Annotated in this window: 53 protein-coding genes and 1 tRNA gene (2 of these 54 cut by a window edge); 34 read left to right on the top strand and 20 right to left on the bottom strand. The window is 63.9% G+C overall.

The annotated features are described in order from the left end of the window. From nuoH to LB538_RS02375, 15 genes are all read left to right on the top strand, one after another. A protein-coding gene (gene nuoH / locus LB538_RS02445) for an NADH-quinone oxidoreductase subunit NuoH (RefSeq protein WP_095764865.1) crosses the window boundary here: on the top strand, window positions 1-371 show its final stretch. It extends 673 nt beyond the left edge of the window; 371 of the gene's 1044 nt are visible here — the last part of the coding sequence; its start codon lies beyond the left edge, outside the window; the stop codon is at window positions 369-371. Beyond that, window positions 371-862, top strand: a complete 492-nt coding sequence (gene nuoI / locus LB538_RS02440) for an NADH-quinone oxidoreductase subunit NuoI (RefSeq protein WP_095764866.1) — start codon at window positions 371-373, stop codon at window positions 860-862. Before nuoH ends, nuoI begins: the two co-directional genes overlap by 1 nt. 238 nt (window positions 863-1100) lie before the next feature. Continuing rightward, entirely contained in the window at window positions 1101-1721 is a 621-nt protein-coding gene (locus LB538_RS02435; protein ID WP_224522761.1) for an NADH-quinone oxidoreductase subunit J, read from the top strand. 1 nt (window position 1722) lies between these two features. Then, a complete protein-coding gene (gene nuoK / locus LB538_RS02430; RefSeq protein ID WP_027168992.1) occupies window positions 1723-2031 on the top strand; it encodes an NADH-quinone oxidoreductase subunit NuoK in 309 nt (102 codons plus the stop codon). Window positions 2032-2042: 11 nt separating this feature from the next. Further along, window positions 2043-4016 (top strand): NADH-quinone oxidoreductase subunit L, encoded by a 1974-nt coding sequence (nuoL, locus tag LB538_RS02425; protein WP_140839938.1) that lies wholly within the window; start codon window positions 2043-2045, stop codon window positions 4014-4016. Beyond that, a complete protein-coding gene (locus LB538_RS02420; RefSeq protein WP_224522760.1) occupies window positions 4016-5521 on the top strand; it encodes an NADH-quinone oxidoreductase subunit M in 1506 nt (501 codons plus the stop codon). Before nuoL ends, LB538_RS02420 begins: the two co-directional genes overlap by 1 nt. Before the next feature lie 14 nt (window positions 5522-5535). Further along, complete coding sequence (gene nuoN / locus LB538_RS02415; RefSeq protein WP_224522759.1) at window positions 5536-6972, top strand: NADH-quinone oxidoreductase subunit NuoN; 1437 nt, start codon at window positions 5536-5538, stop codon at window positions 6970-6972. 4 nt (window positions 6973-6976) lie between these two features. Further along, the gene (locus tag LB538_RS02410) at window positions 6977-7798 is read left to right on the top strand and encodes a biotin--[acetyl-CoA-carboxylase] ligase (RefSeq protein WP_224522758.1); all 822 of its coding nucleotides are present in this window, start codon (window positions 6977-6979) and stop codon (window positions 7796-7798) included. A 96-nt stretch (window positions 7799-7894) separates the two neighbouring features. Then, complete coding sequence (locus LB538_RS02405; RefSeq protein WP_224522757.1) at window positions 7895-9565, top strand: ribonuclease J; 1671 nt, start codon at window positions 7895-7897, stop codon at window positions 9563-9565. A 141-nt stretch (window positions 9566-9706) separates the two neighbouring features. Beyond that, a complete protein-coding gene (gene mce, locus LB538_RS02400) occupies window positions 9707-10111 on the top strand; it encodes a methylmalonyl-CoA epimerase (protein WP_140542006.1) in 405 nt (134 codons plus the stop codon). Continuing rightward, window positions 10108-10392, top strand: a complete 285-nt coding sequence (locus tag LB538_RS02395; protein WP_095764873.1) for a DUF1467 family protein — start codon at window positions 10108-10110, stop codon at window positions 10390-10392. Before mce ends, LB538_RS02395 begins: the two co-directional genes overlap by 4 nt. Before the next feature lie 574 nt (window positions 10393-10966). After that, entirely contained in the window at window positions 10967-12295 is a 1329-nt protein-coding gene (gene proS / locus LB538_RS02390; protein ID WP_224522756.1) for a proline--tRNA ligase, read from the top strand. Then, a complete protein-coding gene (locus LB538_RS02385) occupies window positions 12292-13578 on the top strand; it encodes a lipoprotein-releasing ABC transporter permease subunit (protein WP_224522755.1) in 1287 nt (428 codons plus the stop codon). The genes proS and LB538_RS02385 overlap by 4 nt, the downstream gene beginning before the upstream one ends. After that, the gene (locus LB538_RS02380; protein ID WP_176476897.1) at window positions 13575-14258 is read left to right on the top strand and encodes an ABC transporter ATP-binding protein; all 684 of its coding nucleotides are present in this window, start codon (window positions 13575-13577) and stop codon (window positions 14256-14258) included. Before LB538_RS02385 ends, LB538_RS02380 begins: the two co-directional genes overlap by 4 nt. 684 nt (window positions 14259-14942) lie before the next feature. Continuing rightward, window positions 14943-16193 carry a site-2 protease family protein gene (locus tag LB538_RS02375; protein WP_224522754.1) on the top strand — a complete coding sequence of 417 codons (1251 nt, stop codon included), beginning with the start codon at window positions 14943-14945 and terminating at the stop codon, window positions 16191-16193. A 151-nt stretch (window positions 16194-16344) separates the two neighbouring features. Here LB538_RS02375 and lipB read toward each other — a convergent pair whose 3' ends face one another. Continuing rightward, window positions 16345-17088 (bottom strand): lipoyl(octanoyl) transferase LipB, encoded by a 744-nt coding sequence (gene lipB / locus LB538_RS02370; protein ID WP_224522753.1) that lies wholly within the window; start codon window positions 17086-17088, stop codon window positions 16345-16347. A gap of 239 nt (window positions 17089-17327) precedes the next feature. On the opposite strand from lipB, the gene LB538_RS02365 reads away from it, so the two are divergent. After that, window positions 17328-17412 (top strand) — tRNA-Leu (locus LB538_RS02365). Between the two features lie 155 nt (window positions 17413-17567). Here LB538_RS02365 and LB538_RS02360 read toward each other — a convergent pair. The 6 genes from LB538_RS02360 to LB538_RS02335 all read right to left on the bottom strand — a co-directional run bounded on the left by LB538_RS02360 (window position 17568) and on the right by LB538_RS02335 (window position 25523). Continuing rightward, window positions 17568-20249 (bottom strand): phosphoenolpyruvate carboxylase, encoded by a 2682-nt coding sequence (locus LB538_RS02360; protein ID WP_224522752.1) that lies wholly within the window; start codon window positions 20247-20249, stop codon window positions 17568-17570. Window positions 20250-20445: 196 nt separating this feature from the next. Continuing rightward, window positions 20446-21345: a succinate--CoA ligase subunit alpha gene (gene sucD, locus LB538_RS02355; RefSeq protein ID WP_095764879.1), complete on the bottom strand. Its 900-nt coding sequence runs from the start codon at window positions 21343-21345 to the stop codon at window positions 20446-20448. Window positions 21346-21358: 13 nt separating this feature from the next. Further along, the gene (locus tag LB538_RS02350) at window positions 21359-22546 is read right to left on the bottom strand and encodes a malate--CoA ligase subunit beta (RefSeq protein ID WP_140839957.1); all 1188 of its coding nucleotides are present in this window, start codon (window positions 22544-22546) and stop codon (window positions 21359-21361) included. A 20-nt stretch (window positions 22547-22566) separates the two neighbouring features. Next, entirely contained in the window at window positions 22567-23529 is a 963-nt protein-coding gene (locus tag LB538_RS02345) for an HpcH/HpaI aldolase/citrate lyase family protein (RefSeq protein ID WP_224522751.1), read from the bottom strand. Window positions 23530-23539: 10 nt separating this feature from the next. Beyond that, entirely contained in the window at window positions 23540-24730 is a 1191-nt protein-coding gene (locus LB538_RS02340) for an aminotransferase class V-fold PLP-dependent enzyme (protein WP_224522750.1), read from the bottom strand. Between the two features lie 121 nt (window positions 24731-24851). Next, a complete protein-coding gene (locus LB538_RS02335; RefSeq protein WP_224522749.1) occupies window positions 24852-25523 on the bottom strand; it encodes a response regulator transcription factor in 672 nt (223 codons plus the stop codon). Between the two features lie 358 nt (window positions 25524-25881). On the opposite strand from LB538_RS02335, the gene mgtE reads away from it, so the two are divergent. Both mgtE and LB538_RS02325 read left to right on the top strand, forming a co-directional pair. Next, entirely contained in the window at window positions 25882-27300 is a 1419-nt protein-coding gene (mgtE, locus tag LB538_RS02330) for a magnesium transporter (protein ID WP_224522748.1), read from the top strand. A gap of 143 nt (window positions 27301-27443) precedes the next feature. Continuing rightward, window positions 27444-27830 carry a MerR family transcriptional regulator gene (locus LB538_RS02325; RefSeq protein WP_027168973.1) on the top strand — a complete coding sequence of 129 codons (387 nt, stop codon included), beginning with the start codon at window positions 27444-27446 and terminating at the stop codon, window positions 27828-27830. Window positions 27831-28149: 319 nt separating this feature from the next. Here the strand turns inward: LB538_RS02325 and LB538_RS02320 are convergent, their stop codons facing one another. Beyond that, a complete protein-coding gene (locus LB538_RS02320; RefSeq protein ID WP_224522747.1) occupies window positions 28150-28629 on the bottom strand; it encodes a methyltransferase family protein in 480 nt (159 codons plus the stop codon). Further along, a complete protein-coding gene (locus LB538_RS02315; protein ID WP_224522746.1) occupies window positions 28626-29627 on the bottom strand; it encodes a DUF1624 domain-containing protein in 1002 nt (333 codons plus the stop codon). Before LB538_RS02315 ends, LB538_RS02320 begins: the two co-directional genes overlap by 4 nt. 227 nt (window positions 29628-29854) lie before the next feature. Here LB538_RS02315 and LB538_RS02310 point away from each other — a divergent pair, with 227 nt between their 5' ends. Beyond that, window positions 29855-31054: an MFS transporter gene (locus LB538_RS02310; protein ID WP_224522745.1), complete on the top strand. Its 1200-nt coding sequence runs from the start codon at window positions 29855-29857 to the stop codon at window positions 31052-31054. Here the strand turns inward: LB538_RS02310 and LB538_RS02305 are convergent. Beyond that, complete coding sequence (locus LB538_RS02305; protein WP_224522744.1) at window positions 31023-32213, bottom strand: aromatic ring-hydroxylating oxygenase subunit alpha; 1191 nt, start codon at window positions 32211-32213, stop codon at window positions 31023-31025. The two genes, LB538_RS02310 and LB538_RS02305, sit on opposite strands and share 32 nt — an antisense overlap. A 103-nt stretch (window positions 32214-32316) precedes the next feature. Between LB538_RS02305 and LB538_RS02300 the strand changes: the two genes are divergently transcribed. The 3 genes from LB538_RS02300 to cobO all read left to right on the top strand — a co-directional run bounded on the left by LB538_RS02300 (window position 32317) and on the right by cobO (window position 34309). Beyond that, window positions 32317-33003 (top strand): gamma-glutamylcyclotransferase, encoded by a 687-nt coding sequence (locus LB538_RS02300; RefSeq protein WP_224522743.1) that lies wholly within the window; start codon window positions 32317-32319, stop codon window positions 33001-33003. Window positions 33004-33132: 129 nt separating this feature from the next. After that, window positions 33133-33678, top strand: a complete 546-nt coding sequence (gene cobU, locus LB538_RS02295) for a bifunctional adenosylcobinamide kinase/adenosylcobinamide-phosphate guanylyltransferase (RefSeq protein ID WP_224522742.1) — start codon at window positions 33133-33135, stop codon at window positions 33676-33678. Between the two features lies 1 nt (window position 33679). Further along, complete coding sequence (cobO, locus tag LB538_RS02290) at window positions 33680-34309, top strand: cob(I)yrinic acid a,c-diamide adenosyltransferase (protein WP_224522741.1); 630 nt, start codon at window positions 33680-33682, stop codon at window positions 34307-34309. Between the two features lie 6 nt (window positions 34310-34315). On the opposite strand, the gene cbiB is transcribed toward cobO, so the two are convergent. Beyond that, complete coding sequence (gene cbiB / locus LB538_RS02285) at window positions 34316-35305, bottom strand: adenosylcobinamide-phosphate synthase CbiB (RefSeq protein ID WP_224522740.1); 990 nt, start codon at window positions 35303-35305, stop codon at window positions 34316-34318. On the opposite strand from cbiB, the gene cobD reads away from it, so the two are divergent. Next, window positions 35304-36359 carry a threonine-phosphate decarboxylase CobD gene (gene cobD / locus LB538_RS02280; RefSeq protein WP_224522739.1) on the top strand — a complete coding sequence of 352 codons (1056 nt, stop codon included), beginning with the start codon at window positions 35304-35306 and terminating at the stop codon, window positions 36357-36359. The genes cbiB and cobD overlap by 2 nt on opposite strands. Further along, window positions 36356-36865, top strand: coding sequence for a tyrosine phosphatase family protein (locus tag LB538_RS02275; protein WP_224522738.1), 510 nt, complete (start codon window positions 36356-36358; stop codon window positions 36863-36865). Before cobD ends, LB538_RS02275 begins: the two co-directional genes overlap by 4 nt. An 18-nt stretch (window positions 36866-36883) precedes the next feature. On the opposite strand, the gene LB538_RS02270 is transcribed toward LB538_RS02275, so the two are convergent. Together LB538_RS02270 and LB538_RS02265 are read right to left on the bottom strand one after the other, a co-directional pair. Then, window positions 36884-37681 (bottom strand): creatininase family protein, encoded by a 798-nt coding sequence (locus LB538_RS02270; protein ID WP_224522737.1) that lies wholly within the window; start codon window positions 37679-37681, stop codon window positions 36884-36886. 62 nt (window positions 37682-37743) lie between these two features. Then, window positions 37744-38127, bottom strand: coding sequence for a RidA family protein (locus tag LB538_RS02265; protein ID WP_140541985.1), 384 nt, complete (start codon window positions 38125-38127; stop codon window positions 37744-37746). Window positions 38128-38380: 253 nt separating this feature from the next. Here LB538_RS02265 and LB538_RS02260 point away from each other — a divergent pair, with 253 nt between their 5' ends. From LB538_RS02260 to LB538_RS02220, 9 genes are all read left to right on the top strand, one after another. After that, complete coding sequence (locus LB538_RS02260) at window positions 38381-39385, top strand: ABC transporter substrate-binding protein (protein ID WP_095764895.1); 1005 nt, start codon at window positions 38381-38383, stop codon at window positions 39383-39385. 15 nt (window positions 39386-39400) lie between these two features. Beyond that, window positions 39401-40222, top strand: coding sequence for an ABC transporter ATP-binding protein (locus LB538_RS02255; protein WP_224522736.1), 822 nt, complete (start codon window positions 39401-39403; stop codon window positions 40220-40222). Continuing rightward, window positions 40209-41060, top strand: coding sequence for an ABC transporter permease (locus LB538_RS02250; protein ID WP_224522735.1), 852 nt, complete (start codon window positions 40209-40211; stop codon window positions 41058-41060). Before LB538_RS02255 ends, LB538_RS02250 begins: the two co-directional genes overlap by 14 nt. A gap of 75 nt (window positions 41061-41135) precedes the next feature. Beyond that, window positions 41136-42434, top strand: coding sequence for a cytosine deaminase (locus LB538_RS02245; protein WP_224522734.1), 1299 nt, complete (start codon window positions 41136-41138; stop codon window positions 42432-42434). A gap of 2 nt (window positions 42435-42436) precedes the next feature. Next, complete coding sequence (locus LB538_RS02240; protein ID WP_224522891.1) at window positions 42437-43840, top strand: FAD-binding oxidoreductase; 1404 nt, start codon at window positions 42437-42439, stop codon at window positions 43838-43840. Continuing rightward, the gene (locus LB538_RS02235; RefSeq protein WP_224522733.1) at window positions 43840-44421 is read left to right on the top strand and encodes an NAD(P)H-dependent oxidoreductase; all 582 of its coding nucleotides are present in this window, start codon (window positions 43840-43842) and stop codon (window positions 44419-44421) included. Before LB538_RS02240 ends, LB538_RS02235 begins: the two co-directional genes overlap by 1 nt. Beyond that, window positions 44421-45008: an NAD(P)H-dependent oxidoreductase gene (locus LB538_RS02230; protein ID WP_224522732.1), complete on the top strand. Its 588-nt coding sequence runs from the start codon at window positions 44421-44423 to the stop codon at window positions 45006-45008. The genes LB538_RS02235 and LB538_RS02230 overlap by 1 nt, the downstream gene beginning before the upstream one ends. 73 nt (window positions 45009-45081) lie before the next feature. Then, window positions 45082-45315, top strand: a complete 234-nt coding sequence (locus tag LB538_RS02225; protein WP_224522731.1) for a hypothetical protein — start codon at window positions 45082-45084, stop codon at window positions 45313-45315. After that, on the top strand, window positions 45312-45515 hold the full coding sequence (locus tag LB538_RS02220) for a type II toxin-antitoxin system RelE/ParE family toxin (protein ID WP_224522730.1): 204 nt from the start codon (window positions 45312-45314) through the stop codon (window positions 45513-45515). The genes LB538_RS02225 and LB538_RS02220 overlap by 4 nt, the downstream gene beginning before the upstream one ends. A 143-nt stretch (window positions 45516-45658) precedes the next feature. Here the strand turns inward: LB538_RS02220 and LB538_RS02215 are convergent, their stop codons facing one another. The 4 genes from LB538_RS02215 to LB538_RS02200 form a co-directional block, all read right to left on the bottom strand. Beyond that, the gene (locus LB538_RS02215; RefSeq protein ID WP_224522729.1) at window positions 45659-48106 is read right to left on the bottom strand and encodes an FAD-dependent oxidoreductase; all 2448 of its coding nucleotides are present in this window, start codon (window positions 48104-48106) and stop codon (window positions 45659-45661) included. Continuing rightward, window positions 48103-49284: a pyridoxal phosphate-dependent aminotransferase gene (locus tag LB538_RS02210; protein WP_224522728.1), complete on the bottom strand. Its 1182-nt coding sequence runs from the start codon at window positions 49282-49284 to the stop codon at window positions 48103-48105. The genes LB538_RS02215 and LB538_RS02210 overlap by 4 nt, the downstream gene beginning before the upstream one ends. Further along, window positions 49284-51737, bottom strand: coding sequence for an FAD-dependent oxidoreductase (locus tag LB538_RS02205; RefSeq protein ID WP_224522727.1), 2454 nt, complete (start codon window positions 51735-51737; stop codon window positions 49284-49286). The genes LB538_RS02210 and LB538_RS02205 overlap by 1 nt, the downstream gene beginning before the upstream one ends. A 98-nt stretch (window positions 51738-51835) precedes the next feature. Then, the gene (locus tag LB538_RS02200) at window positions 51836-52423 is read right to left on the bottom strand and encodes a helix-turn-helix domain-containing protein (RefSeq protein WP_224522726.1); all 588 of its coding nucleotides are present in this window, start codon (window positions 52421-52423) and stop codon (window positions 51836-51838) included. A 232-nt stretch (window positions 52424-52655) separates the two neighbouring features. Between LB538_RS02200 and LB538_RS02195 the strand changes: the two genes are divergently transcribed. Further along, complete coding sequence (locus LB538_RS02195) at window positions 52656-53360, top strand: nitroreductase (RefSeq protein WP_095764905.1); 705 nt, start codon at window positions 52656-52658, stop codon at window positions 53358-53360. A gap of 14 nt (window positions 53361-53374) precedes the next feature. On the opposite strand, the gene LB538_RS02190 is transcribed toward LB538_RS02195, so the two are convergent. From LB538_RS02190 to LB538_RS02180, 3 genes are all read right to left on the bottom strand, one after another. Further along, a complete protein-coding gene (locus LB538_RS02190) occupies window positions 53375-54757 on the bottom strand; it encodes an MFS transporter (protein WP_224522725.1) in 1383 nt (460 codons plus the stop codon). A 226-nt stretch (window positions 54758-54983) separates the two neighbouring features. After that, the gene (gene soxG, locus LB538_RS02185) at window positions 54984-55571 is read right to left on the bottom strand and encodes a sarcosine oxidase subunit gamma family protein (RefSeq protein ID WP_224522890.1); all 588 of its coding nucleotides are present in this window, start codon (window positions 55569-55571) and stop codon (window positions 54984-54986) included. Window positions 55572-55578: 7 nt separating this feature from the next. After that, window positions 55579-56700 carry the 3' end of a sarcosine oxidase subunit alpha gene (locus LB538_RS02180; RefSeq protein ID WP_224522724.1) on the bottom strand. The gene runs 1872 nt beyond the window's last position, so the window shows 1122 of its 2994 coding nt (coding positions 1873-2994); the start codon falls outside the window, past its right edge; the stop codon is at window positions 55579-55581.

Genomic DNA, 56700 nt, shown 5'->3' with positions numbered 1-56700 from the left:
CCTTCGACCTGGTGGAAGCGGAATCGGAGCTGGTCGCCGGCCACATGGTCGAATATTCGTCGACGCCGTTCCTGCTCTTCTTCCTCGGCGAGTATGTCGCCGTCGTGCTGATGTGCGCGCTGGCGACCATCCTGTTCCTCGGCGGCTGGCTGCCGCCGTTCAACTTCGCGCCCTTCACCTGGATACCTGGGGTGATCTGGTTCGTGCTGAAGATCTGCCTGATGTTCTTCATGTTCTCCATGGTGAAGGCTTTTGTGCCGCGCTACCGCTACGACCAGCTGATGCGGCTGGGCTGGAAAGTCTTCCTGCCGATCTCGCTGTTCATGGTCGTGGCCACCGCGGCCTTCCTCAAGATCACGGGGTTTGCGTGATGTCCGCTCTGGCCCAGGCCGCAAAATCGCTGCTGCTGAAGGATTTCGTCAGCGCCTTCTTCCTGTCGATGCGCCAATTCTTCGCACCGAAGGAAACGATCAACTATCCGCATGAGAAGGGGCCGATCAGCCCGCGTTTCCGCGGCGAGCATGCGCTGCGCCGCTATCCGAACGGCGAGGAACGCTGCATCGCCTGCAAGCTCTGCGAGGCGATCTGCCCGGCGCAGGCGATCACCATCGAGGCCGGCCCGCGCCGCAATGACGGCACGCGCCGCACCGTGCGCTACGACATCGACATGGTGAAGTGCATATATTGCGGCTTCTGCCAGGAAGCCTGCCCGGTCGACGCCATCGTCGAAGGGCCGAATTTCGAATTCGCGACCGAGACGCGCGAGGAGCTCTACTACAACAAGGAAAAGCTGCTCGCGAACGGCGATCGCTGGGAGCGGGAGCTGGCGCGCAACATCGCGCTGGATGCGCCGTATCGCTGACATTTGACGCATGGACGGGGCCAGGGGCCTCGTCCAGAGGATGATCCCGAAAAGTTGCAGACTTTTCGGACAAGATCATCCTCCGGAATGAAAAACGTGGCGCATGTTTCTTTCGATCGGGTCTTTCAACCCGATCGGAACATGCGCTAGGAACACGCAACTTTGCCAGCCGGAGGCGGCGGCGAATATCGGACAAGGGGCTCAGGCCTAATGTCCGGACAGGAACCCGGGGGAACCCATGCTGAGTGGACTAGAGGCGGCCTTTTTCTACCTCTTCGCCTTTATCGCCGTGGCGTCGGCCTTCATGGTCATTTCGTCGCGCAACCCCGTGCATTCCGTGCTGTTCCTGATCCTCACCTTCTTCAACGCCGCGGGGCTGTTCATGCTGACCGGCGCCGAGTTCCTGGCGATGATCCTGCTGGTCGTCTATGTCGGCGCGGTTATGGTGCTGTTCCTGTTCGTCGTCATGATGCTCGACGTCGACTTCGCCGAGATGAAAGAGGGCGCGCTGCAATACGCGCCGATCGGCGCGCTGGTCGGGCTGATCCTGGCGGCGGAGCTGATCGTCGTGCTCGGCGGCTACACATTTGCGCCGCAGCTCGCCTCGACGGTCGCCAAGGAGACGCCGGATCTCGCCACGCGCTCCAATACGGCGGCGCTCGGCGACATCCTCTATACGGACTACCTCTATTATTTCCAGATTTCCGGCCTTGTGCTGCTGGTCGCCATGATCGGCGCCATTGTCTTGACGCTGCGCCACAAGGAAGGCGTCAAGCGGCAGTCGATCGCCGCGCAGGTCGCCCGCACGCCGGCGACGGGCATGGAAATCCGCAAGGTCAAATCGGGCGAGGGTATCTGAGATGGTCGTCGGCATTGCACATTATCTGACCGTATCGGCGATCCTGTTCACGCTCGGCGTGTTCGGCATCTTCCTGAACCGCCGCAACATCATCGTCATCCTGATGTCGATCGAGCTCATCCTGCTTGCGGTCAATATCAACTTCGTCGCTTTCTCGGCGGCGCTGCATGACCTTGTCGGACAGGTCTTTGCCCTGTTCGTGCTGACGGTCGCAGCCGCTGAAGCCGCGATCGGACTTGCCATTCTTGTCGTCTTCTTCCGCAACCGCGGCTCGATCGCGGTCGAAGACGTGAGCGCGATGAAGGGTTGACGGGAACCATCATGTATCAGGCTATCGTCTTCCTTCCGCTGCTAGGCTTCCTGATTGTCGGCCTGTTCGGCAATTCGCTCGGCGCCAAGGCTTCCGAATACATCACCTCCGGCTTCCTGGTGATCGCGGCGGTGCTGTCGTGGGTTGCCTTCTTCACCGTCGGCTTCGGCCATGGCGAGGTGTTCACCGTGCCGGTGCTGCGCTGGATCCAGTCGGGCGGCATCGATGCCTCCTGGGCACTCAGGATCGATACGCTGACGGTGGTTATGCTGGTCGTCGTCAACACCGTGTCGGCGCTGGTCCATATCTACTCGATCGGCTACATGCACTACGATCCGAACCGGCCGCGTTTCTTCGCCTATCTGTCGCTGTTCACCTTCGCGATGCTGATGCTGGTGACGGCCGACAACCTCATCCAGATGTTCTTCGGCTGGGAGGGCGTCGGTCTCGCCTCGTATCTGCTGATCGGCTTCTGGTACAAGAAGCCGTCGGCCAATGCCGCCGCCATCAAGGCTTTTGTCGTCAACCGCGTCGGCGACTTCGGCTTCGCGCTCGGCATCTTCGGCGTGTTCGTGCTGTTCGGCTCGGTCAATCTGAGCACCGTGTTCGCCAATGCCGCATCCTTCCTGCCGGCCGAAGGCGCGCCAGCGGGTGCTGCCGTGCTCACTTTCCTCGGCCAAGCGCTCGACAAACAGACGGCGCTGACGGTGGTCTGCCTGCTGCTCTTCATGGGAGCCATGGGCAAGTCGGCGCAGGTGCCGCTGCACACTTGGCTGCCGGACGCGATGGAAGGCCCGACGCCGGTCTCCGCGCTCATCCACGCGGCGACAATGGTGACCGCCGGCGTGTTCATGCTGGCGAGGCTTTCGCCGCTGTTCGAACTGTCGCATTCGGCGCTGACCGTCGTCACTTTCATCGGCGCATTCACCGCCTTCTTCGCGGCGACCGTCGGCCTCGTCCAGAACGACATCAAGCGCGTCATCGCCTATTCGACCTGCTCGCAGCTCGGCTACATGTTCGTGGCGCTAGGCGTCGGCGCTTATGGCGCGGCGATCTTCCACCTTTTCACGCACGCCTTCTTCAAGGCGCTGCTGTTCCTCGGCTCCGGCTCGGTCATCCATGCCGTGTCCGACGAGCAGGACATGCGCAAGATGGGCGGCCTGCGCAGGCTCATCCCGGCGACCTACTGGATGATGATCGTCGGCACGCTGGCGCTGACCGGCGTCGGCATTCCGGCAACGGTGATCGGCACCGCCGGCTTCTTCTCCAAGGACGCCATCATCGCGACCTCGTTCGCCAGCCACAACGCGGTCGCCGGCTTCGCCTTTATCCTGCTGGTGGTCGCCGCCTGCTTCACCAGCTTCTATTCCTGGCGGCTGATCTTCATGACCTTCCACGGCGAGCCGCGCGCCAGCCACGAGGTCATGCACCATGTCCACGAATCGCCGCCGGTGATGCTGGTGCCGCTCTATGTGCTGGCCGCCGGCGCGCTGTTTGCCGGTATCATCTTCCACGGCGCCTTCATCGGCGAGGGTTACGCCGAATTCTGGAAGGCTTCGCTGTTCACGCTGCCGGAAAACCACATCCTGCATGAGATCCACGAATTGCCGCTCTGGGTCGAGCTCGCCCCGTTCGTCGCCATGCTGATCGGCCTCGCGGTGGCCTGGAAATTCTATATTCGCTCGCCGGAACTTCCCAGAAGCGTCGCCGCCAATCATCGCCTGCTTTATGCCTTCCTGCTCAACAAATGGTATTTCGACGAGCTCTACGACTTCCTGTTCGTGCGGCCGGCGAAGCGCCTCGGCAGGTTCCTGTGGAAGACCGGAGACGGCGCCGTCATCGACGGCCTCGGCCCCGACGGCATCTCGGCGCGCGTCGTCGACGTCACCAACAGGGTCGTCAAGCTGCAGACCGGCTATCTCTACCACTATGCCTTCGCCATGCTGATCGGCGTGGCCGCTCTCGTCACCTGGATGATGCTCTGATGACCGACTGGCCAATCCTCTCGCTGGTCACCTTCCTGCCGCTGGTTGGTGTTCTGCTCATCCTGTTCATCAGCGACGACAGCGAAAACGCGCGCCGCAACATCCGCGCGATCGCCTTCATCACGACGGCGTTCACCTTCGTCATCTCGCTGTTCATCTGGACGGGCTTCGACAATTCGCAGGCCGGCTTCCAGTTCGTCGAGAAGCGCGCCTGGCTGGATTCGGGCATTTCCTACCACATGGGCGTCGACGGCATCTCGATGCTGTTCGTCATCCTGACCACCTTCCTGATGCCGCTTTGCATACTGGCCTCCTGGGATGCGATCGAAAAGCGGGTCAAGGCCTATATGATCGCCTTCCTGATCCTCGAGACGCTGATGATCGGCGTGTTCTGCGCGCTCGACATCGTGCTGTTCTACGTCTTCTTCGAGGCTGGCCTGATTCCGATGTTCATCATCATCGGCGTCTGGGGCGGCAAGCGGCGCGTCTATGCCTCGTTCAAGTTCTTCCTCTACACGCTCGCCGGCTCGGTACTGATGCTGCTCGCCATCATGGCGATGTTCTTCCAGTCGGGCACGACCGACATCCCGACGCTTCTGACGCATAATTTCCCGGCCAACATGCAGACCTGGCTGTGGCTTGCCTTCTTCGCCTCCTTCGCGGTGAAGATGCCGATGTGGCCGGTACATACCTGGCTGCCCGACGCCCACGTCGAGGCGCCGACCGCGGGCTCCGTCATCCTGGCCGGCATCCTGCTGAAGATGGGCGGGTACGGCTTCCTGCGCTTCTCGCTGCCGATGTTCCCGGAGGCGTCGGCGATGTTCGCGCCGCTGGTGTTCACGCTCTCGGTCGTCGCCATCATCTATACCTCGCTGGTGGCGCTGATGCAGGAGGACATGAAGAAGCTGATCGCCTATTCGTCGGTCGCCCATATGGGATTCGTCACCATGGGCATCTTCGCTATGAACCAGGAAGGCGTGCAGGGCGCGATCTTCCAGATGCTCAGCCACGGCCTCGTCTCGGGCGCGCTGTTCCTGTGCGTCGGCGTCATCTACGACCGCATGCACACGCGCGAGATCGATGCCTATGGCGGCCTGGTCAACAACATGCCGAAATACGCCACCGTGTTCATGATCTTCACCATGGCCAATGTCGGCCTTCCCGGCACCAGCGGCTTCATCGGCGAGTTCCTGACCATGCTCGGCGTGTTCAAGGTCAACACCTGGGTGGCGTTCTTCGCCGCCACCGGCGTCATCCTGTCGGCGGCCTACGCACTGTGGCTCTATCGCCGGGTGATCTTCGGCGCGCTGAGCAAGGACAGCCTGAAAAACCTGCTCGACCTTTCGCCGCGTGAGAAGGCGATCGTCTACCCGCTGGTGGTGCTGGTCATCTTCTTCGGCGTCTACCCGGCGCCGGTGTTCGACGCGACGGCCCAGTCGGTCAAGACGCTCGTCACCAACGTCACCGCATCCATCAATTCCGCGCAGACCGCGGCGGCGAACTGACTGGGGAATAGACCATGACGCCGGACCTTCTCTCCAGCCTTTCGCTCTCGACGCCGGAACTGATCCTCGCCGTGGGCGCGCTGGCGCTCCTGATGATCGGGGCCTATTCGCGCTCCAACAACACCATGACCGTGACCGGCCTGGCCGTCCTCGTGCTGGTGGTGGCCGGACTGTGGCTTGGCTTCTCCGGCACGCAAGGCGCAGCTTATGGCGGCGCCTTCGTGCAGGATTCCTTCAGCGCCTTCATGAAGATGCTGGCGCTGATCGGATCGGCGGTGACGCTGGTCATGTCGATGCGCTTCGCGCGCCAGGAGCATTTCGACAAGTTCGAATTCCCGGTTCTGGTGTTGCTCTGCACGCTCGGCATGATGTTGATGATTTCGGCCAACGGCATGATCGGGCTTTATCTCGGGCTCGAGCTGCAGTCGCTGGCGATCTATGTGCTGGCGGCGATCAACCGCGACAATCTGCGCTCGACCGAAGCCGGCCTGAAATACTTCGTCCTCGGCGCGCTGTCGTCGGGCATGCTGCTCTACGGCATCAGCCTCGTTTACGGCTACACCGGCAATACCGGCTTCCAGGAAATCGCGACGGCTCTTGGCAGCGGCGACCGCCAGCTCGGCCTCGTCTTCGGCCTGGTGTTCGTGTTGGCAGGCCTCGCCTTCAAGATCTCGGCCGTGCCGTTCCATATGTGGACGCCGGATGTCTATGAGGGGGCGCCGACGCCGATCACCGCCTTCCTGGCAGCCGCCCCGAAGATGGCGGCGATGGCGCTGATCGTGCGCGTCACCATGGGCGCCTTCAAGCCGATCGCCTCGGACTGGCAGCAGATCGTCGTCTTCATCTCGATCGCTTCGATGGCGCTTGGCGCCTTCGCGGCCATCGGCCAGACCAACATCAAGCGCCTGATGGCCTATTCCTCGATCGGCCATATGGGCTATGCGCTGGTCGGCCTTGCCGCCAACAGCCAGGCCGGCGTGCGCGGCGTCGCCATCTACATGCTGATCTATCTGGTGATGACGCTGGGCACCTTTGCCTTCATCCTCGCCATGCGGCGCAAGGAAGGCAATGTCGAGCAGATCAGCGATCTTTCCGGTCTCGCCTCGACCAATCCGATCATGGCCACCATCCTCACCGTCCTGATGTTCTCGCTGGCCGGCATTCCGCCGCTCGCCGGCTTCTGGGGGAAGTGGTACGTGTTCCTCGCCGCCATCAACGCGCATCTCTACGCGCTGGCGATTATCGGCGTGCTGGCCTCGGTGGTGGGCGCCTACTATTATCTGCGCATCATCAAGATCATGTGGTTCGACGAGCCGGTCGGCGGCTTCGTGCCGATGGCCAGTGAGCTGCGCCTCGTGCTCGGCGTCAGCGGCGCCTTCGTGCTGTTCTATGTGCTGATCGGCGGGCCGATCGGCAGCTATGCCGAAGCCGCCGCCAAGACCTTCTTCTGACGGGATGGCATTTCGGCTGGCTCCAACCGCGGCGTCGGAGGGGTTCCGGCTCGAGGCGCATGACAGCGTCGGCTCCACCAATGCGCTGGCGCTGGAACACGCGCGCGCTGGCGATCCCGGCAAGCTCTGGGTCGTTTCGAAGAAGCAGGAAAGCGGCCGCGGCCGCCGCGGCCGTGTCTGGGCAACGCCAGAAGGCAATCTCGCGGCGACGCTGCTTCTGGTTCCGGGCGGCGAGCTCCGGCTTACCGCGACGCTCGGCTTTGTCGCCGGGCTTGCGCTGGCCGACGCGCTCGACGCCGTCGTGCCGAAGGGCCGGATCGCCGTCGCCGTCGACGGCGCGAGCCAGGGCCGCAACCGCTTCGAATTGAAATGGCCGAACGACGTGCTGGCGTCGGGCGCCAAGCTTGCTGGCATCCTGTTGGAATCGGCGATGCTCGATGGCGGCCGCTTTGCCGTCGCCATCGGTATCGGCGTCAATGTCGTGGCTTACCCTGAGGATTTGCCTTATCCGGCGACGTCGCTGCGGGCGCTGGGCGCGACTTGCGATGCCGAAACGCTGTTCCTGGCGCTTTCGGATGCCTGGAGCGAGAATGCCCGGCTATGGGATGACGGGCGCGGGCTCGATGCTATCAGAAAGCGCTGGCTTGCCCGCGCGGCAGGGCTCGGCGGCGAGGTTGCTGTCAGAATTGACGGCAATGTGGTGCGCGGCGTCTTCGAAACCATTGACGAGGACTGCCGTTTTGTGATCCGCGACGATGAGGGATCGGTTTTGACGATCGCGGCCGGCGACGTGCATTTCGGCGCGGTCGCCTCGGCCCGGGTATAATTTTGTTTTTGTGCAATTCCGTACCGAAAGCCGTGACACGCTTTTCCCGGGTTTGCGCCAACGGCTTGGCCAAAGCGGCCAGGAAGGAAAGAATTGATGGCGAATAAGGAAAACGCCGAGCTCGTCTTCGCGCCGCTGGGCGGCGTCGGCGAGATCGGCATGAACTTCGCCCTTTACGGCTATGGGCCCGCCGATGCGCGCGAATGGATCATCGTCGATGTCGGCGTCACCTTTCCGGACTCGGCACATCCCGGCGTTGATCTCATCCTGCCCGATACGCGCTTCATCGAGGAGAATATCGACGGCCTGCGCGGCATCGTCATCACTCACGCGCATGAGGATCATTACGGGGCGCTGCTCGATATTTGGCCGAAGCTTAAAGTCCCGGTCTGGATGACGCCGTTCACCGCCGGCCTGCTCGAGGCCAAGCGGCAGGGCGAGCAGGGCGCGCCGAAGATCCCGGCGTCGATCTACCGGGCCGGCGAGAAATTCACCATCGGACCTTTCGAGATCGAGGCCATTCCAGTGGCGCATTCGATTCCCGAGCCGATGTCGCTGGCGATCACCACGCCCGCCGGCACCGTCATCCATACCGGCGACTGGAAGATAGACCCGGCGCCGACGATCGGCCCGAAGACCGACGAGGCGCGTTTCCGCGCCTATGGCGACAAGGGCGTGCTGGCGCTGATCTGCGATTCCACCAACGCGCTGAGGGAAGGGGAGTCGCCGTCGGAAGTCGCTGTCGGGGAAGGCCTCAAGGGCGTCATTGAGAGCGCGAAGGGGCGCGTCGCGGTCACGACCTTCTCCTCCAATGTCGGGCGCATCGTCTCGATCGCCAAGGCGGCGCGCGATGCCGGCCGGCAATGCCTCGTGCTCGGCCGATCGCTGAAGCGCGTTATCGATGTGGCGGGCGAGCTCGGCTACATGGACGGGCTGCCGGAGTTCATCGCCGAGGAGGACTATGGCTATATCCCGCGCGAGAACCTGGTGATCATCTGCACCGGCAGCCAGGGCGAGCCGCTGGCTGCGCTTGCCAAGCTTTCGCGCGACGAGATGAAGTCGGTGGCGCTGACGGCCGGCGACACGGTGGTGTTTTCCTCGCGCACCATTCCCGGCAACGAGAAGGGAATTCTCGAGATCAAGAACCGGCTGATCGATCTCGGCATGAAGATCATCGAGGACGGCGACGCGCTGGTGCATGTCTCCGGTCACCCGCGCCGCAGCGAATTGCGCAAGATGTATGAATGGGTGCGGCCGCAGATCGGCGTTCCCGTGCATGGCGAGGCGGCGCATCTGGTGGCGCAGGGCTCGCTGATGTCGATGTCGGGCATCGGCCAGGTGGCGCAGGTGCGCGACGGCGACATGCTGAGGCTCTGGCCAGGGCCGGCGACGATCATCGACCAGGTTCCGTTCGGCCGGCTCTACAAGGATGGCTCGCTGATCGGCACCGACCAGGCGATGGGTATACGCGACCGCCGCAAGCTTTCCTTCGCCGGGCATGTCGCGGTCAATGTCGTGCTCGACGACAAATATGAGCTTGCCGGCGACCCCGACCTGGTGGCGATCGGCGTCGCCGAAGCGGACGCCCGCGGCGAGACGCTGGAGGACCTGATGCTCGATGCGGCAATCGGCGCGGTGGACTCCATTCCGCGTCAGCGCCGAAAAGACCTCGACCTGGTCCAGGAGGCGGTGCGCCGCGCAGTGCGCGGCGCCGCCAACGAAGCCTGGGGCAAGAAGCCGCTGGTGACGGTGTTTGTTACGAGATGAGGGAGTAGGCAGTAGGGACTAGGCAGTAGGCAATAGGAAAGGCGATTGCTTTTTAGCTCGCCAAATTTGCTTCTTCTCTACTGCCTACTGCCTACTGCCTACTGCCTACTGCCTACTGCCTACTGCCTGAGGAAACCGCCGATGCTTGGACGCCTGAACCATGTCGCGCTTGCCGTGCCGGATCTGGCCGCGGCAATGGCAGCCTATCGGGATACGCTGGGCGCGCGGCTGAGCGAGCCGCAGGCGCTGCCGGAGCATGGTGTGAGCGTGGCGTTCGTCGATGTCGGCAACACCAAGATCGAGTTGCTGGAACCGCTGGGCGAGGCATCGCCCATCGCCGCGTTCCTCGAGAAGAACCCTTCGGGCGGCATGCATCACGTCTGCTATGAGGTCGACGATATCCTAGCCGCCCGCGATCATTTGAAGCAAAGCGGCGCGCGTGTGCTTGGCGACGGCAATCCGAAGATCGGCGCGCATGGCAAGCCGGTGCTGTTCCTGCATCCCAAGGATTTCTTCGGCACGCTGGTCGAACTGGAGCAGGCATGAACTGGATCCTGTTCGCCGCGCTGTTCTTCGTCACCTGGTGGCTGGTGCTGTTCGTCGTTCTGCCGTTCAGCCTGCGCACCCAGGACGACGACCAGGATGTCACGCTTGGCACCGTTTCCAGCGCACCGCGCGGCCCGCACATGCTGCGCGCCTTCGCCCGCGCGACGATCGTGACGGTGGTCGTGATGGGCATTCTCTACGGCCTGACGATGGGCCTGGGATTCAGCTTCGACGATATCATGCGGATCATGCCGGACTTTAGTCCGAATGCCCATCACTGACGCTGAAGATACAGTCTCCGCAAGTATTAAGCAGCATACGCGCGCCAAGGTTGAATTCGGAAGCCGGCTTCCGAATTCGACGGCTAACCATGGCTGACGCTGTTTGGCAGATGATCGCGCTAAGCAGATGATTGCACAAAAAAAATGCAAGGCACAAGGCCTTGCAATTTAAACGCGTCCGATCCGTTTCCGGTGTCCGGCGGCAGCGAGTTACCGCGCCTAGATCGCATCCTCCCAAGACTTTGACCGCGTAGGAGAGCAGATTTTTCTCCACCCTCTCGGTTATCGGCGCACACTAGACCAAGGCAGGTGAAAATGTCACGAAGAATTTTGCCTCGAAACAGGCAATATCGTGCTGCACTGCACAATAGTGCGGCAGGGCTTGCTTGTGAATCGATCAAATCGCCATTTGCGGCACTTTGCAGCCAAAATCGCCTTTTTGGTAAGGTGCAGAAGGCTCGATACTTTGGGGCACTCGGGTTTCCATTCGGCCATGAAATGGCTATGAAGCCCGGGCAAGCAGCCTCGGTTGCGCCGATTCCCCGCGCCGCCATTTTCACTCACGGACCAGTCCATGCGTTTGTCGCGCTATTTCCTGCCCATTCTCAAAGAAAATCCCCGCGAGGCCGAGATCGTCTCGCACCGGCTGATGCTGCGCGCCGGCATGATCCGCCAGCAGGGGCAGGGCAGCTTTTCGTGGCTGCCATTGGGCAAGCGCGTGCTGGACAAGGTCTGCCAGATCATCCGCGAGGAACAGAACCGCGCCGGCGCGCTGGAAATCCTGATGCCGACCATCCAGTCGGCGGATCTGTGGCGCGAAAGCGGCCGTTACAACGACTACGGCAAGGAGATGCTGCGCATCAAGGACCGCCAGGACCGCGACATGCTCTACGGGCCGACCAACGAAGAGATGGTCACCGAGATTTTTCGCGCCTATGTGAAGTCCTACAAGGACCTGCCGCTCAACCTCTACCATATCCAGTGGAAGTTCCGCGACGAGGTGCGTCCGCGCTTCGGCGTCATGCGCAGCAGAGAATTCCTGATGAAGGACGCATATTCCTTCGACCTCGATTTCGAGGGCGCCAAGGCCGCCTACAACCGCATGTTCGTCTCTTACCTCAGGACGTTCACGCGCATGGGCCTGCAGGCCATTCCAATGCGCGCCGACACCGGTCCGATCGGCGGCGACCTCAGCCATGAGTTCATCATCCTGGCCGAGACCGGTGAGAGCCAGGTGTTCTGCGACCGCGCTTATCTGACGCTCGACGTGCCGGGCGCCGGCACGAACTTCTCCAACGATGCCGAGGTCGGCGATATCGTGAAGAGGTGGACGACGCCTTATGCCGCCACCGACGAGATGCATGACGAGGCGGCCTGGGCGAACGTTCCGCCAAGCGAGCAGGTCTCGGCGCGCGGCATCGAGGTCGGCCACATCTTCCACTTCGGCGAGAAATACTCAAAGCCGATGAACGCCAAGGTGACCGGCCCCGACGGCAAGGATCACTTCGCCTCGGGCGGCTCCTACGGCATCGGTCCGTCGCGCCTGGTCGCGGCGATCATCGAGGCCAGCCATGACGAGAACGGCATCATCTGGCCGGAAGCGGTGGCGCCCTTCGACATCGGCCTGATCAACATGAAGGTCGGCGACGGCGAATGCGACCGCGTCTGCGACGAGCTCTATACGGCTCTGACTTCGGCGGGCAAGGACGTGCTTTATGACGACACCGACCAGCGTCCCGGCGGCAAATTCGCCACCGCCGACCTGATCGGCCTGCCGTGGCAGGTGATCGTCGGCCCGCGCGGCGTGGCCGCCGGCGAGGTCGAGATCAAGAACCGCAGGTCGGGCGAGCGCGAGACGCTGCCGGTCGGGGAAGCCAAGAAGCGCCTGGGTATCGCCGCATGAACGAGGCGGCGGCAGCGGCCAGGTCAGCGGCGGGCGCTTTCTCCGGCTTCGAGCGCATGGTGGCGTGGCGCTATCTGCGATCGCGCCGCAAGGAGACGGTGATCTCGGTCATCGCCTCGATCTCCTTTCTCGGCATCATGCTCGGCGTCGCGACGTTGATCGTCGTCATGGCCGTGATGAACGGTTTCCGCGCCGAATTGCTGACCCGCATTCTCGGCGTCAACGGCCATCTCATCGTGCAGCCGCTCGATTCGCCGCTGGAGGACTACGCCCAGGTGGCGAGCCGCATCAACGGTGTTTCGGGCGTCAAATACGCCATCCCGCTGATCGACGGCCAGGTCCTGGCGCAAGGCAATGTCGGCGGCGGCACGGGCGCGCTGGTGCGCGGCATCCGCGGCGAGGACCTCGGCAAGATTTCGATCGTCGCCAGCAACATCAAGCAGGGCACGCTCGACGGTTTCGACACCGGCGACGGCGTGGCGATCGGCAAGCGCATGGCCGAAAGCCTCGGGCTTGTGCTCGGCGACACCATCACGCTGATCTCGCCGGACGGCGATGTGACGCCGCTCGGCACCACGCCGCGCATGAAGGGCTACAAGGTGGCGGCAATCTTCGAGGTCGGCATGTCGGAATATGACAGCTCGATCGTCTACATGCCGTTCTCGGAAGCGCAGCTCTATTTCAACATGGACGGGCGAGCCCAGACCATCGAGATCTATGTCGACAATCCCGACAATGTCGACGTGCTGAAGCCGCTGGTCGAGCAGGCGGCGCAGCGGCCGGTCGACCTCGTCGACTGGCGCCAGCGCAACGAGACCTTCTTCTCGGCGCTGCAGGTCGAGCGCAACGTCATGTTCATGATTCTCACGCTGATCGTGCTGGTGGCGGCGCTCAACATCATTTCCGGCCTCATCATGCTGGTGAAGGACAAGGGCCACGACATCGCCATCCTGCGCACGATGGGCGCCTCGCGCGGCGCTATTCTGCGCATCTTCCTGATGACTGGCGCGGCGATCGGCGTCACCGGGACGATCGCCGGCGTGCTGCTTGGCGTCGTCATCTGCCTCAACATCGAATCGATCCGCCAGTTCTTCTCCTGGATGACCGGCAGGATCCTGTTCAATCCCGAGCTCTATTTCCTCAGCCAGCTGCCGGCGAAGATGGATCCGCGCGAGACGACCTATGTCGTCATCATGGCGCTTGGCCTGTCGTTCCTCGCGACGGTGTTCCCGGCCTGGCGGGCCGCCCGGCTCGATCCCGTCGAAGCCTTGAGGTACGAATGATGGCCGAGGCCATTATCGAGTTGAAGGGCGTCGAGCGGCACTACGTCCAGGGGCCGCGCAAGCTCACCATTTTGAACGGCGCCGACTTTTCGCTCAGGCGCGGCGAGATGGTGGCGCTGGTGGCGCCGTCGGGCACCGGCAAGTCGACGCTTTTGCACACGGCCGGCCTGCTGGAGCGGCCCGACGCCGGCGACGTGATCCTCGCCGGCCGGGCCTGCGGCCGGCTGTCGGACGAGGAGCGCACTGCGATCCGCCGCAACGATGTCGGGTTCGTCTATCAGTTCCATCATTTGCTGCCGGAGTTCTCCGCGCTCGAGAACATCATGATGCCGCAACTGATCAAGGGGCTCGGCCGCAAGGAAGCATCCGAGCGCGCGGCGCAGCTCCTCGACTACATGCAGATCGGCAAGCGCGCGCAGCACCGGCCGGCCGAGCTTTCCGGCGGCGAGCAGCAGCGCGTCGCCATTGCCCGCGCGGTCGCCAACGCGCCGCTGGTGCTGCTGGCCGACGAGCCGACCGGCAATCTCGATCCGGTCACCGCCTCCTATGTGTTCGATGCGCTGGAGGCGCTGGTCAGGCAATCGGGCCTCGCGGCGCTGATCGCCACCCACAACCACGAGCTGGCCTCGCGCATGGACCGGCGCGTGACGTTGGCCGAGGGTAAGGTCGTGCCGCTATAGGCCAATGTCGTCATCCTAGGGCGAAGCTCCGCGAAGCGGAGCGAAGACCCTAGGATCCATTCCGTTACCTCTGCCGAAGAATGCGACGCCGCAGAGGGGGCAGAGGGGCTTTTAGAAGCCTTGTTCCGCACCGTAGCGAAGCATCAATCTCACGGAATGGATTCTAGGGTCTGCGCGCGTCGCTTCGCTCCTTGCTCCGCCCTAGAATGACGAAGCCATCGGCGTGTTGGCTAATCGCAAACGGCTGCGGTGTGCCCGCGGAGCAAGGCCCTCAACCTTTCCTTAACCCTGCCCAAACGGATCGCCCGAAATCAATCTGGCACGCCTCCGACGGTCGTTGACATTCGAACAAAATTGGAACAAATTACGAACATAGCAACAACAGGAGAGAGTTATGAGCGATCTTGTTCAGGACGTCGTTTCACTGGTTTGCATGAGCACCTTTCTCGTTTCCATGGCGATCTGGATCGGCGCCATGTGATCAGGCGGTTTCGCCGCCGTACGGGACGGGCAGATGCCCGCCCGTCGTTGGGGCGGGCAGGAGTCCGCCCATGTCGGGATGGGGGAGACCACCTGGAACGGGCAAGAGCCCACCCGCGGGACGGGCAAGAGCCCGCCCGCTGTTAAGCCTTTCTTGGCCGCGTCGCCGCTAGGCTGCTCCTTCAAGATAGGGAGCCAAGGCAAGTGTCGGTCATCGTCACGGTCACGCTCGTGGCCGGCAATCTCGGACTGATCTTTCTTTTGATGACCGTGCCGCTCGGACTGCGCACGGTGACGGTCAGCCGCGTGATCAAGGCCGACCGCAATCGCCTTTGGCAGGCGCTGTGGCCGTTCGGCAGCGATGCCGGATGGTCGGGCGAAATTCTTTCCGCCGAGTCGCTGGACGGCGAGGGGACGGCGCTGATCCGGCTCTCCTGGGAAGGACGGGACGGCCGGCCGATCGACCGCAAGGCGCGGCTCGAGGATGTGAGGGAGGGAAGCTACTTCTCCATGACCGTCCTCGAGGATACGGCGCTCGATCCATCATTCTGGGCGAACTATCGCGAGACCGTCGAACTTGTGCCGGAAGGCGAGGCCGTGCGAGTGACGCTCACCCAGACCGACCGCTATCGCGGCGTTGCGTTCCTGATCTTCCGTTTCTTCGCCATGCGTCGCGAATTGCGCAAGCTCGACGTCTGGGCGGCGACGGGCACTTATCGCAAAGGCGGCTGGTTCGAGCATCCGCTGAGCCAGATCGGCTTCGCCGTGCTTTCGGCCCTGATCCTGTGGCCGTTCTTCGGGCTCAATCTTGGCGGCCTGGCGCTGGCGGCGATCCTCACCTCGGTGGTCGCCCTGCACGAGCTTGGCCATATGGCCGCCTTCCGCCTGACGGGGCATCGCCGCGCGCGGATGATCTTCATTCCGCTGCTTGGCGGCATCGCGATCGGCGGCAGGCCCTATGACAGCCGCTTCGAGGTCGCCTTCGTGGCGCTTATGGGCGCCGGCTTCTCCGCCTTCCTGGTGCCGGTGCTGATCGCCGCCAGCGGCTTCGCCAATGGCGAAGGACATCGGCTGGCCGCCATGCTTTTGGCCACGCTTGCCGGCTGCGCGTCGCTGTTCAACATCGCCAACCTCGTGCCGGTGTGGAAATTCGACGGCGGCCAGGTGCTGCGCCAGATCTGCCCAGGCCCGGCCGCACTTGCGCTGGCGTCCTTCCTGCTGCTCTCAGCGCTTCTGTCGCTCGGCTGGCGGGCTGGGTTCTCGCCGACCTTCCTGCTGATCGCCGGCGCGGTGTTCGCGATGCTGAGCCTGATCACCGTGGGCAGCGGCGTGAAACCGCGCCACGAGTTGAAGCCGATCCGGCCCTTCGACCGGCTGGCCATGGCCGGCGCGCTGCTCGCCGTCTTTGCCATCCATGGCTACGGCATGCTGTGGGCTTCGGCGCAGCTCATGTAGGGTGTGTCGATATTCAGGTGAGGCCGGTCTGCAAATGGCGGCTTCCTGCGCTTCCGGTGCTCACGACCAAAATACGCTCCGCTGCGGTTCTCGGAACCCGCCATTTTCGACTCGGCCTGACCTGAATATCGACACACCTAGGCGGAGCGGCTTAGCTAGCCTTGCGAGCAGGCTCTACAGCCGGAACGGCGGCAGGTCCGAACACATCCTCGAACGCAGCTTTCAGCGCGAGGTCGAGGTCGGCCATGGTGACGGGCAGCCCAAGATCGACGAGGCTGGTCACGCCATGGTCCGAGACGCCGCAGGGCACGATGCCGCTGAAATGGCCGAGATCCGGCTCGACATTGATGGCGATGCCGTGAAAGCTCACCCAGCGCCGCAGCCGGATGCCGATGGCCGCGATCTTGTCTTCGGCGGGCGTGCCGTCCGGCAGGGCGAGCCGGTCCGGCCGCACCACCCAGACGCCGACGCGGTCCTCGCGCCGCTCGCCGCGCACGTTGAAGGCGGCGAGCGTGGCGATGATCCATTGCTCGAGCGCCGCGACGAAGGCGCGCACATCCTCGCGCCGGCGCTTCAGGTCGAGCATCACATAGGCCACGCGCTGGCCAGGACCGTGATAGGTATATTCGCCGCCGCGCCCGGCGGCAAAGACCGGAAAGCGGTCGGAATCGATCAGGTCTTCAATTCGCGCGCTGGTGCCGGCGGTGTAGAGCGGCGGATGCTCGACCAGCCAGACCATCTCGCCGGCAGCACCGCTGCGGATCGCCTCGGCGCGCGCCTCCATGAAAGCCAGCGCGTCCGGATAAGAGGTGAGGCCAGGTTCGATCACCCATTCCACAGGCGCCGAACCAGGCAGGGGAAGGAACGACGTGGCGATCTGGCTACGTTCTGTCATGGAACTTTCTCGATGCTCCTCTCATATGGCGGCAATCGGCCAAAACGTCCAGTTCTGCCAGTGTGAAGCCGAGCCGCGGAGGCTTGTGCCAGCCGCTTTGCCTGATGCACGTCGTCCTCCCAAAATCTCTGCGCACCTGTGGGCGATACGCATTCGCGAATATTCCGCTCGGCGCACTTGTTTCGCCGGAAACGATTTGCTACAGGCCCCGGGCCGGACGGTTCCGGCTCCTACCACGTGCGGTCGTGGCGGAATTGGTAGACGCGCAGCGTTGAGGTCGCTGTGGGGCAACCCGTGGAAGTTCGAGTCTTCTCGACCGCACCATTCTCCCCAAAAGCCTGTCGAATTTGGCATCGGCGAGCGATCGTTCTCGTCGCTGCCGGCTGTTTCCTGAACCAAAGTGAAGCGGCGGCGGGCAATGAGACCACACCGCCGCTGATGCTTGACGCGAGGCAATTCCGGCAACGGGCAAACCGAGCCTATCCCGTCCACCCCAGACCGGCCGAGATGCAGTTGATCGAGACGAGCAGGGCGTCGGTCGCCCGCCTTTGATCTGCGCCTGTGCCTGCCCGAACTTCGCGCAGCAGATTGACCTGCAGCCGGTGGATATCGTCCATCTGCCGGCGCAGATTGTCGAAACGCCTTTTGAACATCGGGAAGCGCGCGGAAAGGTCGCCTCCCGTAAGGTCGCCGATCAGGCGCCGAGTCAGCTCGTATTCGGCGGCGATGCGGGCGTGGATTCTTACCGCCGCATCGCTGTCGGACACCAGGTCGGCATAGAGCCGTGCGATCTCCATGTCGGACTGGTAGAGCGTCTTTTCGGCCTCGTCGACGATCAGGCGGAAAAAGCGCGAGTGCTCGAACATGCGGGTCAGAAGCTCGCGCCCGGCTTCGCCGCGTACTGTGACGAACGCGCTCAGCGCGCTGCCGATGCCGTACCAGCCGGTCAAGAGATGTCGGTTCTGGCTCCACGCGAACACCCACGGAATGGCGCGCAGATCGGCAATGCCGCTGGCGCCGAAACGACGATCCGGCCGTGAGCCCATTTTCAAGAGCGCCAGTTCGGCGACCGGGCTCGCCTGGTTGAAATAATCGAGGAAGCCCGGCTCGGCCATCAACCTGGCATAAGACGCCTGCGACATGCCGGCCAGCGCTTCCAGCGCTTCGTCGAACTCCGGCGATTCCTTCGGCCCGGCATCGCCGGGCGATCGGATCCCGTGCGCCAGCACGGCGGCGGCGAGAACCTCAAGCTGGTTGAGGCCGGTGCCGCGATTGGCGAATTTCGACGACACGACCTCGCCCTGCTCGGTCACCCGCATGGATCCGGCGACGGTGCCCTGCGGCTGCGCCGCGATGGCCCGGCCGGTCGGCGCGCCGCCCCGGCTGACGGAGCCGCCGCGGCCGTGAAAGAAACCGATCCTGACCTTGTGCTTGCGGCCGATGGCGGCGAGGCGCTTCTGCGCCTTTGCCAGTTCCCAATTGGAAGCGAGGAATCCGCCATCCTTGTTGGAGTCCGAATAGCCAAGCATGATTTCCTGGCGCGCGCCGAAATCGCGCACCGTCCGCCGCACCAGCGAGACGCCGAGCAGTTCGTTCAGGATGGCAGGGGCTGCCTGCAGGTCGGCGATGGTCTCGAACAACGGCACGATCCGCAGCCTGATCGTGCCGTCGCCGCCGGGCGCGGTGGAGAGCCTGCAATATTGCGCCAGCAGGTAGACCGCGAGCAGATCGTCGGCCGAGCGGGTCATGCTGAGCACGAAAGAGCCGACCGCATCGGCATCGGAGCCCGAGATCTGCTTGGCGATAACCGAGAATGTCGAAAGCAGCTCGGCGGCTTCCGGCGAGAGCCGTCCTTCGTCGATCTCCAGCCGCTCGCCCTGGCTGAGGGCCGCGCGAATGCGCGCCGACCATTGCGGCGTGCCGGCGGCGATCGGATCGGCGGCGTCTATCAGCGCAAACAGCTCGGCCAGCACCCGATTGACGACTGTGGAGTTCTGCCGGATGTCGAGCGAGACCGTGCGGAAGCCAAAGCTTCCGAACTGCCAAACGAGCGGCTGGATGAAACGCCTGGCGACCGCGCGGCCGCCGATCGCTTCGAGGACTGATGAGAGAGCGTTGAGATCGGCGCGAAACGCCTCCGCCGAGGGGTAGGCCGCCTTGCCGCCGTCACGCGTGGCGACCAGCCGGGCCAGCAGGGCCGAAGCGAACTGGCGCAGCGGTTCGTCAGGGTTGCGGGCGGCTATCTCTTGCGCCTCTCCACTCTTATCCAGCGCTGTTTGCAGCACCGGCCTGAAGCCGGCCGGCAGGTCGATGACGTTCGAACTGGCGCTGAGCACCGTCACCAGCCGCTGCACCTGCGCCAGATACCAGCCTATGGCGGTGTTGCGGTATTCGGCCATGGCATGGGCCGTGACCGCAGCCGTCACGTTCGGATTACCGTCGCGGTCGCCACCGATCCAGGAGGCATAGCGCATGAAGGAAGGAATTCGGATCGGCTCGCCCGGATAGTGGCGCTCGCAGGCGCTCTGAAGCTTGCCATAGAGCTGCGGCGTTGCCTCGAAGATGACTTCGCGGAAGAAATGCAGTCCCCAGGCGATCTCGCGCTCGACCGTCGGCCGCTCCAGCCGCAACTCGCCGGTCATCCACAAAAGCTCGATCTCGCTTTCCAAGTCGGCGACCAGGAGATCGCGTTCGCGCGGCGCCCAGCGCGGCTGATCGAGCTCGGTCAGCTTGCGATAGATGCGGCGGTGGATCTCCAGCACGGTGACGCGTTTGGCCTCCGTCGGATGCGCGGTCATGGTCGGGCCGACGCAAAGTTCGTCGAGCGCCGCCTGGGCTTCCGCCGCCGAGTGGCCGTTCGCCGCCATCTCGGCAATCACGCTGGCGAACGACCCAGGCACTTCGTCGGCGCCCGCACCTTGCTCGAGCTCGCGCCGCGCCCGCATGGCAAGCAACTCGTCGACAATGGTCAGCAACTGGAACCACACGCCGCTCGCCTGGAGCGCCGGGATGCGCTGCTCCGGGGCCAGCGAGACGAGTGACCTGCGTCCGTTCAGGACCGCGGCGATCTCGGGCTCACGCGCGCTTGCGACCTGAAGCAGCAGGCGTAACAGCAGGCTGCGCTCGTCCTCACGAAACTTGATGGGTTTGCTCTGTTCCAAAGCCGCTTTCCCGATCGTCAGCCGATTTGCCGCCGCGCTGCTAAGCAGTTGTTTTCAGGCAATCCCGGACGGCCGCAGCGCACGTTTCCTGGGATTGCCCTTCATAGGGCAGCGCCGAGGCACGGGCCGACGACCATCGAGGAGGCCGGCCCGGAACAGGCTTCACATCCTGTCGCGATTCTCGCCTGGTCGGCCGTCAAGCCGCCTTCTTCGTCCGCGCCAGCGTATCGGCCACCACCTCGCCGAAGGAGGCGGGGGTCGGCACGATGACGACGCCCGCTTCCTTGAGGATCTCGACCTTTTCCTGCGCCGACTCGCCGAAGGCGGAGATGATCGCGCCAGCATGGCCCATGCGGCGGCCCTTCGGGGCTGAGAGGCCGGCGATGTAGGCGATCAGCGGCTTCCTCATATTGTCGCGCGCCCAGATCGCGGCTTCGGCTTCCTGCGGGCCGCCGATCTCGCCGATCATCACCACGGCGTCGGTGTCGTCGTCGCGCTCGAAGAGCTGCAGGATGTCCTTGAAGGACGAGCCGTTGATCGGATCGCCGCCGATGCCGACGCTGGTCGACACGCCGATGCCCAGCGCCTTCATCTGCGAGGCGGCCTCGTAGCCCAGCGTGCCGGAACGGCCGACGATGCCGACGCGTCCGGGCAGATAGATGCTGCCCGGCATGATGCCCATCAGCGCCTGTCCGGGCGTGATGACGCCGGCGCAGTTCGGGCCGACGAGGCGCATGCGGTCCTCGAAGCGGTAGCGGCGCATGTAGCGCTTGACCTGCATCATGTCCTGCGAGGGGATGCCGTCGGTGATGCAGACGCAAAGCTTGATGCCGGCGTCGGCGGCTTCCATGATCGAATCGGCGGCGAAGGGAGGCGGCACGAAAACGATGCTCGCCTCGGCGCGGGTTTCGCGCACGGCGCCCTTGACAGTGTTGAAGACGGGCAGGCCGAGATGCGTCTGGCCGCCCTTGCCGGGGGTGACGCCGCCGACCAGCTTGGTTCCATAGCGCTTCATGTCGTCGGCATGGAAGCTGCCGATCTTGCCGGTAAAACCTTGCACGATGACGCGCGTGCTGCGGTTGAGCAGGATTGCCATTTCTCGACCTCCCTCAGGCTGCTTTTTTGTTCTTGGCGGCTTCGCGCCAGGCGGCGACGGCCTTTTCGGCGGCTTCGGCCAGCGTGTCGGCGACGATCACCTTCTCGCCGGAATCGGCCAGGATCTTGCGTCCTTCCTCGACCTTGGTGCCGGATAGGCGCACCACCAACGGCACGTCGACACCGACCTCGCGGATCGCCTTGATGACGCCTTCCGCCACCCAGTCGCAGCGGTTGATGCCGGCGAAGATGTTGACCAGGATTGTCTCGACATTCTTATCGCCGAGCACGGCGCGGAAGGATTTCGCCACCCGCTCCGGCGAGGCGCCACCGCCGATATCGAGGAAATTGGCCGGCTCGCCGCCGGCGATCTTGATCATGTCCATCGTCGCCATGGCCAGGCCGGCGCCGTTGATGATGCAGCCGATATTGCCTTCGAGCCCGACATAGGAGAGGCCGCGGTCGCTGGCGAAAGTCTCGCGCGGATCTTCCTGGCTCTTGTCGCGCAGCTCGGAAATTTCCGGGCGGCGAAACAGCGCGTTCTCGTCGAACGACATCTTGGCGTCGAGCGCGACCAGGCTGCCGTCGCGCGTCACCACCAGCGGATTGATTTCCAGCATCGAGGCGTCGTAGTCGCGGAACACCTGGTAGCAGCCGAGGATGGTTTCGGTCGCCTTGCCGATCAGGTTGCTCTCGAGGCCCAGTCCGAAGGCGATCTCGCGCGCTTGGAAGCCTTGCATGCCGACGCCCGGATCGACGGTGGCGCGGATGATGGAGTCCGGCTTCTTTTCGGAGATGTCCTCGATCTCCATGCCGCCGGCGGCCGACGCCACGATCATGACGCGCTCTTCCTTGCGGTCGAGGACGAAGCCGAGATAGAGCTCCTGCGCGATGTCGACGGCCTCCTCGAGATAGAGGCGCGAGATCAGCTTGCCGCGCGGGCCGGTCTGCTGGGTCACCAGCTTGCGCCCGAGCATGGCTTCTGCCGCGTTGGAGATCTCCTCGTCGTTCGAGCAGAGTTTTATCCCGCCGGCCTTGCCGCGCGCGCCGGAGTGAACCTGCGCCTTCAGCACCCATTTGGCGCCGCCGATCTCCCGGGCACGGTAGGTCGCCTGTTCGGGGCTGTAGGCGAGGCCGCCGCGCGGCACATGCACGCCGTGGCGGGCAAGCAGTTCCTTGGCCTGGTATTCGTGGATGTCCATCATGTCCTCCCAGTAATTTTTTAGTGCGCCGCGCCATGCGACTGGCCGGCGCGCTCGATCGCCTCGCTCACCACCAGCACGTTGCGCGCCATGCGCTCCGACGCCGCGTCGATCATCTTGCCGTCGAGCGCCGCCGCGCCCTTGCCGAGCGCCTCGGCTTCCTTCAGCACTTCGAGGATACGCCTGGCCCGCGTGACTTCTTTCTCCGGCGGCGAGAACACATCGTTGGCCAGGGCGATCTGCGAAGGGTGGATCGCCCACTTGCCTTCAATGCCAAGGGCCGCGGCGCGCCTGGCGGCCGCGTTGTAGCCTTCCGGGTCGGAGAAATCGCCGAACGGCCCGTCGATGGCGCGCAGGCCATAGGCGCGGCAGGCGACCGTCATGCGCGACAGGGCGAAATGCCACTGGTCGCCGGGATAGTCGGGATTGAGGCCGCCGATGTTGACGGTGCGCGCCTTGTTGGACGCGGCATAATCGGCGACGCCGAAATGCATGGCTTCCAGCCGGCCCGGCGTGGCGGCGATCGCCTCGACATTGGCCATGCCCAGCGCCGTCTCGATCAACGCCTCGAGGCCGACGCGTGTCTTGAAACCCTTGGCCATCTCGATCTGATTGACCATGGCCTCGACCATATATAGGTCGGCCGGCACGCCGACCTTCGGCACCAGGATCGTGTCCAGCCGGTCGCCGGCCTGCTCCATGACGTCGACGACGTCGCGGTACATGTAATGCGTGTCGAGGCCGTTGATGCGCACCGAGACGGTCTTGCCCTTGGCGCGCCAGTCGATGTCGTTCAGTGCCTGGATGATATTCTTGCGGGCGCGCTCCTTGTCGGGCGGCGCCACCGCGTCCTCGATGTCGAGGAAGACGAAGTCGGCGGCGCTGTTGGCCGCCTTGTCGATCATCTCCGGGCTGGAGCCCGGAACCGCGAGTTCGCTGCGCTGCAGCCTCAGCTTCTTCAGATGGTTGATGGTGTGGCTCATGATGCGCTCCTCACGCCGCTCTGGCGACCGGCACGTCGGCTGTGCGGCGGAAATGCTCGATCGCCGCCGCCACGCCCGAGCCGGGCGCCAGGCGCACGCCGCAATCGAGCAGCGCCATTTCGGCGGCCGACAGCGAGGCGCAGACCATAACCTCGTTCAGCCAGCCGAGATGGCCGATGCGGAAGACTTTTCCGAACACCTTGTTCAAGCCGCCGCCGAGGGAGGTGTTGTATTGCTGGTAGGCGCGCTTGACGACATTGGCGCTGTCGATGCCTTCCGGCACCAGGATGGCGCTGACCGTGTCGGAGTGCCATTGCGGTGTCTTGGCGCAGAGCTTCAGGCCCCAGGCGTCGACGGCCTTGCGCACGCCCTCGGCCAGGCGATGGTGGCGGGCGAAGATGTTCTCCAACCCTTCCTCGGCAATCAGGTCGAGCGAGGCGCGCAGGCCGCGCAGCAACTGGGTGGCCGGCGTATAGGGGAAATAGCCCGCGTCATTGGCGCGGATCATGTCCTCGAAGGAAAAGTAGCAGTGCCGGTGTGTCGCCACCCGCGAAGCGGCAAGCGCCTTCTTGCTGACCGACAGGAAGCCGAGGCCGGCCGGCAGCATGAAGCCTTTCTGCGAACCGCTGACAGCGCAGTCGACGCCCCATTCCTCCTGGCGGAAGTCGATCGAGCCGATCGAGGAAACGCCGTCGACGAAGAGAAGGGCAGGATGGTTCGCCGCGTCGAGCGCGGCGCGGCAGCCGGCGACGTCGCTGGTGACGCCGGTCGCGGTCTCGTTCTGGGTGCAAAAGACAGCCTTGATGCGGTGCGCCTTGTCGGCCCGAAGCTTCTCGGCATAGAGCTCGAGCGGGACGCCAGTGCCCCACTCGCAATCGATGACATCGACATCGAAGCCGAGCCGCTCGGCCATGTCGACCCACAGATGCGAGAATTGGCCGAAGCGCGACATCAGCACCTTGTCGCCGGGGCTGAGCACATTGGTCATCGCCGCTTCCCAGGCGCCGGTGCCCGAGGAGGGGTAGATGAAGACGCGGCCGGTGTCGTTCTTGAAGACCTTTTTGATGTCCTCGAACAGCGGTAGCGTCAGGTTGGGGAAGGAGGAGGCGCGCATATCCTCCATCGGCAGGTTCATGGCTTGCCGGACCTGTTCCGGAATGTTGGTGGGTCCTGGGATAAAGAGATGGGTAAACCCAGCCATGCGCGAAACTCCTCCGATCGTTGGGATACTGGAGGCAGTTTCGTTTCGATGAGGCCTTGCAACAACACCTTGCCGGGTAAGTTGTTTGCCCTTGAGGGTGGGATGATCCTACCCGGTTGGCCTACCCGATAGGCGATTTGGAAGTGCGGCGTTTTTCGCTCGAATAGAGCGCGACGGCCATGGCGCGGTTGCGGACGTCCAGCTTGTCGTAGAGATTCTTCAAGTGATACTTCACCGTGTTCTCGGAAATCCCGGTCCGCGTCGCGATCTGCAAATTGGTCCAGCCGTCGGAAAGCACCGCCAGCAACTCGCGCTCGCGCACGGTGAGCCTGGACAACGGTGTGTCGTTGACCTTGTTGATATCGATATAGGGAATGCAGATGCGCCCGTGGGCGACCGCCAGGATCGTCTCGAAGATGACCGGCGGATCGTCGAACTGGAAGCAGTACCCTTGAGCGCCCAGGCGCACGCATTGCTTCAGGATGCCGATGTCGTGGTCGTTGGAAAAGATCGCGATGCGAACGCCAAGCTCGCGGCTCTGGACTTCCGTAAGCACATCGGCGCCGTCCATGTCGGCCAGCTTCCAGCCGACGACGGCGACATCGAATTGCGTGGCGGCGGCCAGTTCCAGGAATTGCGCGCCGCTGTGCACGACACCGAGCAAATCGAAACGACCGTCGCATTCCAGCATCTCGCGCAACGCCGATACGACGAAAGGATTGCGTTCGGCGACGACCACGCGAACGCGCCGCTCGGCATTTCCTTCGCTCGTCTTTCCAGACTTGATGTTCAAGGGCAGCGTTTGTCCTCGGAGCATTGGCGATGCGCAGATCCCGCTGGATCATGCATCATGACAATTCTGCCTCAATGGGGAAGGGGTGCTCTTTCCCCAGCGACATGCGCTGTCGCGCCGGCTGAAGCCATTGCCACACCTGCGGGCCGCGCTCCACGCTGCTTCCGGGAGGTTGCGAGGCGGAGGCGACCGTCACATTTCCTTGGCTATTCCACGCGCTAGAGCGACATCTTTCCAAGACGAATCCTATTGCCGCGCTATCTGCCGCACAGGGTTTGGATTTCCCGAAAAGCGGTTTCCCCTTTTCGGGATCATGCACTAGACCTCGTTTGGGGATTCCTCGTTGCGGGAGGCGCTGGTGGAAGGCCAGGACAGACAGACGACCGGCGCCGCGCCCGCCGAGGAGCGCCACGCCGACATCTATGGCGAGGACGGCGCTGTTCGCGCCTCCTTCCTTGCCCAGATCGGCGCGGCGATCGCCGACCGCGACACGATCACCCTCAAGCGCGAGGTCGATGACCTGCACCAGTCGGAGCTCGGCCACGTGCTGGAGGCGCTTCATCCCGAACAGCGCCGGGCTTTGGTCGAACTGCTCGGCTCCGATTTCGACTTCTCGGCGCTGACCGAAGTCGACGAGGCGATCCGCCTCGACATCGTCGACAATCTGCCCAACGCGCAGATCGCGCAGGCGGTGCAGGAGCTCGATTCCGACGACGCCGTCTACATCCTCGAGGACCTTGAGAAGGAAGACCAGGACGAGATCCTGTCGCAACTGCCTTTCACCGAGCGCATCAGGCTCAGGCGCGCGCTTGACTATCCAGAAGAGACCGCCGGCCGGCGCATGCAGACCGAGTTCGTCGCCGTGCCGCCGTTCTGGACGATCGGCCAGACCATCGACTACATGCGCGAGGACAAGAACCTGCCCGAGCGCTTCAGCCAGATCTTCGTCATCGACCCGAGCTTCAAGCTGCTCGGCGCCATCGATCTCGACCAGATCCTGCGCAACAAGCGCGCGGTCAAGGTCGAGGACGTCATGCATGAGACACTGCATGCGATCTCGGCCACCATGGATCAGGAAGAGGCGGCACGCGAGTTCGAGCAGTACAATTTGCTCTCCGCCGCCGTGGTCGACGAGAACGGGCGGCTGGTCGGTGTGCTGACCATCGACGACGTGGTCGACGTCATCCAGGAAGAGGCGGAAGAGGACCTTTTGCGCATGGGCGGCGTCGGCGACGAGGAATTGTCCGACACGGTGCTCGCCACCTCGCGCTCGCGCGTGCCCTGGCTGCTGGTCAACCTTGTGACCGCCTTCCTCGCCGCCTCGGTCATCGGCCTGTTCGACCGCACCATCGAGCATGTGGTGGCGCTGGCGGTGCTGATGCCGATCGTCGCCGGCATGGGCGGCAATGCCGGCTCGCAGACCATGACCGTCACCGTGCGCGCGCTGGCGACCAGGGACCTCGACATCTACAACGCCGCCCGCATCATCCGCCGCGAGGTCGGTGTCGGTTTCATCAACGGTGTGGTGTTTGCCGTGCTTATCGGCATGGTCGCCGGTTTCTGGTTCCGCGATCCCAATCTGGGCGGCATCATCGCGGCGGCGATGATCATCAACATGTTCGCGGCCGCCTTGGCAGGGATTCTCATTCCCCTGCTGCTTGACCGTTTCAAGATCGATCCGGCCGTGGCCTCCGCCGTCTTCGTCACCACCGTCACCGATGTCGTCGGCTTCTTTGCTTTCCTTGGCTTGGCTACCTGGTGGTTCAGCATTCGCTAAAGCAATGAAGCGCCGTTAATTGACTTTTACGTAAGTGCCGTGCGAGGGTTGCCGCGGGGTCACGTGCCGATTCCGGCGCTGGATGGGTATCATCGGAGGGAAGGGCGACGCTTCAAGCGCGATGCCCGGGCTTGGGAGCGGGAATGCGGGAATATTACACGATCACCGAGCTGACGCGCGAGTTCGACGTGTCGACGCGGACATTGCGTTTTTACGAGGACGAGGGGCTGGTGCAGCCGGTAAGGCGCGGCCGCACGCGGCTGTTTCGGCCGTCGGACCGGCATCTCATCCGCCAGATCATGCGGGGAAAAAGGCTCGGCTTCTCGATCAACGAAATCCGCGAGATCATTCAGATGTACAAGGAGCCGCCCGGCGAGGTCGGCCAGCTCAAGCTGATGATCAAGCGCATCGAGGAGAAGCGCGAGGACCTGCGCCAGAAGCGGCGCGACCTGGAAGAGACGCTGGCCGAGTTGGACCAGGCCGAAGAGTCCTGCGTGGAGCGGCTGGCCGAGCTGGGTGTGAATACGTAGCCCGCTGACAGACGAAGACCAACTGGGGCGAACGTTCGAGATGAGCCGGAGCCTCCCGAAGTTCGTCATCCACGGGCGGAGCGGGAGCGAAGCGACGCGCGGAGACCCGAGGATCCATTCCGTTACCTTCGCCGAGGCATGCGGCGGAGCAGAATTCTGCGCCGCGGCGACGCGTCAATGTCACGGAATGGATTCCAGGGTCTGCGCGCCTCGCTTCGCTCCTTGCTCCGCCCTGGAATGACGACGTCTCGGTCGCTTTTACCAGTCGCGGACGTGTGCGACCTGCTTGCATCCAGCAATCTTCATTGCTGACGCTGCCTCAAATCCAGCGCCGCACCCTTTTTGCATAATCGCGGTATTTCTTGCCGAACTTCTCCGCCAGGATCTTTTCCTCCTTCTCGATCGCCAGCTTCTGCGTGGCGAAGGCGGCCAGGAAGGCGAAGAGCAGGAACCAGGCGATGCCGGTGATGAGGGCGACGCCGATCAGCAGCAGCGTGTTGGCGAGATACATCGGGTTGCGGGTGACGCCGAAGGGGCCTGACGTCACCAGGTGATCGGGCTCGGCATTGGGGTCGAATGTCGTTTTCGCTCGCATCATGGCGCGGATGGCCGTAATCCAGAGCATGGCGACGCCGAATAGCGTCACCCAGCCGACGCCGAACATGAGATCGCCGAAGATGTCGCCGATCCAGGGCAGCGGGTAGAGCATGCCGAGGACGATGCTCGCCGCAATCGCCACGACATAGATCACCGGCGGCCAGGGAATGATCCCGTGTCTGGGCTTTGTGATGCCCGTCATTGCTGCCCTCCCTCCATCTGGTCCTGCGTCGCGGCGGTGCAGGTCTCCGCCATGTCGGCCAGATGCGATTTCCAGACGCTGGACTGATCGTTGGCGTAGAGCTTGTCGAGCGACCCTTCGCCCTTCAGCGTGTCCAGCATGCAGCCACAATAGCTCGTACAGAACTTGCTGTCCCGCTGTTGTTCGCACTGCGCCTGGCAAGCCGGCAGGAAGCCGGCTTCCCGATCCTGAGGGACTGCCGGCATGACCTGCGAGAACAGCCACACCGAGCCGAACAGAAGCGGCTGGTGGATGAGGTAAAAGGCGAGGCTGTGCCGGCCGATGAAGGTCAGCGGCTTAGACCAGCGGCCGGGCAGCCACCTTCCCAGACGGGCGAGCAAGCCCGATGCGGAAGCGAGCTTCACCGTGGCGATGCCCGCAAGCACCGCGCCGAACCACGGGAAGAGCGGCACGTAGTCGTTGGAACGCGGGTTGGTGGCGGAAAGGCCCACCCACCACAGCGCCGGATGGTCGAAGAACTCCGACCGCAGATAGTAAGGGGCGGCAATGACCGCCGCGGCAATGATCACTGTCAGCAGCCAGGGCAGCCTGAGAAAGGCGAGGCCGAGCAAGCTCGCCAGCGCAATCTCATGCAGGATGCCGAAGAAGATGAAACCATCGGGGGTAACGAAATAAGTCACCGTCGAAATGGCGATCGCCGCCACGGCGACCATGGCAAAGCGCCTCCAGAAGCCTGGCCAGCGGATCTGACGGCCGTGGGCGAGGAAGAGGCTGACGCCGACCAGAAACAGGAAAGTCGAGGCAATGCAGCGCGCGTAGAATTTCCACCAGCCGAAGGCGGTGAGGGCGGGCGCGGTGTAGCCGAAGTTTTCGAGGTCCCAGGTGAAGTGGTAGCTCGCCATCGCGATCAGCGCGATGCCGCGCAGGATGTCGATGGCCTGGATGCGGCCGTGCTTTGGCGCGTCCTGAACAGGGCCGCTCGTCGTTTGAAGGCTCATCATCTCGATCCGATTCAGTCCTGCCAAACGACTATCACGGTTCAAGTGGACGACAGAAGCAGGCGGCCATCAATGCGGTTCATGGCAGCCATGAAATTTCGCTTTAGGCCAGAGCTGGAAAGCCTTTGGCAGGCTTCGCTTTTCGGCCCCTCGGAGTCGGTTTCCTGCTACTGGCCGGCAGCTGGCCCGGCCAGATTCGGGCGCGGGATTCACGTTTCGGAGGGCCGATGTCCACCCATGTGCGCCATCCGATCTGGCTTCCGGCCCTGCGGCCGGCGGACGCGCGCACCTTCGCCTCACTCTATGCGGTTGAATCCTTCGCCCGCGCCACGATCTCCAGCGTGATCCCGATCCAGGCCTACGAGATCCTGCACAATGAGCGGATCGTCTCGGTCCTCTACACGATCGTGTCCCTGATGGGCCTCTCGGTCACGCTGTTCATGCCGGTGCTCATTCGCCGCTTCGCGCGGCGCTGGGTCTACACGGCCGGCTGCGTGCTGCTGGCGCTCGGCTCCGCCTTCTTCATCACCCACTCGCTGCCCGGCCAGATTGCCGGCATGCTGTGCCGCGTCATGGGGGCGAGCGCGCTGTCGATCACGCTCAACCTCTACATCATGGATCACATACGCAAGACCGACTTCATGCAGGCAGAATCGCTGCGCATGGCGTGGTCGATGTTCGCCTGGACCGGCGGGCCGACGCTCGGCATCTTCCTCTACACCCATTTCGGCATCTATGCCGCGCATGGCGCGGTCGTCGTGTTTGCGTTCGCGCTGCTTTGCCTGTTCTGGTTCTACCGGCTGAGCGATAACCAGTCGATCCGGCCCGGCAAGTCGCGGCCCGCCAATCCACTTGCCAATATCGGCCGCTTCGTGAAACAGCCAAGGCTCAGGCTTGCCTGGCTGATCGCCTTCGGCCGCTCCTGTTTCTGGACGACGTTCTTCGTCTACGGCCCGCTGTTCATGGTGATTACCGGCCAGGGCGAGCTCGCCGGCGGCTTGCTGGTTTCGGCCGGCAACGCGCTCCTGTTCGCGGCGATCTTCTGGGGCAGGGCCGGCAAGCGCTTTGGCGGGCGCAAGGTCATGACTTTCGCCTATTTCGCCATGTCGGCCATGCTGTTTGCCGCGGGCGGAATCGGCGAGGCGGCGCCGTTGCTCACGGGCGCGCTGCTGCTCTGCGGCGCGCTCTTCACCATCGCGCTCGACGCGCTCGGCTCGACCGCCTTCTTGCGCTCAGTACGCGCTTACGAGAAGGCGCAGATGGCGGCGGTCTACCGCACCTATCTCGATTTCTCCGAGCTGACGCCGCCGCTCGTCTATTCGGTGGTGCTCGCCTTCTTCGGGCTGGGCTCGGTGTTCGTCACGCTCGGCATCCTGGCCGCCTTCTGCGGCTTCGTCACCTGGCGCTACCTGCCGAAGGCGTTCTAAAGGCCGCGTGACGGCCGCGCACCCAATCGTGGAAGCGGTGCAGGTCGTATTCTTCCGGCATCAGCACGCCGGCTTGATGACGCATCGAGCGGAGCCCCTTCTGGTTGATCTCGCAGATCGCGGCGTCTTCTTCGAGCACCTGGGTGCCGAAGGCGACGATGTTGTCGACATCGGTCTCAGCCAACGCTTCCGGCGCGAACAGCCATTCGGCAGTGAGCTCGGTCTGCTCGGGGCCGAGCGGTGCGAGCCGCACGGTGCGCATGTAATCGATATGGCCGACGATGAACATCGACGGCAGCGAGGTGGCGTAGGTCTGGCCGGCGGCGCGTTCGGCCGGCGTCAGGCCGGAAAAGACCGGGCCATGGACATGGCCGTCTTTCGACCAGGTTTCGGCGCCGGCGCGCAGCCGGCCGGAGAATTCCGGCGCGTCATTGTCGGCGTGGCGCGCCCATTCGGGATCGTCATGCCTGGCCATCAGCCCGCGCCCGTAGATCGGCACCAGTCGCGACAAATCCTTATGCACGCCCGGGCAGTGCAGGCATTCGTTGAAGTTCTCCCAGAAGACCTTCCAATTGCAGTTCATCACTTTGGTGAGTCGGTGGCCGGTGACGAGGCCTTCCAGCGGCCAGTTGGAAAGATCGCCGGAGGCGCGGTCAAAGGCGCTTTCCGCCGAGCCGTCGGGATGCTCGGCGAGGTTGATGAAGACGAAACCGCGCCACACCGAGAGCGCCACGCGGTAGAGCGGATAATCGGCCTTGTCGAAGCCCTCGGGCAGCGATTTCGACGGCACGCGCACGAGATCGCCGCCCAGCGAATAGGACCAGGCGTGATAGGGGCAGGTGAGCAGCCTGGCTTTCAGCCGCCCGGCGCTCTCCTGGCAAAGCTGCGAGCCGCGATGCCGGCAGGTGTTGTGGAAGGCGCGCAAGGCGCCAGTCTCGTCACGCAGCACGACCATCTCCTGGCTGCCGATGCGGAACGTTCGGAAGGAGAGGGGCTCGGCGATATCGGCCTCGCGGCAGACCATCAGCCAGTTTCGATACCAGATCGCCTCCAGATCGTGCCGATACTCGTCGGCGTCCCAATAGGCGGCGGACGGCAAGGTCGGCTGGAGGGTGGTCAGGCCGTTGTAGGGGGCGCGCTCGCTCGGATCGGGCTGCATCGGCTACTCCGTGGCTGCCAGCAGCCGACACCCGGGCCAAGGAGTTGTCAACCGCGAGGCGGCCGCATAGTTTCGTTCGCGCAGGAACCTTAAGGTCGCGCGCATGCTGCCAAGAACCATGTCGCTTACCGAGGAACTGGTCGCTCGCTGCTTCCGCGCGGTCGAGGATGCGGGACCGGATCCCGATGCGGCGCATCTGGATGACAGCGACTATGCGGCGATGACGCGTGAGCTGGAGGCTCAACTCCTGGCCAACGAACCGCTCTGGCTGTTTGGCTACGGCTCTCTGATCTGGAAGCCCGAGATCGAGCATGTCGAGGAGCGTGTGGCGCTGCTGCGCGGCTGGCACAGATCCTTTTGCATGAACATGACGCGTTGGCGCGGCACCAAGGAAAGTCCGGGCCTGATGATGGCGCTTGACCGTGGCGGACAATGCAAGGGCGTCGCCTTTCGGCTCGGCGACGGCGACAGGCGCGAGCAACTCGACAAGATCCTGCGGCGAGAGGTGACACTGAAGCCGACCAGCTATCATCCGCGCCTACTCGATATGACGAGCGATGGCGGCCCGCTGCGGGCGCTGGCCTTCGTCATCAACCGCCAGGGCACCACCTATGCCGGTCCATTAAGCGAGGAAGCGGTTGTCGAAAGGCTGGCGACCTCCTGCGGCCATTGGGGCTCGGGCGCCGACTATCTCTACAACACTGTGAAGAATCTCGAGCAGCGCGGCATCCACGATACGCATTTGTGGCGGCTGCAGCAGCTGGTCGCGGCGCGGATTGCCGGCTCGTAGCACCGCAAGTCGTGCCGCAATCGCGCCGGGCGGTGGCGGAATTGGGTTTGCCGGTGGTTGCGCTTCTGCCTAAGGTTCGCGCACCGTCGGCCTCTGGGCCGCGACACGATTCCAACCTGGAAGGCAGGAATGACCGGCGCGACAGCCGCGAGCGGCAATAGAGCTTCCGATGGGAAGCTGACCTTCATCCTGGGCGGTGCCCGTTCGGGCAAGAGCTCGCATGCCGAGGGCCTGACGACCGCTAACCCGTCGCCCTGGACCTACATCGCCACCGCGCAGGCCTATGACGACGAGATGCGCGAGCGCATCGCGCTGCATCGGTCGCGGCGCGGCGAAGGCTGGGTCACCGTCGATGCGCCGCTCGATCTCGTGGGCGCCATCGAGGCTTTGCCGACCCACCAACCTGTGCTGATCGATTGCCTGACATTATGGCTCACCAACCACATGCTGGCCGAACATGACGTCGAGGCCGAATGCCGGCGGCTCAAGGATGCTCTGTCGCGGCCGCGCGGGCCGTGGTTCGTGGTCTCCAACGAAGTCGGGCTCGGCATCGTGCCTGACAACGCGCTGGCGCGCCGGTTTCGCGACGCCGCGGGCCGGCTCAACCAGCAGGTGGCGGCCGCTGCCGACAGCGTTCTCATGATGGTGGCGGGATTGCCACTCAAGGTGAAGTGACATGGCCGAAATCGAAGACAAGACCATTGACGACAAGGACGCCGAGCGCCACCGCGCCAAGATGGCCAAGCGCAAGGCGGTGCAGGATGCCGAAGTGGCCGGCAAGACGGTTGAAAAGGGGCTGCTGATCGTCAACACCGGGCCGGGCAAGGGCAAAACCACGGCTGCCTTCGGCCTGGCGTTAAGAATACTAGGCTATGGCAAGCGCGTCGGCGTCGTGCAGTTCATCAAAGGCAAATGGCATACCGGCGAGAAGGATGCTTTCGCGGCCTTCGGCGACCGAGTCGTGTGGCATGCGATGGGCGAGGGTTTTACCTGGGAGACGCAGGACCTGAAGCGCGACATCGCCGCCGCCGAAGCTGCCTGGGCCAAGGCGTTGGAGCTGATGGCCGATCCCTCGATGAGCCTCGTGGTGCTCGACGAGCTCAACATCGCGCTGCGCTACGATTATCTCGATCTGGAAAAGGTGGTCGCGGCGCTGAAGGCGCGCCGGGGCGACCTGCATGTGATCGTCACCGGCCGCAACGCCAAGCCGCTGCTTGTCGAGGCAGCCGACCTCGTCACCGAAATGGGGCTGACCAAGCACCATTTCTCCGCCGGCGTGAAGGCGCAGCAGGGAATTGAATTTTGAGGCGCCTCAGCCGCTGACCAAGATGGTCAGATAGATCACGATCGCCGAGACGACCGCGAACAGGCCGAGCAGCAGCCAGTCGGCTACGCGATAGAGCTTGAGCGCCTGGCGGATGTCGGTGCTTTCGGCCTCGCGGCGGCCGCCTTCGCCCATGAAGGCATCCTCGACGACTTCGCCGCCATAGCTGCGCGGTCCGGCGAGAGACAGGCCCAGCGCGCCGGCCATCGCAGCTTCCGGCCAGCCGGCATTGGGCGAACGATGCTTCCTGGCGTCGCGCCGCATCACCTGCCAGGCGCCATGCGGATCGGCGCCCGGGACGAGAAATGCCGCCAGCACGATCAGCAGGCCGGTGAGCCGCGATGCGGGCAGGTTGATGAGATCGTCGAAGCGGGCGGCCGCACGGCCGAAGGCTTCGTATTTCGGCGTGCGGTGGCCGATGATCGAATCGGCGGTGTTGGCGGCCTTGTAGGCAGCACCTCCGCCCAGTCCGCCGATGCCGGTCCAGAAGGCGGGCGCAACAATGCCGTCCGAAAAATTCTCGGCCAGGCTTTCGATCGCGGCACGCGCGACACCGCCCTTGTCGAGCTTTTCCGGATCGCGGCCGACAATGCGCGATACGGCGATGCGGCCGAGGGTCAGGCCGCCGGTCTCCAACGCATCGGCGACGTCCTCGACATGCTCCCCGAGGCTCTTCTGCGACAGCAGCGAGGAACCGAGGATGGCGGCGATGACGAGGCCCGTGGGGAACATCATCCAGAGCAGGACATGCAGCGCCAGGCCGATCAGGCCGGGCACCAGCAGAATGACGAGCAAGGCCTGGACGCCGCGGCGGCGACGCAATTCGTCGGAATCCGTAGCGTGGTTGAGCCGGCGATCGAGAAAGGATATCAGCCTGCCGATCCAGGTGACCGGATGGCCGATGGCGCTGAACAGCCAGTCCGGGTAGCCGAGGGCGCGTTCGATGGCGAGTGACAGGAAAGCGATCAGGACGGACATGAAACTTCTAAGCGGAGCGATTGCAGCGGTTGATCATGGCGGCAGCCTTGGCCGGGCAAACGCGCTTTTTCCTCATGCGCCAAAACCTTTCGTGGACCTCTCGACAGGTATCAATCCGCACTCCTATCCGCTTTTGGACCTGCCCGCCACAGCGCTGTCCCGATTGCCGGAGGCAGGACAACTGCGCGAATTGGCCGAAATTGCGGCCAGGGCCTATGGTGCGCCGTCGGCGGCGCATGTGGCGGCGGCGCCCGGCACGCAGATTCTCCTGCCGCGCGTCGCTTCGCTGCTGCGGCCAGGCAAGGCGCTGGTGCTCGGCCCAACCTATGCCGAACATGCCCGGGCCGCGGCTATCGCCGGCCATGCGGTCGCGGAGGTCAGCGATTTCGACGCGCTGGCCGAGGCGGACCTTGCGGTGCTGGTCAATCCCAACAATCCGGACGGGCGGGTGATCGAAAAGGCCCGTCTGCTCGACCTTGCGGCGCGACTTCGCGCAAAGGGCGGGCTGCTGGTCGTCGACGAAGCTTTCATGGATGTCGGCCCGATCGAGCAAAGCCTGGCCGGCGATGTCGGGCAGGGGGGCATCGTCGTGCTGCGCTCGTTCGGCAAGTTTTTCGGCCTCGCCGGTGTGAGACTCGGCTTTGCATTGGCGGATCCGCTGACGGCCGAGCGGCTGGATGCGCAGCTCGGGCCCTGGGCAGTCGCCGGCCCGGCGCTCGAATATGGCATCCGCGCCTTGTCGGATGCGGCGTGGCAGGCCGGTATGCGGCAACGCCTGGCGCAGGATGCCGGGCGTCTCGACGCGCTGCTTGGCCGATTCGATGTTCCGGTCGCCGGCGGCACCAGCCTGTTCCGCTATCTGTCGTTTCCCGGGGCCGCAGGCCTTTTTTCGGCACTTGGCTCGAGCGGCGTGTTGGTCCGCCATTTTGCCGAGCGGCCCCAAGTGCTGCGTGTCGGTTTGCCGGGCGATGAAGCGCAATGGCAACGCCTCGAAGGCGCCCTTGCCACGTCGGTCGCGCGGCGCAAGGATGCGCCAAAGGAGTTCGGGCAATGATCCACGTCTGTTCGCTGTCGAAGGTCGACGAGGCCGTGGCAAGGACCGGTGCGCAGCGGTTGTTGTCGCTGCTCGCCGCAGGCACCGACGTGGTCCGCCCGGCCTCGATCCTGGCGGAAAACCACCTGCATCTGGTCATGCACGACATCGCTGTCGCGCAGGAAGGCATGACGATGCCCGGCGAGGAGCATGTGCGGGCCTTGCTCGATTTCGCCTATCGCTGGGATCGGGTAAAGCCGCTGGTGGTGCATTGCTATGCCGGCGTCAGCCGCTCGACGGCGTCGGCCTACATCATCGCCGCGGCGCTAGCGCCGAAGCGCGACGAGATGGAGCTCGCCCGAACGCTGCGCTTTCTCTCGCCGACGGCTACGCCCAATCCACGGCTGATCGCCGTCGCCGACACGCTGCTTGAGCGCGACGGCCGCATGATCGCGGCGATCGAGGCGATCGGGCGCGGCGCCGACGCGTTCGAAGGGATACCCTTCGAACTGGGGATCGACGCCTAAGTCAAAGCGGACCAGCCGCTACGACAGCCACTCGGCAAGCTTCGCCTTGCGCACATCCCTGACCAGGTTGATAAAACCGTCGGCCTGCATTTCCGCCGTCAGCCGGCCCTTCTCGGCCGTGGCGATAGAGGCGTCGCCGACCACGCCGTTCGGATTGAGGTCGCTTGCGATCCAGGCGAAGGCATGCGTGCCGGTGTGGCGCAGCAGGGCGAATTCCTTTTCGGCGCGCCCGACATTGGAGACGAAATTCTCCGCCTTGCTCATGTCGACGAGATCGGGCCGGAAGTGCAGCATCAGCGATGTCTCGACATCGCCGCCATGGATGCCGTGACGATCCTCCAGCTCGGTGTACATGCCGGCCGGGCGGCCGAACCGCTGCCAGCTCGTCTTCACAGACAGCATTTTGGCGCGCACGCGCAATTCGCGCGAAATGATGCCCATGATCTCTTCATTGCCGCCATGCGAATTCACGACGATCAGCTTTCTCACCCCGGCGCGGGCGACCGACAGGCCGAGTTCGGTCCAGGCGTCGACCAAGGTGGTGGCGGGCAAGGTGAGCGTTCCCGGCGCATGCAGATGCTCGTTCGACTTGCCGACCGCCTGCACGGGTAGGATGCGGATGTCGAGATCGTCGGGCAGGCGCGCGATCACCGTCTCCAGCATGCCCATCATGATCGAGGTGTCGGTCGAGACCGGAAGGTGAGGGCCATGCTGCTCGATCGCCGCCACCGGCAGCACGGCGATGGTCGCTTCGGCGTCGATCGAGGCGTATTCGGTCGTCCGGTAATCGCCCCACCACACGCGTCTTGTCGTCACGTTTCGTCTCCCGATTGGTCTGCTGTCCGGCCTGAAGGTCTAGAGCCTATCCCCTGAAACAGCTAGCCCGCTGCCAGAACTTCGACCTCGACCTTGAATTCCGGGCGGGCGAAGCCGGAGACGATCATCAGCGTGGAGGCCGGCGCCGGATCGGAAAAGAGCCGGTTGCGGACATCCATATAGGCCTGCAGGTGCTCGCGGCCGATGACGAAGGCGTTGATGCGCACGATGTCGTTCAAGGTCAGCCCGGCCTCGCTCAGAATCGCGGCGATGTTCTTGAAGCAGAGCTCGGCCTGCGCGCCGGCGTCCTCCGGCACGGCATCGTCGGGGCCGATTCCCAATTGACCCGAGCAGAGCACCAGGCGCTTTCCGGCCGGTATTTCGACGCCGTGGCTGTAGCGGGCGAAAGGCGGCTTGATCGACTTGGGGGCGAGGTATTTGAGCATGGCATTCTCCTGTCGGCCGACAGCCTAGTGGCGGATTCATGAAACATTCAAGATGCCGTGGACGCCGCCAGGAGCGATTATGGACAGGCGTCCAAAAAATAGGCACGATGCCTCGCGTACGGCATGACCCGTCCGGTCTCGGCAACGACTGCCGCACGAGCAGGCGGCCCTGGCGGTGGCATGTGTCTTGCTTCTTGAATCAATGGTGTCGAGCCCAGCGCGTTGCGCGCCGGAGCCAAGAGAGGGTGAGTTTATGATCGGACAAGGAAAGATCCTGGCGGGCGCCGTCGCCCTGCTGGCGGCGGGCACGCTGGGTGCGGCCGCAAACGAAAAGGTGACGTTCGGCACCAACTGGCTGGCCGAGCCGGAGCATGGCGGCTACTACCAGGCGATCGCCGACGGCACCTATGCCGCCTGCGGCCTTGATGTCACCATCATGCAGGGCGGCCCGCAGGTCAGCGGCCGGCCGATGCTGCTAGCCGGCAAGATCGATTTCTATATGGGCGGCAATTTGCTTTCGGCCTTCGACGCCGTGCAGCAGGGCATTCCGATGCGTGTCGTCGCGTCCGACTTCCAGAAGGATCCGCAGGTCATCATGTCCCATCCGGGAGAGGGGCTGGACAAGTGGGAGGACCTCAAGAACGCCGACCAGTACATCATGGGCGACGAAGGCGCGCAGACCTTCTTCCAGTGGATGGTCACCGATCTCGGTTTCGATGCCGCCAAGCGCGTGCCCTACACATTCAATCCGGCGCCCTTCATCGCCAACAAGAAGTCGATCCAGCAGGGCTATGTGACGTCCGAGCCGTTTGCCGTGCAGAAGCAGGGCGGCTTCACGCCGAACCAGTTCCTGCTCGCCGACTATGGCTGGGATACGTATGCGACCACCATCGAGGTGATGCAGGATACGATCGACAAGCGGCCGGAGGTGGTCCAATGCTTCGTCGATGGCTCGGCCAAGGGCTGGTACAAATACCTCTATGGCGACAACAAGGCCGCCAACGAGATGATCAAGAAGGACAATCCGGACATGACGGATGAGCAGATCGCCTTCTCGATCGAGCAGATGAAGAAGTTCGGCGTTGTCGATTCGGGCGATTCGGAAAAGCTCGGCATCGGCGCGATGACCGAAGCCCGCATCCAGAGTTTTTACGACAAGATGGTCAAGGCCAAGGTCGCGCAGCCGGGCCTTGACATCAAGAAGGCTTACACGCTGGCCTTCATCAACAAGGGTGTCGGGCTGGAGCTGAAGAAGTAAGGCGGCCGGCCTGAGATGATCCAGGAGAAAGTGGCTGAGACGCCGGGGGCATCGGGGGAGGCTCCGATGCTGCTGGCATTGCGCAATGTCGGCAAGGTCTTTTCCAACGGCGTGATGGCGCTGAGCAAGGTCGACCTGGCGATCCGCGAAGGCGATTTCCTGAGCCTGCTCGGCCCCTCGGGCTGCGGCAAGTCGACCGCGCTCAGATTGATCGCGGGTCTCTCGACGCCGACCTCCGGCCAGCTCGACTGGCGCGGCTCGATCGACCGCTCGAACATCGGTTTCGTCTTCCAGGAGCCGACGCTGCTGCCTTGGGCCAGCGTCTTCGACAATGTCTGGCTGCCGCTGAGGCTGAAGGGCGTGTCGCGCGCCAAGGCGGAACCGGCGGTGATGGAGATGCTGTCGCGCGTCCATCTCACCGGCTTCGAGAACGCCGTGCCGCGCGAGCTTTCCGGCGGCATGAAGATGCGCGTCTCGATCGCGCGGGCCATGGTGACCAAGCCGCGCATCCTTCTGATGGACGAGCCTTTCGCGGCGCTCGACGAGATCACCCGCTTCAAGCTCAACAACGATCTTCTGGAGCTTTGGCAGGACGAGCGCTTCACCGTCGTCTTCGTCACCCACAGTGTGTTCGAAAGCGTGTTCCTGTCCAGCCGCGTCGTCGTCATGGCCGCGCGGCCGGGCCGCGTTTTCGGCGAACTCCCCATCAACGCGCCCTATCCGCGTGACGAGGCGTTCCGCACCTCGCCGGGCTATGCTGCGCTTTGCCGGCAGGCCTCGGGCGTGCTGGTCGACGCCATCAACTCAACCGCCGGATCGCAAAATGACGGCCACTGAAGACAATGTCCTGACGCTCGATCCGGAAGAGGCGCGCCGCGCCCGCCAGGAGCGGCTGGAGCGCATCGGCAAATGGGTGCTGCCGCTGGCGATCATGGTGCTGGCGATCGTGGTGTGGGACCGCATCTGCGTCTGGAACGAGATCCCGCAATATATCCTGCCGCGGCCGGGCGTGGTGCTGCAGACGCTGCACAACGATGCGGGGCTGTTGTTCTCCTCACTGCTGGTGACGCTCAGGATCACCTTTTTCAGCTTGGCTCTCGCTGTGATCGGTGGCGTCGGACTGGCGGTGCTGTTCGCGCAATCGAAATGGGTGGAGATGTCGTTCTTCCCCTTCGCCATCGTGCTGCAGGTGACGCCAATCGTCGCCATCTTCCCTTTGATCAACATCTATGTGGACAACCAGACCGTCAAACTGCTGCTCTGCGCCTGGATCGTCGCCTTCTTTCCGATCCTCTCCAACACCACGCTCGGCCTGAACTCGGTCGATCGGAACCTGCGGGACCTGTTCAAGCTCAACGGCGCGACGCGCTGGCAGCAATTGCGCTATCTGCGGCTGCCGGCGGCGATGCCCTATTTCCTCGGCGGGCTGAAGATCGCCGGCGGCCTGTCGCTGATCGGCGCGGTGGTGGCGGAATTCGTCGCCGGCGCGCAGGGGCAGTCATCGGGGCTCGCGTCCCGCATCATCGAGGCCGGCTACCGGCTTAACGCGCCGCGCCTGTTCGCGGCGCTGATCCTGATCTCGCTCACCGGCATCCTTATCTTCCTGGTGCTGTCGCTGGTGTCGCATCTCATCCTGCGCCGCTGGCACGAGAGTGCGCTGAAACAGGAGCGGTAAGGTGCGCGATGCGATTGAGAATAGTGAGGCGCCCATTTGGGGACCAGTTCTGCATAAGACAGCGGGGGCGAGGCCTTGATACCAACCTCTGGTTCTTATTGCCTGGCTAACGTTCGGCTTCATCGATCGCTCACGCCGGGTCTTGCCGCCGCTTTCGACTCGGACGGGTTTGCGCTTGCCAACATTACCATCACCAACGGCAAGATCGCCGATCTTGCCGCGCACGACCAGGCAGAGGCGCACCCCGGCGCGATCGACCTTGCCGGCCGCATCGTGATGCCGTGCTTCGTCGACTGCCATACCCATATCGACAAGGGCCATATCTGGCCGCGAAAGCCCAATCCGGACGGCACTTTCATGGGCGCACTCAATGCCACCGGCGCCGACCGCACCACGCGCTGGAGCGCCGAGGATGTCGCGCGCCGCATGGACTTCTCGCTGCGCTCGGCCTACGCGCACGGCACCAAGGCTATGCGCACGCATCTCGACAGCGTGCCGCCGCAGGAGGAGATCTCCTGGCCGGTGTTCGAAACGATGCGGGAAAAATGGCGCGGGCGCATCGAGCTGCAGGCGGCCTGCCTGCTCGGCATCGAAGGCGTGCGCGACAAAGCCTGGTTCGAACGGTTGGCGAAGCGCGTCGCCGCGGCCAAGGGCGTGCTCGGCGTCGTCACCTATATGGTACCCGATCTCGAGGAACTGCTCGACAAGGTGTTCGCCCAGGCGATCGAGCATGGGCTCGATCTCGATTTCCATGCCGACGAGACCGACGATGTCGCGGCCATCTCGCTGAAGAAGATCGGCGAGGCGTCGCTGTGGAACGGTTTCGAGGGCAACATCCTGGTCGGCCATTGCTGCTCGTTGGCGCGCCAGCCGGACCTCGAGGTGCTCGACACGCTGGACAAGATGGCGAAGGCGCGGCTTGCCGTGGTGTCGCTGCCGATGTGCAATCTCTATCTGCAGGACCGCCGCAGCGATCACACCACCCCGCGCTGGCGCGGCGTGACGCTGCTGCACGAGATGAAGGCGCGCGGCATCAAGGTGGCGGTTGCTTCCGACAACACGCGCGATCCCTTCTACGCCTATGGCGATCTCGATATGCTGGAGGTCTACCGCATGGCGACGCGCATCCTGCATTTCGACCATCCGGTAGGCGACTGGCCGAAGGCGGTGGCGGCAACGCCGGCCGAGGTGATGCGGCTCGACGGCGCCGGTACGCTTGCCGTCGGCGGCTCAGCCGATTTCATCGTCTTCAGGGGGCGCAGCTGGACCGAATTGCTGTCGCGGCCCGAATCGGATCGCATCGTGGTGCGCGACGGCAGGGCGATCGAACGCCAATTGCCCGACTATGCCGAACTCGACGAACTGATGGTGTGATGATGGATATCGCAGCGCTGAAGCGCGATCTCGATGGGATCAAGCTCGACGACCATCCGGCCATCGTCCAGCAGAAGAGCCGCGACTTCTACTGGTACAGCCCGGTGCTGAAGGCGCAACTCGATCACATCAAAGGCGACCTGATCGTCACGCCGAAGAACGAAGATGAAGTCATCCGCGCGCTTGCCGCATGCCACAGGCACGGCGTTCCGGTGACGCCGCGCGGCAGCGGCACCGGCAATTATGGGCAGGCGATGCCGCTGTCGGGCGGCGTGGTGCTGAACCTCGCCGAGATGAACGAGATCAAGACGATCGCGCCGGGGCGGGTGGTGACCGGGCCGGGCGCGGTGCTGGCCGACATCGACAAGGCGACGCGGGCGCATTCCGGACAGGAGCTGAGGCTCTCGCCCTCGACCTACAACACCGCCTCGATCGGCGGCTTCATCGCTGGCGGTTCGGGCGGCGTCGGCTCGATCAATTTCGGCGGCTTGCGCGATTTCGGCAATGTGCTGCGCCTACGCGTCGTCACCATGGAGGCCGAGCCCAAGGCGCTCGAACTCACCGGCGAAGATCTGCACAAGGTGACCCATGCCTACGGCACCAACGGCATCATCACCGAGGTCGAGATGCCGCTGACCGCCGCCTATGATTGGATCGACGTTATCGTCGGCTTCGACAAATTCATGGGTGCAGCCCGCTACGGCAACGCGCTGGCCTGCCAGGACGGCATCCTGACCAAGCTGATCACGCCGATCGCCGCACCTGTGCCGCAGCTCTATTTCAAGCGGCACCAGAAATTCCTGCGCGAGGGGCAAAGCATCTGCGTCGTCATGGTCGCGAAGCACGGGCTCGACGCCTTCCTGGCCTTCACCCGGCGCGCCGGAGGCGAGGTCATCTTCAATGCGGCGACCGCGACGGACGAGGACAAGAAGGGCCTGCCGCCGGCCTATGAGCTTGCCTGGAACCACACGACGCTGAGGGCACTGCGCGTCGACCCGTCGATCACCTATCTGCAGTCGCTCTATCCGTTCCCCAACCAACTGGCGCTGGTCGAGAAGATGGACGCGATGTTCCCGGGCGAGGTGTTCTCGCATCTCGAATTCGTGCGGCTCGACGGCAACATCACCTGCTTCGGCCTGCCGCTGGTCAAGTTCACCACCGAGGCGCGGCTCAACGAAATCATCCGCCTGCATGAGGAGAATGGCTGCCCGATCTTCAACCCGCACCGCTACACGCTGGAAGAAGGCGGCATGAAGCAGACCGACGAGATCCAGCTTGCCTTCAAGCGCGAGACCGATCCGCAAGGGCTGCTCAATCCCGGCAAGATGATCGCCTGGGAAAACCCGGACTATGATTATCGCTCCGGCCGCACGTTCCTGTTCAAGGGATTGCAGAAGGCGGGGTGATGAAAATCCTCGTGCTTTACTCTCATCCGGTGGAGACCAGCTTCAACGCCGGCCTGCACAAGACGATCGTCGAGCGGCTCGCCGCGGCGGGGCATGCGGTCGACGACTGCGACCTCTATGCCGAGAATTTCGACCCAAGGCTGACACGCGCCGAGCGGCTCGGCTATCACGACCCGCGCGGGCCGGACGACGCGGTCGCCGGCTATGTCGAAAGGCTGAAGAATGCCGAAGCGCTGGTGCTGTCGTTTCCGGTCTGGAACTATGGCTATCCGGCAATCCTGAAAGGTTTTTTCGACCGCGTCTTTCTGCCCGGCGTGTCGTTCAAGCTGGTCGACGGCAAGGTGCGGCCGACGCTGCACAACATCCGCAAGCTCGCAGTCATCACCACCTATGGCGGCAGCCGCTTTCGCGCCATGCTGATGGGCGACCCGCCGCGCAAGATCGTCAAGCGCATGCTGCGGGCGACCATCAAGCCAGGCGCTCCCGTCTCCTATCTCGCGCATTATTCGATGAACCTATCCACCGACGAGACGCGCAAAGTCTTCATGGCGAAGGTCGCGGCCACGATGGACGCGTTCTGATGCGCGTGCTGGTGGTCTATTGCCATCCGGTGCCGGAAAGCTATTGCGCGGCGATCCGCGACCTGGCGATCGAGGTGCTGAAAGGACGGGGCTGGGACGTGCGGCTGCTCGACCTCTACGCCGAGAATTTCGACCCTGTGATGAGTTGCGAGGAGCGGCGCTTCTACAATGATCGCGCGCCGGAAGATCCTGCGCTGACGCCGCATTTCGAACATCTGCAATGGGCGCAGGCGATCCTCTTCATCTATCCGACCTGGTGGTACGGGTTGCCGGCGATGCTGAAGGGCTGGTTCGACCGCGTGTGGGCGACCGACATCGCCTTCAAGCTACCAGCCGGCAAGGGGCGGATCACGTCGCTGATGCGGCACGTCACCAAGGTCGGCGTCATCACCACCTGCGGCGCGCCGACCTGGTGGAGCGTGGTCGTCGGCCAGCCGGGACGCAAGACGATTTTACGCGGCATGCGGGCGCTATGCGCCACGCGCTGCAAGACGTTTTTCCTGGCGCACTACTTGATGGATGCCTCGACGCCGAAGAGCAGGGCGGGGTTTCTGGTCAAAGTCCGCAGGACGCTTGAGCGGTTTTAGGGGGCCTTCAGCTATCCTGCGGGATTGTGGCGAACGCCTTTTTTTATGCGGAAATGAAGTGCATAATAAGGGCATGACCAAGCTTTTCGAGCATGCAGTCCAACGTGTTCGCACCTTGCCTCCTGAATTGCAGGACGAGTACGCACGTGTCCTCTTGCGCCTCGCGGGTGATGTGGGGGACGAACCTATTCACCAACTGAGCCGAGAGGAAAAAGCCTCGCTCGCAATGTCCCGAGCGCAGGCTGCGCGTGGTGAATTTGCAACCGACGAGGAAGTCCGCGCTGTTTGGGCGAAGCACGGCCTGTGAAGCTTCGTTACACGCCGGCGGCGTTAGCCGAGTTAGACGAGGTTCTCGGCAATATCGCGTTGCAGTCACCCAAAGGGGCGGAGCGGATCCAAGCCAGACTCCACGCAGTCATCAATCTATTGCTTGAACATCCCCAGGCCGGCGTTGCCACAGACGAAAGGCCGATGCGCCGGATTGTCGTGCGGCCTTATCCTATCTGATCTACTATGAGCCTTCCGCCGCCGAAATTGTGATTGTCGGTATTCGACATGGTGCTCGCGATCCGTCAACGATGCCGGACAAGTAATAGCGACTCTTGGTCACGCCTGCGGGCAATCCTGCCCCGAAGCCGCGAGAGGAAAGGCTACATCCTCACCCGTTCCGCCTTCGGATCATACATCGGCTTCAGCGAGGCTTCCGCCGTGAAACGCTCGCCGGCGATCTCCACCTCATAGGATGAGCCCAGCACATCCGCCTCGCTCTCGTCCTGGCAGGGCACATAGCCAAGCCCGATCGCGCCGCCGAGATGGTGGCCGTAATTGCCTGATGTGATCGGGCCGACGATCTTGCCGTCGCGTAGGATGGCCTCGTTGTGGAAGAGGAGCGGCTGCGGGTCCTTCAGACGAAACTGCACCAGCCGGCGTGACAGACCGGCTTCCTTCTTCCTGAGCACAGCGTCGCGGCCGATGAAGCCGGATTTGCTCGTCTTCACCGCAAAGCCGAGGCCCGCCTCCAGAACATTGTCCTCGTCGGTGATGTCGTGGCCGAAATGCCGGAAGGCCTTTTCGATGCGGCAGGAATCAAGCGTGTGCAGGCCGCAGAGTTTCAGGCCGACATCGGCGCCGGCTTCGGTGATCGCCTCGAAGACATGGGCCGCCTGCTCGGTCGAGACATAGAATTCCCAGCCAAGCTCGCCGACATAGGTGACCCGGTGGGCGCGGGCGAGACCCATCCCGATCTCGATCTCCTGGAAAGTGCCGAACGGATTGGTCTCGTTGGAAAAATCGTTCGGGCTGACCTTCTGGATCAGTTTTCGCGCCTCCGGACCCATGACGCAGATCACGGCTTCGGCGGCGGTGACGTCGGTGATGACGACGAACTCGTCGGCGACATGCTTTCTCAGCCAGGCGAAGTCGCGCTGCAGCGTGGCGCCCGGCACGACCAGGAAATAGGCCGTATCCGAAAGCCGCGTCACGGTGAGGTCGCTCTCGATGCCGCCGCGCTGGTTGAGCATCTGCGTGTAGACGATCTTGCCCGGCGCCACGTCCATGTCGTTGGCGCAGAGCCGTTGCAGGAAGGCGCAGGCATCGCGACCCTCGACGCGGATCTTGCCGAAGGAAGTCATGTCGAACAGGCCGACGCCGTTGCGCACCGCGAGATGTTCCTCGCGCTGGTTGTCGAACCAGTTCTGCCGCTTCCAGGAATAGCGGTATTCGCGCTCCTGGCCTTCGCGCGCGAACCAGTTGGCGCGCTCCCAGCCCGCCACCTCGCCGAAGACGGCGCCGCGCGCCTTCAGGTGCTCGTGCAAGGGCGAGCGGCGCACGCCGCGCGAGGTCGCCATCTGGCGATAGGGGAAATGGTCGGCATAGAGCAGGCCGAGCGTTTCGGAGACGCGCTCCTTGAGGTAGCGGCGGTTCTTCTGGAAAGGCTGGGCGCGGCGGATATCGACCTCCCACAGGTCGAAGGGCGCCTCGCCGTCATTGATCCATTGCGCCAGCGCCATGCCGGCGCCGCCGGAGGAGACGATGCCGATCGAGTTGTAGCCCGCCGCCATCCAGTAGCCGGAAAGCTCCGGCGCCTCGCCGAGATAATAGCGGTCGTCCGGCGTGAAACTCTCCGGGCCGTTGAAGAAGGTATGGATGCCGGCGGTGCCCAGCATCGGCATGCGGTTGACGCCCATTTCGAGGATGGGCTCGAAATGGTCCATGTCCTCGGGCAACTGGTCGAAGCAGAAATCCTCGCGGATGCCGTCCATGCCCCAGGGCTTTGCCACCGGCTCGAAGGCGCCGAGCATCATCTTGCCGGCGTCCTCCTTGTAGTAGGCGCACTCGTCCGGCACGCGCAGCACCGGCAGGCGGGAGAGGCCGGGGATCGGCTCGGTGACGAGATAGAAATGCTCGCAGGCATGCAGCGGGATCGTAACGCCGTTCTGCCGACCCAACTCGCGCGCCCACATGCCGGCGCAGTTGACCACGATGTCGGTCTCGATCGTGCCTTGCTCCTCACCCTGCGCCCAGGAGACGCCGGAGACGCGGCCGTTCTTCGTATGAACCTTTGTGACCTTGACGTTCTCGATGATGGAAGCACCGCGCTGGCGCGCGCCCTTGGCCAGCGCCATCGCGATGTTGGCGGGATCGCACTGGCCGTCGAGCGGCAAATGCACGGCGCCAACCACATCCGAGACGTTGAGATGCGGGTACATCTCCTTGACCTCGCGCGGCGAAATCTCGCGCACGTCGACATCGAAGGCGCGGGCGAGTGAAGCCTGCCTATAGATCTCGTGCTTGCGCTCCTCGGTCAGCGCGACAGTGATCGAGCCGACCTGGCGCATGCCGGTGCCGACATCGGTCTCGGCTTCAAGCTTGACGTAGAGATCGGCCGAATATTTCGCCAGTCGCGTCATGTTCTGGGAGCCGCGCAACTGGCCGATCAGCCCGGCCGCATGCCAGGTGGTGCCTGAGGTGAGCTGCTTGCGCTCCAAGAGCACGATGTCGGTCCAGCCGAGCTTGGCCAGGTGGTAGGCGACCGAGCAGCCGGAGACGCCGCCGCCGATGATTACCGCGCGGGCTTTGGCCGGGATGGTCTTGGTCATGCGGCCTCGCGGCGATAGTTGGAAGCGAAACGGCGAACGCGAAGCGCTGCTTCCTTGAGGACGGGTTCGGGCTGGCAGAGGCTGATGCGGATGTGCCCGGCGGCGGCCTCGCCGAAGCTCGATCCGGGCATCACGCCGACCTTTTCCTTGTCGAGCAGCGCCCAGGCGAATTTCTCGTCGTCGGGTTCGACCGCGGAGACATCGAGCATTATGTACATGCCGCCTTCGGAGCCGCGCACGGTGACTTCGTTGGCTCCGCGTATGGCATCGAGGAAGATCGTGCGCCGCGCGGCGTAACGCTCGGCGATATCCTTCACGCCATAGTGGTTTTCAAGCGCCTCGGCGCAAGCGATGGAGATGAAGGCTGGCAGGCCGTAGGTCGTGACCAGATTGAGGTCGGTCATCAGCGCGATCATCGCTTTCGGCCCGGTCAGCCAGCCCATGCGCCAGCCGGTCATGCCGTGGCTCTTCGACATGGAGTTGATGACCAGCGTGCGCTCGGCCATGCCGGACAACGAGCGCGGCGAGATGTGCTCGCCGCCGCCGAGCGTCCAGTAGACCTCGTCCGACAGCAGCCAGAGATCGTGCTCCTTGCAGATTTCGGCCAGCTGTTCGAGCCGTTCGCGCGAATAGACGGCACCGGTCGGGTTGTTCGGCGTGTTGATCAGTATGGCGCGGGTGTTGGGCTTGAGCGCGGCGCGAATCATGTCCGCGCGAGGTTGAAATCCATCTTCGGCCGGTGTCTCGACCACCGTGAAGCTGGCGCCCGCGGCGCTGAAAGTGTTGGGGTAGGTGGCGTAATAGGGCGCGACGACGATGGCGTGGTCGCCCGGGTCGAGCACGCCCTGTACGGCGGCGTAAAGCGCTGCCTGGCCGCCAGGCGTGGCGATGACCTCGTCGGGTTCCGTGAGGATGCCGGCGCAAACGGTCGCGGCGGCGGCCATCGCCTTGCGCAGGCGCGGCAGGCCGGGCAGCGGCGTGTAGTGATGGTTGCTGCCGCGCACGGCAGTCACGCAGGCTTCGATGGTTTCCGACGGCGTGTCGAAGTCATGGTCGCCGACCGAGAGCACAATGATGTCTTCGCCGGCCTGCTTGCGATTCCAGGCGGCGAAATGGACCTCCCAGCCGTCCTTGCCGGAAGGCACGATACCGGTAATGCGTTTTGATGGCTTCGGCATCAGGCTCTCAACCTCTCATTCTTCGGATCCCACAGCGGCTCGTCGTTCTGGACGATGGCTTTGAAGCGATTGCCAAAAATCTCGACCTCGACCGCCGTGCCCGGCTCCGTGAGATCCGTGCGCAGCATGCCGAGCGCGATCGACTTGCCGACGCGGTGGCCCCAGCCGCCCGACGTCGTCTCGCCGACGATCGTGCCCTCATGCCAGAGCGTCGACATATAGGGTGCGTCGCAGTCGCCGGGGTTCTCGACAACCAAAGTGACGAAGCGCTTCTTCACGCCCTGCTGCTTCTCGTTGAGGAGAGCCGCCTTGCCGCGGAAGTCTGGCTTGTCCCATTTGACGAAGCGCTCCAGGCCGCCCTGCAGGATCGAATAGTCGGTCGACAGATCGCCCTTCCAGGCGCGGTAGCCTTTTTCCAGCCGCAGCGAATCCAGCGCATACATGCCGAAGGGTTTTAGCCCGTGCTTCCGGCCGGCGGCCCAGACGGCGTCGAAGACGGTCGCCGTGTCCGCGACCTTGGTGTGGATTTCCCAGCCGAGCTCGCCGGCGAAGGAGACGCGCACCAGCTTCGCCCAGCGCCCGGCAATGGTCGTTTCCTGATGCGTCAGCCAGGGCAGCGTCAGGTCGGCGTCGCAGATTTCGGCAAGGATCTTGCGCGAGTTCGGGCCGGCAAGGATTTGCGTTGAGTATTCCTCCGTCCGGTCCGTCAGCGTGAAGGCCGCATCGGCGGGCATGCGCGACTTCAGCCATTCGAAATCGTGCCACTGCGCCACCGCGGCGGTGATCAGCGTCATCTGGTCCTCGCCATGACGCACCACCGACATCTCGGTGACGATGCGGCCCTTGTCGTCGGCGAAATAGACCAGGCCGATGCGGCCGGGTTTCGGCACAAGGCCGGTGACCTGCAAGGCCAGCCAATCGGCCGCGCCCGGACCTTCGAGGTTGAAGCGCGAGAAGCCGGGCAGGTCGAGGATACCGGCGGCGTCGCGCACGGCAAGGCATTCCTCGCGCACGCGCTGCTGCCACGGGCCGTCGCGGCGGAAGGTGAGGGTAGACTCTTCGGAAGTATCATCGCCGGGTTGTGCGTACCAAGTCGCGCGCTCCCAGCCATTATAGGCGTCGAACTGGCCGCCCAGCGCCTTGATGCGATCATGCAGCGGCGACAGCTTACGGTTGCGCCCCTCCGGCCAGGCATGGCGCGGGAACTGGATGGCGTATTCGTTGCCGTAGATCTCCATGCCCTTGGCGACGCAATAGTCGGGCGCCGAGGCGAAGCTGGTGAAACGGCGCGGATCGCAGGACCACATATCCCATTCGGTCTGGCCTTCGGTGACCCATTCGGCCAGCACCTTGCCGGCGCCGCCGCCTTGCGCGATGCCGAAGGTGAAGACGCAGGCCTCGAAGGCGTTCGGCACGCCGGGCATCGGCCCGATCAGCGGATTGCCGTCCGGCGCGTAAGGAATCGGGCCGTTGATCACCTTGGAGAGGCCGGCGGTGCCGAGGATCGGCACGCGGGCGACGGCGTCGGCCAGGTAATGCTCGAGGCGGTCGAGATCGTCGGGGAAGAGCTGGAAGGAGAAATCCTCCGGCATCGGATCGTTGTGGGTCGCCCAATGCGCGCGGCAATTGCGCTCATAGGGGCCGAGATTCATGCCGCTCTTTTCCTGGCGCAAGTAATAGGACGTGTCGACGTCGCGCAGCAGCGGCAGCTTGTGGCCCTGTTCCTTCGTCCACGCGGCAAGCTCGGGGATTTCCTCGAACAATATGTACTGATGACTCATCACCATCATCGGCACGTCGCGCCCAAACATCTTGCCAACTTCGGCGGCGCGGTAGCCGGCCGCATTGATGACGATCTCGCAGCGGATCTCGCCTTGCGGGGTGGCGATCACCCATTCGCCGTTCTCGCGGCGCACGCCGGTGACCGGGCAGAAGCGGATGATCTTGCCGCCCATGTCACGCGCGCCTTTGGCCAGCGCCTGGGTCAGCTGAGCCGGGTCGATGTCGCCGTCGCTCGGGTCATAGAGCGCGCCCTTCAACTCATGCGTCTCGATGAAGGGGTAGCGGCGCTTGATCTCGTCGAGGCCGACGACGTCGATATCCATTCCCTGGTAGCGGCCCATGCCCTTGGCGCGCTGGAATTCCTGCATGCGCTCCTTGGTATGGGCGAGCCGGAGCGAGCCGGTTACATGGTAGTTCATCGGATAATCGACCGCTTCGGCCAGACCCCGGTAAAGCTCGGTCGAGTAGCGCTGCATGTTCATCAGCGACCAGGACGAGGAGAAGGTCGGCACGTTGCCGGCGGCATGCCAGGTCGAGCCTGAGGTCAGCTCGTTTTTTTCCAGAAGCACGCAATCGGTCCAGCCCGCCTTGCAGAGGTGATAGAGCGAGGAGGTGCCGACGACGCCGCCTCCGATGATCACCACGCGTGCCGTGGTCGGCAAACCGGCCATTTCTTCCTCCAGAGTCTCAGCGCTTCGCGCTTCGATTTTTGTTTTTGATGCATGTCGTTATCCCAAAACCGCTTCGCACTTTTGGTTGACATGCATTGTCAGTATACCGGTGGCGAAACCACCCAGATGACCACTGCCGGCTCGGCGCCGGGATTGCGCCAGCGGAACGGCTTGCCCTCGAAGCGGAACGAGTCGCCTTCGCCGAGACGATGCCAGACGCCGTCGATCTCGATCTCGAATGTGCCCGACGCGACATAGCCCGCTTCTTCCGTTGGGCGGCGCGTTTCTGTTTCCAGCTCCGCGCCTGGCGCGAACACCGAGCGCAGCATCTCGAAGCTACCGCCGAGATCGGGCGACAGAAGCTCCTCCACCAGGCCGGATTCGCTTGTGCCAAGCGAACGGCGGCTGCCGGCGCGCACGACCACGCCGCGTTCCTGCTCGACAGGCGCGTCATGGCTGAAGAACAGGCTGATCGGAACATCGAAGAGGCTGGCGAATGCCCGCAAGTCACCCAGCGAGGGAACCGAGAGGCCGCGCTCGACCTGGCTGACCCAGCCGACCGACCGACCGAGCTTGAGGGCGATCTCGGCCAGTCTGAGGCCTCGCGCCTTGCGAAGCGCACGGATGTCGCCGGCCAGCAGCCGGTCGCCATTGTCCTGCTCCGATCTGGCAGTAGTCGAGCTCAAGCGTATCTCGTGAAAAAATCTATGTAAATTTCATGAAGCGGTAAAGTCATGAAAAAATCAAGGGGATTTTCATACCCTGCAAGATTTACTTGCGCGATTTTTGAGGTTGAGGCAAAGCCACGATCACGAACGGCGAGTGGGGACGTCCGGTCGGGGACCAATACAGTTTAGTGTCTGCGGATGGTCGCCATGGAACCGGTTGCAGTTCCGGCCATGCGCGAAGGGACGGCCCATGCTGGAGAAGAATAGCCGAATCGCCATGGATGCGGCGATCGTCGACGATGCGATCCTGTCGCGCCGGTCGGTGCGCGCGTTTCTGCCCGATATGGTCGATGACGACACGATCCGCGCGATCCTGGCGGTCGCCGCCCGCGCGCCGTCGGGCACCAACATGCAGCCCTGGCGCGTCTATGTGACCAAGGGCGAGGTCAAGCAGCGCATCAGCGATGCCATCCTCAATTCCGGCATCCGTGCCGAAAAGGCGGAGTGGGACGAGTACCGCTACTATCCCGACCAGTTCTTCGAACCCTATCTCACCCGCCGCCGCGCCAACGGCTTCGGGCTCTATGGCGTGCTGGGCATCGGCCGCCGCGAGGTCGACAGGATGCGCGCCCAGCACGACCGCAATTTCATTTTCTTCGACGCTCCGGTCGGCATGATCTTCACGATCGACCGGAGGCTGAACCAAGGGTCGTGGATCGACTACGGCATGTTCCTGCAGAACATCATGGTCGCGGCACGGGGCAGGGGACTGCATACCTGCCCGCAGGCAGCCTTTGCGCCCTATCACCGTCAGATCAGGCCGGTGCTCGATATTCCCGACGAGGAGATCGTCGTCTGCGGCATGGCGCTCGGCTACGAGGACACCTCGAAGCCCGAAAACGAGTTTCGCACCGACCGCGCGCCGCTCGAGGACTGGGTGACGTTCGCGAAGTAGCGTCGGCTGAGGCGTCAGTCGGTGCTCATATGCGCGCTATGGCCGCTGACATGGGCGCCATCCTGCGGCGTCAGCCTCAGATAGGCCGACAGCGCGCAAAGGGTGATCAATCCTTCGATGACGAACAGGATGCGGTAGTCGTTGATGCCGGCCTTGCCGCCGCCGGCAAGCAGCGACAGCAGCGCGGCCGCGAGGCCGACGCTGATCGCCACCGCCAGCTGCCACAGGATGTAATAGAGCGCGCTGAAGCGCGCGAGCTGCTCCGGCGCGATGTCCGAATAGGAGAGATTGCCGGTCGAGGCCCATTGCACCGAGCGGAAGACGCCGAAGGCGAAAATATAGGCAAGCACGATCCAGGCCGGCAGGCTCTCCTGCATCAAGGCGAAGCCCGCGACCAGCAAAGCGACGATCGGCGTATTGGTGACCAGCACGCGCTTGAAGCCGAAACGGTTCAAAAGGCGCGGCATGAAGAAGCGCATGATCAACGACCCGATCGCGGCCACGAAGGTCAGCGATCCCGCCTGCACGGCGCTCATGCCGAAGCCGAGCTGGAACATCAGCGGCAAGAGGAAGACCACCGAGCTCAGCCCGATCGTGTCGAGGCCGCCGCCCGTCAGGAAGGAGATGCGGAAGGTGCGGATGCGCAAGAGATTGAGGTCGAGCAGCGGATTGCGCGCGCGCAGGCAGTAGAAGGCGGCAACCGTCAGGATGACGATCGCCAAGCCGAGTTCCAGCGCCATGCCGTTGGCGGCCACATCTTTCGCAGCGACCGAATCCATGCCGAAGACCAGCAGCGTCATGCCGCAGCCGACGAGCAGGAAGCCAGGCAAATCGAACGGCGTGCGCACCGGCTTGGTCGTCGTCGGAAACAGGGAGGCGGCCAGCAGCGCCGCGGTCAGCGCGATCGGGATATTGATGTAGAAGATCCAGCGCCAGGAGACGTAAGTGGTGAGCGCGCCGCCGACGAGCGGCCCGACCAGCGGCCCGGATTGGCCGGCGAGTGAAATGTACATGTTGATCTTCAGCGTGCGGTCGCGCGGGAAGCTCGACAGGATCACGACCTGACCAAGCGTGCCCATCAGCGCGCCGCCCCAGCCTTGCAGGGCGCGCGAGCCGACCAGCATCCAGATATTTTCCGAAAGGCCGCACAAGGCCGAGGCACCGGCGAAGACGAGCAGCGCGAAGCAATAGACGTTGCGCAGCCCAAAACGGTCGGCCAGCCAGCCGCCGAGCGGCATGGTGACGATGAGGCTGGCGACATAGACGGTGATCAAAAGGCCAAGCTGGCTTGGCGGCCGGTCGAGGCTCTCGCCGATGCCGGGCAGCGCGGTGACCACGACATTCTGGTCGAGGCTGGTCATGAACACGCCGCAAGCGACGGTTGCCGGCAACAGCATCGACGGACCCTCCGCCGGAGCAAAGCGGGTCGTGGCCGTCGCCGAAGTCTCAACAGTCATGGAAGGGTATGGTCGAACTGGTTGCCGGTGCGGATGTTTGCCCTGGCAAACGCCCGTGATTCCTTACCTATCGCGCCTGCTGGCCCAGCGCTCAAGCAGCAGTTGTAGCCGTCAATAATGCCAGATGCCGCCGGGACCAATGCTAAGCCAGCAACGCCCGAGCGGGCTATTGCACTTCGTAACCGACTTCCTCCGAGGCGTGGCACAAGGCCTTCCAGAAGGAGCGCGCGAAAGAGCGGAAGACGTAGATGTCGAACTGGTCTGGGCCGCTGCGCTGGATCTGGGCGAAGATGTCGTGATGGTTGGTCGAACGTCCGGCGCCGAGTGGAAAGGCCGGCAAGGCGAAATCGATAGCGAAGAACTTCGCCATCACCCATTCAGCCTTCGGACCGGCGATGCGGATCGCGGTACGGCCATGCGAGAGATCGGTCAGCGTACCGATGGCCGGCGTGATGGCGCCGGCGAAGGCTTGAGCAAGCCCCTCCGCTTCGTCGACCACGGTGAACTTTCCCGGCGCGAAGCCGAAGGCGGCGCGGGCGCCGCTGCTCACGCCGCCGCCGGCCCCGTCGGGCAGAGCGAGACCGGTGAGCTTGCCGATAATTTCGATCAGCTGCTTCTCTTCACCCGGCCAGGCGGCGAGCTGCAGGATCGAGCCCGGCCGCGTCTCGGACAGAATGACATCGACGCCATGTTCGAAGTTGCCGTGCGAACCCGGATGATAATCAGGCTCGAGCGGCGATTGGCGTTCGGGCAAATGCTGCTCAGCCATGCATGCGGCTCCCGTCCGGATCGTAGAAATGGTTGGAGAGGATCTCGACCGGCCCAAACCGGTTGCGCAACGGATCCGAGACGAAGGCGCGCGTTCCATGGCGCGCCTTGCCGCCCTTGACCAGCGCAAGCGCAATGTATTTGCCCAGCGCCGGCGAATAGCAGCAGGCGGTGATGTGACCGAGAGAGTCGTGCGGATTGTCCTCGTCCAGGTCCTCGACGATATGGCCGCCGCCGTTGAGCGGCCGGTTGTCGAGGGCGATCAGTCCGACCAGCTCGAGCCGGTCAGGCGCGATCAGGCCTTCGCGGTCCATCATGGCCGAGCCGATGAAGGGCTTTTTCTTCGACAGCATCCAGTCGAGATGGAGGTCGCGCGCCGTGGTGCGGCCGTCGATCTCGGCGCCGGTGACATGGCCCTTCTCGATGCGCATCGTGCCCAGCGCCTCTAGCCCATAGGTCACAAGGCCGAAAGGCTGGCCGGCCTCGATCAGGGCTTCCCAGGCGCGGGTGCCGTAGCCGGCGCCGGAGTAGACTTCGAACGCCATTTCGCCGGAGAAGGACAGGCGGCAGATCATCACCGGGACGCCGGCGATCCGGCCATGGACAATGCCCATGAAGGGCAGAGCAGCGTTGTCGACTGCGGTGCCGGTGACGCAGGAAGCAAGGATTGCCCGCGCGTTCGGTCCGCCGATCGCCGCGCCCGCCCATTCGTCGGTGACCGAGGTGACGGTGACCTTCAGCTCCGGCCAGATGACGTCGAGGAAATATTCCAGATGCTGCATCACCTTGCCGGCATTGGCGGTGGTGGTGGTCATCAGGAATTCCTGCTCGCCGAGCCGCCAGGTGGTGCCATCGTCGAAGGCAAGCCCGTCCTCACGCAGCATCAAGCCGTAGCGGGCCTTGCCGACGGCCAAAGTGGAGAACATGTTGGTGTAGACGCGGTCGAGGAACTCGGCCGCGTCCGGCCCCTGCACGGCGATCTTGCCCAGCGTCGAGACATCGACGATGCCGGCGCTTTCACGCGTCGCCCTGGCCTCGCGGACATAGGCCTGCTCGACCGTCTCGCCGGGAAGGCCGTAGATCATCGGCCGGTACCATAGGCCGGCCGAATACAT

Origin of the sequence: Mesorhizobium sp. Ca11, assembly GCF_020165275.1 — a bacterium.
In the GTDB taxonomy this organism is placed as follows: Bacteria; Pseudomonadota; Alphaproteobacteria; order Rhizobiales; family Rhizobiaceae; genus Mesorhizobium.
This window is presented reverse-complemented; position numbering and strand designations above follow the sequence as displayed.

Coding starts and splice junctions, on each gene's coding strand:
- nuoI (WP_095764866.1), top strand. CDS start 371: ATGTCCGCTCTGGCCCAGGCCGCAAAATCGCTGCTGCTGAAGGATTTC.
- LB538_RS02435 (WP_224522761.1), top strand. CDS start 1,101: ATGCTGAGTGGACTAGAGGCGGCCTTTTTCTACCTCTTCGCCTTTATC.
- nuoK (WP_027168992.1), top strand. CDS start 1,723: ATGGTCGTCGGCATTGCACATTATCTGACCGTATCGGCGATCCTGTTC.
- nuoL (WP_140839938.1), top strand. CDS start 2,043: ATGTATCAGGCTATCGTCTTCCTTCCGCTGCTAGGCTTCCTGATTGTC.
- LB538_RS02420 (WP_224522760.1), top strand. CDS start 4,016: ATGACCGACTGGCCAATCCTCTCGCTGGTCACCTTCCTGCCGCTGGTT.
- nuoN (WP_224522759.1), top strand. CDS start 5,536: ATGACGCCGGACCTTCTCTCCAGCCTTTCGCTCTCGACGCCGGAACTG.
- LB538_RS02410 (WP_224522758.1), top strand. CDS start 6,977: ATGGCATTTCGGCTGGCTCCAACCGCGGCGTCGGAGGGGTTCCGGCTC.
- LB538_RS02405 (WP_224522757.1), top strand. CDS start 7,895: ATGGCGAATAAGGAAAACGCCGAGCTCGTCTTCGCGCCGCTGGGCGGC.
- mce (WP_140542006.1), top strand. CDS start 9,707: ATGCTTGGACGCCTGAACCATGTCGCGCTTGCCGTGCCGGATCTGGCC.
- LB538_RS02395 (WP_095764873.1), top strand. CDS start 10,108: ATGAACTGGATCCTGTTCGCCGCGCTGTTCTTCGTCACCTGGTGGCTG.
- proS (WP_224522756.1), top strand. CDS start 10,967: ATGCGTTTGTCGCGCTATTTCCTGCCCATTCTCAAAGAAAATCCCCGC.
- LB538_RS02385 (WP_224522755.1), top strand. CDS start 12,292: ATGAACGAGGCGGCGGCAGCGGCCAGGTCAGCGGCGGGCGCTTTCTCC.
- LB538_RS02380 (WP_176476897.1), top strand. CDS start 13,575: ATGATGGCCGAGGCCATTATCGAGTTGAAGGGCGTCGAGCGGCACTAC.
- lipB (WP_224522753.1), bottom strand. CDS start 17,088: ATGACAGAACGTAGCCAGATCGCCACGTCGTTCCTTCCCCTGCCTGGT.
- sucD (WP_095764879.1), bottom strand. CDS start 21,345: ATGGCAATCCTGCTCAACCGCAGCACGCGCGTCATCGTGCAAGGTTTT.
- LB538_RS02350 (WP_140839957.1), bottom strand. CDS start 22,546: ATGGACATCCACGAATACCAGGCCAAGGAACTGCTTGCCCGCCACGGC.
- LB538_RS02345 (WP_224522751.1), bottom strand. CDS start 23,529: ATGAGCCACACCATCAACCATCTGAAGAAGCTGAGGCTGCAGCGCAGC.
- LB538_RS02340 (WP_224522750.1), bottom strand. CDS start 24,730: ATGGCTGGGTTTACCCATCTCTTTATCCCAGGACCCACCAACATTCCG.
- LB538_RS02325 (WP_027168973.1), top strand. CDS start 27,444: ATGCGGGAATATTACACGATCACCGAGCTGACGCGCGAGTTCGACGTG.
- LB538_RS02320 (WP_224522747.1), bottom strand. CDS start 28,629: ATGACGGGCATCACAAAGCCCAGACACGGGATCATTCCCTGGCCGCCG.
- LB538_RS02315 (WP_224522746.1), bottom strand. CDS start 29,627: ATGAGCCTTCAAACGACGAGCGGCCCTGTTCAGGACGCGCCAAAGCAC.
- LB538_RS02310 (WP_224522745.1), top strand. CDS start 29,855: ATGTCCACCCATGTGCGCCATCCGATCTGGCTTCCGGCCCTGCGGCCG.
- LB538_RS02305 (WP_224522744.1), bottom strand. CDS start 32,213: ATGCAGCCCGATCCGAGCGAGCGCGCCCCCTACAACGGCCTGACCACC.
- LB538_RS02300 (WP_224522743.1), top strand. CDS start 32,317: ATGCTGCCAAGAACCATGTCGCTTACCGAGGAACTGGTCGCTCGCTGC.
- cobU (WP_224522742.1), top strand. CDS start 33,133: ATGACCGGCGCGACAGCCGCGAGCGGCAATAGAGCTTCCGATGGGAAG.
- cobO (WP_224522741.1), top strand. CDS start 33,680: ATGGCCGAAATCGAAGACAAGACCATTGACGACAAGGACGCCGAGCGC.
- cobD (WP_224522739.1), top strand. CDS start 35,304: ATGAAACTTCTAAGCGGAGCGATTGCAGCGGTTGATCATGGCGGCAGC.
- cbiB (WP_224522740.1), bottom strand. CDS start 35,305: ATGTCCGTCCTGATCGCTTTCCTGTCACTCGCCATCGAACGCGCCCTC.
- LB538_RS02275 (WP_224522738.1), top strand. CDS start 36,356: ATGATCCACGTCTGTTCGCTGTCGAAGGTCGACGAGGCCGTGGCAAGG.
- LB538_RS02265 (WP_140541985.1), bottom strand. CDS start 38,127: ATGCTCAAATACCTCGCCCCCAAGTCGATCAAGCCGCCTTTCGCCCGC.
- LB538_RS02260 (WP_095764895.1), top strand. CDS start 38,381: ATGATCGGACAAGGAAAGATCCTGGCGGGCGCCGTCGCCCTGCTGGCG.
- LB538_RS02255 (WP_224522736.1), top strand. CDS start 39,401: ATGATCCAGGAGAAAGTGGCTGAGACGCCGGGGGCATCGGGGGAGGCT.
- LB538_RS02250 (WP_224522735.1), top strand. CDS start 40,209: ATGACGGCCACTGAAGACAATGTCCTGACGCTCGATCCGGAAGAGGCG.
- LB538_RS02240 (WP_224522891.1), top strand. CDS start 42,437: ATGGATATCGCAGCGCTGAAGCGCGATCTCGATGGGATCAAGCTCGAC.
- LB538_RS02235 (WP_224522733.1), top strand. CDS start 43,840: ATGAAAATCCTCGTGCTTTACTCTCATCCGGTGGAGACCAGCTTCAAC.
- LB538_RS02230 (WP_224522732.1), top strand. CDS start 44,421: ATGCGCGTGCTGGTGGTCTATTGCCATCCGGTGCCGGAAAGCTATTGC.
- LB538_RS02225 (WP_224522731.1), top strand. CDS start 45,082: ATGACCAAGCTTTTCGAGCATGCAGTCCAACGTGTTCGCACCTTGCCT.
- LB538_RS02215 (WP_224522729.1), bottom strand. CDS start 48,106: ATGACCAAGACCATCCCGGCCAAAGCCCGCGCGGTAATCATCGGCGGC.
- LB538_RS02210 (WP_224522728.1), bottom strand. CDS start 49,284: ATGCCGAAGCCATCAAAACGCATTACCGGTATCGTGCCTTCCGGCAAG.
- LB538_RS02205 (WP_224522727.1), bottom strand. CDS start 51,737: ATGGCCGGTTTGCCGACCACGGCACGCGTGGTGATCATCGGAGGCGGC.
- LB538_RS02195 (WP_095764905.1), top strand. CDS start 52,656: ATGCTGGAGAAGAATAGCCGAATCGCCATGGATGCGGCGATCGTCGAC.
- LB538_RS02190 (WP_224522725.1), bottom strand. CDS start 54,757: ATGCTGTTGCCGGCAACCGTCGCTTGCGGCGTGTTCATGACCAGCCTC.